Source organism: Xanthomonas codiaei, assembly GCF_002939785.1.
Classification (GTDB): domain Bacteria; phylum Pseudomonadota; class Gammaproteobacteria; order Xanthomonadales; family Xanthomonadaceae; genus Xanthomonas; species Xanthomonas codiaei.
On the sequence record NZ_MDEC01000010.1, the window covers coordinates 57,672 to 114,109 of the forward strand.

At 67.2% G+C, this 56,438-nt stretch carries 50 protein-coding genes and 2 other RNA genes (2 of these 52 cut by a window edge); 39 read left to right on the plus strand and 13 right to left on the minus strand.

Features of this window, described 5'->3' with window-relative positions; all coding sequences use genetic code 11:
- From xanC to XcodCFBP4690_RS09350, 8 genes are all read left to right on the plus strand, one after another.
- Window positions 1–92 carry the final stretch of a xanthomonadin biosynthesis acyl carrier protein XanC gene (gene xanC / locus XcodCFBP4690_RS09315; protein WP_005914783.1) on the plus strand. The gene continues 178 nt to the left of window position 1, outside the view, so 92 of the gene's 270 nt are visible here — the last part of the coding sequence; the start codon falls outside the window, past its left edge; its stop codon occupies window positions 90–92.
- Window positions 93–129: 37 nt separating this feature from the next.
- Complete coding sequence (locus XcodCFBP4690_RS09320; protein WP_167394552.1) at window positions 130–813, plus strand: COG4648 family protein; 684 nt, start codon at window positions 130–132, stop codon at window positions 811–813.
- Window positions 814–867: 54 nt separating this feature from the next.
- A complete protein-coding gene (locus tag XcodCFBP4690_RS09325) occupies window positions 868–1,617 on the plus strand; it encodes a lysophospholipid acyltransferase family protein (protein ID WP_104540682.1) in 750 nt (249 codons plus the stop codon).
- 11 nt (window positions 1,618–1,628) lie between these two features.
- A complete protein-coding gene (locus XcodCFBP4690_RS09330; protein ID WP_104540683.1) occupies window positions 1,629–1,916 on the plus strand; it encodes an ApeI family dehydratase in 288 nt (95 codons plus the stop codon).
- A complete protein-coding gene (locus XcodCFBP4690_RS09335) occupies window positions 1,913–2,887 on the plus strand; it encodes a lysophospholipid acyltransferase family protein (protein ID WP_104540684.1) in 975 nt (324 codons plus the stop codon). Before XcodCFBP4690_RS09330 ends, XcodCFBP4690_RS09335 begins: the two co-directional genes overlap by 4 nt.
- Entirely contained in the window at window positions 2,811–3,458 is a 648-nt protein-coding gene (locus XcodCFBP4690_RS09340) for a LolA-related protein (protein WP_104540743.1), read from the plus strand. The genes XcodCFBP4690_RS09335 and XcodCFBP4690_RS09340 overlap by 77 nt, the downstream gene beginning before the upstream one ends.
- A 135-nt stretch (window positions 3,459–3,593) precedes the next feature.
- A complete protein-coding gene (locus tag XcodCFBP4690_RS09345) occupies window positions 3,594–5,960 on the plus strand; it encodes an MMPL family transporter (protein ID WP_104540744.1) in 2,367 nt (788 codons plus the stop codon).
- Window positions 5,947–6,378 carry a hotdog family protein gene (locus XcodCFBP4690_RS09350; RefSeq protein ID WP_104540685.1) on the plus strand — a complete coding sequence of 144 codons (432 nt, stop codon included), beginning with the start codon at window positions 5,947–5,949 and terminating at the stop codon, window positions 6,376–6,378. Before XcodCFBP4690_RS09345 ends, XcodCFBP4690_RS09350 begins: the two co-directional genes overlap by 14 nt.
- 19 nt (window positions 6,379–6,397) lie before the next feature.
- Here XcodCFBP4690_RS09350 and XcodCFBP4690_RS09355 read toward each other — a convergent pair whose 3' ends face one another.
- Window positions 6,398–6,946, minus strand: a complete 549-nt coding sequence (locus tag XcodCFBP4690_RS09355) for a hypothetical protein (protein WP_104540686.1) — start codon at window positions 6,944–6,946, stop codon at window positions 6,398–6,400.
- 204 nt (window positions 6,947–7,150) lie between these two features.
- Between XcodCFBP4690_RS09355 and fabG the strand changes: the two genes are divergently transcribed.
- Window positions 7,151–7,882, plus strand: coding sequence for a 3-oxoacyl-ACP reductase FabG (gene fabG, locus XcodCFBP4690_RS09360; protein ID WP_104540687.1), 732 nt, complete (start codon window positions 7,151–7,153; stop codon window positions 7,880–7,882).
- 110 nt (window positions 7,883–7,992) lie between these two features.
- Here the strand turns inward: fabG and XcodCFBP4690_RS09365 are convergent, their stop codons facing one another.
- The 4 genes from XcodCFBP4690_RS09365 to XcodCFBP4690_RS09380 are packed head-to-tail and all read right to left on the minus strand — an operon-like array spanning window position 7,993 to window position 12,399.
- Window positions 7,993–9,615: an NAD(P)/FAD-dependent oxidoreductase gene (locus tag XcodCFBP4690_RS09365; RefSeq protein ID WP_104540688.1), complete on the minus strand. Its 1,623-nt coding sequence runs from the start codon at window positions 9,613–9,615 to the stop codon at window positions 7,993–7,995.
- Entirely contained in the window at window positions 9,612–10,433 is an 822-nt protein-coding gene (locus tag XcodCFBP4690_RS09370; RefSeq protein ID WP_104540689.1) for a glycosyltransferase family 2 protein, read from the minus strand. Before XcodCFBP4690_RS09370 ends, XcodCFBP4690_RS09365 begins: the two co-directional genes overlap by 4 nt.
- Entirely contained in the window at window positions 10,430–11,203 is a 774-nt protein-coding gene (locus XcodCFBP4690_RS09375) for a beta-ketoacyl synthase chain length factor (protein ID WP_104540690.1), read from the minus strand. Before XcodCFBP4690_RS09375 ends, XcodCFBP4690_RS09370 begins: the two co-directional genes overlap by 4 nt.
- The gene (locus tag XcodCFBP4690_RS09380; protein WP_104540745.1) at window positions 11,203–12,399 is read right to left on the minus strand and encodes a beta-ketoacyl-[acyl-carrier-protein] synthase family protein; all 1,197 of its coding nucleotides are present in this window, start codon (window positions 12,397–12,399) and stop codon (window positions 11,203–11,205) included. The genes XcodCFBP4690_RS09375 and XcodCFBP4690_RS09380 overlap by 1 nt, the downstream gene beginning before the upstream one ends.
- A 217-nt stretch (window positions 12,400–12,616) precedes the next feature.
- Here XcodCFBP4690_RS09380 and XcodCFBP4690_RS09385 point away from each other — a divergent pair, with 217 nt between their 5' ends.
- From XcodCFBP4690_RS09385 to zwf, 5 genes are all read left to right on the plus strand, one after another.
- Entirely contained in the window at window positions 12,617–12,877 is a 261-nt protein-coding gene (locus XcodCFBP4690_RS09385) for a YcgL domain-containing protein (RefSeq protein WP_104540691.1), read from the plus strand.
- Window positions 12,870–16,190 carry an ankyrin repeat domain-containing protein gene (locus XcodCFBP4690_RS09390; protein ID WP_104540692.1) on the plus strand — a complete coding sequence of 1,107 codons (3,321 nt, stop codon included), beginning with the start codon at window positions 12,870–12,872 and terminating at the stop codon, window positions 16,188–16,190. The genes XcodCFBP4690_RS09385 and XcodCFBP4690_RS09390 overlap by 8 nt, the downstream gene beginning before the upstream one ends.
- 26 nt (window positions 16,191–16,216) lie before the next feature.
- On the plus strand, window positions 16,217–16,546 hold the full coding sequence (locus XcodCFBP4690_RS09395; RefSeq protein ID WP_104540693.1) for a low molecular weight protein tyrosine phosphatase family protein: 330 nt from the start codon (window positions 16,217–16,219) through the stop codon (window positions 16,544–16,546).
- Window positions 16,547–16,609: 63 nt separating this feature from the next.
- The gene (locus tag XcodCFBP4690_RS09400) at window positions 16,610–18,409 is read left to right on the plus strand and encodes a glycoside hydrolase family 15 protein (RefSeq protein WP_104540694.1); all 1,800 of its coding nucleotides are present in this window, start codon (window positions 16,610–16,612) and stop codon (window positions 18,407–18,409) included.
- Window positions 18,406–20,247 (plus strand): glucose-6-phosphate dehydrogenase, encoded by a 1,842-nt coding sequence (gene zwf / locus XcodCFBP4690_RS09405; RefSeq protein WP_167394544.1) that lies wholly within the window; start codon window positions 18,406–18,408, stop codon window positions 20,245–20,247. Before XcodCFBP4690_RS09400 ends, zwf begins: the two co-directional genes overlap by 4 nt.
- Window positions 20,248–20,418: 171 nt before the next feature.
- Here zwf and XcodCFBP4690_RS09410 read toward each other — a convergent pair whose 3' ends face one another.
- Together XcodCFBP4690_RS09410 and XcodCFBP4690_RS09415 are read right to left on the minus strand one after the other, a co-directional pair.
- Window positions 20,419–22,233, minus strand: a complete 1,815-nt coding sequence (locus tag XcodCFBP4690_RS09410; RefSeq protein ID WP_104540746.1) for a monovalent cation:proton antiporter-2 (CPA2) family protein — start codon at window positions 22,231–22,233, stop codon at window positions 20,419–20,421.
- A gap of 207 nt (window positions 22,234–22,440) precedes the next feature.
- Complete coding sequence (locus tag XcodCFBP4690_RS09415; RefSeq protein ID WP_104540696.1) at window positions 22,441–23,268, minus strand: carbonic anhydrase; 828 nt, start codon at window positions 23,266–23,268, stop codon at window positions 22,441–22,443.
- A 580-nt stretch (window positions 23,269–23,848) separates the two neighbouring features.
- On the opposite strand from XcodCFBP4690_RS09415, the gene mgtE reads away from it, so the two are divergent.
- From mgtE to XcodCFBP4690_RS09475, 12 genes are all read left to right on the plus strand, one after another.
- Window positions 23,849–25,216 (plus strand): magnesium transporter, encoded by a 1,368-nt coding sequence (mgtE, locus tag XcodCFBP4690_RS09420; RefSeq protein ID WP_104540697.1) that lies wholly within the window; start codon window positions 23,849–23,851, stop codon window positions 25,214–25,216.
- 68 nt (window positions 25,217–25,284) lie between these two features.
- The gene (locus XcodCFBP4690_RS09425; RefSeq protein ID WP_244183602.1) at window positions 25,285–25,905 is read left to right on the plus strand and encodes a hypothetical protein; all 621 of its coding nucleotides are present in this window, start codon (window positions 25,285–25,287) and stop codon (window positions 25,903–25,905) included.
- Between the two features lie 244 nt (window positions 25,906–26,149).
- Window positions 26,150–28,843, plus strand: coding sequence for a bifunctional acetate--CoA ligase family protein/GNAT family N-acetyltransferase (locus XcodCFBP4690_RS09430; protein ID WP_104540698.1), 2,694 nt, complete (start codon window positions 26,150–26,152; stop codon window positions 28,841–28,843).
- Between the two features lie 88 nt (window positions 28,844–28,931).
- A complete protein-coding gene (locus XcodCFBP4690_RS09435; RefSeq protein ID WP_104540699.1) occupies window positions 28,932–29,180 on the plus strand; it encodes a hypothetical protein in 249 nt (82 codons plus the stop codon).
- A gap of 288 nt (window positions 29,181–29,468) precedes the next feature.
- Window positions 29,469–30,506, plus strand: coding sequence for a DUF475 domain-containing protein (locus XcodCFBP4690_RS09440; RefSeq protein ID WP_104540700.1), 1,038 nt, complete (start codon window positions 29,469–29,471; stop codon window positions 30,504–30,506).
- 169 nt (window positions 30,507–30,675) lie between these two features.
- Complete coding sequence (locus XcodCFBP4690_RS09445) at window positions 30,676–31,311, plus strand: vWA domain-containing protein (RefSeq protein ID WP_104540701.1); 636 nt, start codon at window positions 30,676–30,678, stop codon at window positions 31,309–31,311.
- Window positions 31,312–31,359: 48 nt separating this feature from the next.
- A complete protein-coding gene (locus tag XcodCFBP4690_RS09450; RefSeq protein ID WP_104540702.1) occupies window positions 31,360–32,415 on the plus strand; it encodes a TerY-C metal binding domain-containing protein in 1,056 nt (351 codons plus the stop codon).
- A gap of 3 nt (window positions 32,416–32,418) precedes the next feature.
- Window positions 32,419–34,200: a PP2C family serine/threonine-protein phosphatase gene (locus tag XcodCFBP4690_RS09455; RefSeq protein ID WP_146091870.1), complete on the plus strand. Its 1,782-nt coding sequence runs from the start codon at window positions 32,419–32,421 to the stop codon at window positions 34,198–34,200.
- Window positions 34,197–35,729 carry a helix-hairpin-helix domain-containing protein gene (locus XcodCFBP4690_RS09460; protein WP_104540704.1) on the plus strand — a complete coding sequence of 511 codons (1,533 nt, stop codon included), beginning with the start codon at window positions 34,197–34,199 and terminating at the stop codon, window positions 35,727–35,729. Before XcodCFBP4690_RS09455 ends, XcodCFBP4690_RS09460 begins: the two co-directional genes overlap by 4 nt.
- Before the next feature lie 97 nt (window positions 35,730–35,826).
- A complete protein-coding gene (locus XcodCFBP4690_RS09465; RefSeq protein ID WP_104540705.1) occupies window positions 35,827–37,032 on the plus strand; it encodes a TerD family protein in 1,206 nt (401 codons plus the stop codon).
- A gap of 111 nt (window positions 37,033–37,143) precedes the next feature.
- Complete coding sequence (locus XcodCFBP4690_RS09470; RefSeq protein ID WP_104540706.1) at window positions 37,144–37,722, plus strand: TerD family protein; 579 nt, start codon at window positions 37,144–37,146, stop codon at window positions 37,720–37,722.
- Between the two features lie 126 nt (window positions 37,723–37,848).
- Window positions 37,849–38,430 carry a TerD family protein gene (locus tag XcodCFBP4690_RS09475; RefSeq protein ID WP_104540707.1) on the plus strand — a complete coding sequence of 194 codons (582 nt, stop codon included), beginning with the start codon at window positions 37,849–37,851 and terminating at the stop codon, window positions 38,428–38,430.
- A gap of 46 nt (window positions 38,431–38,476) precedes the next feature.
- Here the strand turns inward: XcodCFBP4690_RS09475 and XcodCFBP4690_RS09480 are convergent.
- A non-coding RNA gene (locus XcodCFBP4690_RS09480) (sX9 sRNA) lies at window positions 38,477–38,550 on the minus strand.
- Between the two features lie 111 nt (window positions 38,551–38,661).
- Between XcodCFBP4690_RS09480 and XcodCFBP4690_RS09485 the strand changes: the two genes are divergently transcribed.
- From XcodCFBP4690_RS09485 to XcodCFBP4690_RS09545, 12 genes are all read left to right on the plus strand, one after another.
- Entirely contained in the window at window positions 38,662–39,720 is a 1,059-nt protein-coding gene (locus tag XcodCFBP4690_RS09485; RefSeq protein ID WP_167394545.1) for an ATP-grasp domain-containing protein, read from the plus strand.
- A complete protein-coding gene (locus XcodCFBP4690_RS09490; RefSeq protein WP_104540709.1) occupies window positions 39,717–40,886 on the plus strand; it encodes a phosphoribosyltransferase domain-containing protein in 1,170 nt (389 codons plus the stop codon). Before XcodCFBP4690_RS09485 ends, XcodCFBP4690_RS09490 begins: the two co-directional genes overlap by 4 nt.
- Entirely contained in the window at window positions 40,887–41,642 is a 756-nt protein-coding gene (locus XcodCFBP4690_RS09495) for an HAD family hydrolase (protein ID WP_104540710.1), read from the plus strand. It abuts the gene before it with no gap.
- Window positions 41,639–42,736, plus strand: a complete 1,098-nt coding sequence (locus XcodCFBP4690_RS09500; RefSeq protein ID WP_104540711.1) for a cysteine protease StiP domain-containing protein — start codon at window positions 41,639–41,641, stop codon at window positions 42,734–42,736. The genes XcodCFBP4690_RS09495 and XcodCFBP4690_RS09500 overlap by 4 nt, the downstream gene beginning before the upstream one ends.
- Window positions 42,729–43,604 (plus strand): HpcH/HpaI aldolase/citrate lyase family protein, encoded by an 876-nt coding sequence (locus XcodCFBP4690_RS09505; RefSeq protein WP_104540712.1) that lies wholly within the window; start codon window positions 42,729–42,731, stop codon window positions 43,602–43,604. Before XcodCFBP4690_RS09500 ends, XcodCFBP4690_RS09505 begins: the two co-directional genes overlap by 8 nt.
- 929 nt (window positions 43,605–44,533) lie before the next feature.
- Complete coding sequence (locus tag XcodCFBP4690_RS09510; protein ID WP_104540713.1) at window positions 44,534–47,044, plus strand: ribonucleoside-diphosphate reductase subunit alpha; 2,511 nt, start codon at window positions 44,534–44,536, stop codon at window positions 47,042–47,044.
- A gap of 179 nt (window positions 47,045–47,223) precedes the next feature.
- A complete protein-coding gene (locus XcodCFBP4690_RS09520) occupies window positions 47,224–48,267 on the plus strand; it encodes a ribonucleotide-diphosphate reductase subunit beta (RefSeq protein WP_104540714.1) in 1,044 nt (347 codons plus the stop codon).
- 169 nt (window positions 48,268–48,436) lie between these two features.
- Window positions 48,437–48,919 (plus strand): flavodoxin, encoded by a 483-nt coding sequence (locus XcodCFBP4690_RS09525; protein ID WP_104540715.1) that lies wholly within the window; start codon window positions 48,437–48,439, stop codon window positions 48,917–48,919.
- Window positions 48,891–49,217 (plus strand): thioredoxin family protein, encoded by a 327-nt coding sequence (locus tag XcodCFBP4690_RS09530; protein WP_104540716.1) that lies wholly within the window; start codon window positions 48,891–48,893, stop codon window positions 49,215–49,217. Before XcodCFBP4690_RS09525 ends, XcodCFBP4690_RS09530 begins: the two co-directional genes overlap by 29 nt.
- Window positions 49,218–49,254: 37 nt before the next feature.
- Window positions 49,255–49,707, plus strand: coding sequence for a hypothetical protein (locus tag XcodCFBP4690_RS09535; RefSeq protein ID WP_104540717.1), 453 nt, complete (start codon window positions 49,255–49,257; stop codon window positions 49,705–49,707).
- 37 nt (window positions 49,708–49,744) lie between these two features.
- Window positions 49,745–50,146 (plus strand): acyl-CoA thioesterase, encoded by a 402-nt coding sequence (locus tag XcodCFBP4690_RS09540; protein WP_104540718.1) that lies wholly within the window; start codon window positions 49,745–49,747, stop codon window positions 50,144–50,146.
- A gap of 62 nt (window positions 50,147–50,208) precedes the next feature.
- Window positions 50,209–50,285, plus strand: a non-coding RNA gene (locus XcodCFBP4690_RS09545) — sX9 sRNA.
- Between the two features lie 4 nt (window positions 50,286–50,289).
- Here XcodCFBP4690_RS09545 and XcodCFBP4690_RS09550 read toward each other — a convergent pair.
- The 5 genes from XcodCFBP4690_RS09550 to XcodCFBP4690_RS09570 all read right to left on the minus strand — a co-directional run bounded on the left by XcodCFBP4690_RS09550 (window position 50,290) and on the right by XcodCFBP4690_RS09570 (window position 55,702).
- Entirely contained in the window at window positions 50,290–51,300 is a 1,011-nt protein-coding gene (locus XcodCFBP4690_RS09550; RefSeq protein ID WP_167394546.1) for a pectate lyase family protein, read from the minus strand.
- Between the two features lie 535 nt (window positions 51,301–51,835).
- Window positions 51,836–52,351, minus strand: a complete 516-nt coding sequence (locus tag XcodCFBP4690_RS09555) for a hypothetical protein (protein ID WP_104540720.1) — start codon at window positions 52,349–52,351, stop codon at window positions 51,836–51,838.
- Window positions 52,352–52,953: 602 nt separating this feature from the next.
- Window positions 52,954–53,898 (minus strand): 2-dehydropantoate 2-reductase, encoded by a 945-nt coding sequence (panE, locus tag XcodCFBP4690_RS09560; protein WP_208622716.1) that lies wholly within the window; start codon window positions 53,896–53,898, stop codon window positions 52,954–52,956.
- The gene (locus XcodCFBP4690_RS09565) at window positions 53,898–54,710 is read right to left on the minus strand and encodes an ABC transporter permease (protein ID WP_208622717.1); all 813 of its coding nucleotides are present in this window, start codon (window positions 54,708–54,710) and stop codon (window positions 53,898–53,900) included. Before XcodCFBP4690_RS09565 ends, panE begins: the two co-directional genes overlap by 1 nt.
- Window positions 54,707–55,702, minus strand: coding sequence for an ABC transporter ATP-binding protein (locus XcodCFBP4690_RS09570; protein ID WP_104540722.1), 996 nt, complete (start codon window positions 55,700–55,702; stop codon window positions 54,707–54,709). Before XcodCFBP4690_RS09570 ends, XcodCFBP4690_RS09565 begins: the two co-directional genes overlap by 4 nt.
- 36 nt (window positions 55,703–55,738) lie before the next feature.
- Between XcodCFBP4690_RS09570 and XcodCFBP4690_RS09575 the strand changes: the two genes are divergently transcribed.
- Window positions 55,739–56,438: the 5' portion of a ferredoxin--NADP reductase gene (locus tag XcodCFBP4690_RS09575; protein ID WP_167394547.1), read on the plus strand. It continues 128 nt past the right edge of the window; only the first 700 of its 828 coding nucleotides appear in the window; the start codon lies at window positions 55,739–55,741; its stop codon lies beyond the right edge, outside the window.

Here is a 56,438-nt window from a genome sequence, read left to right on the forward strand (position 1 = left end):
TCCAGCTGCGCTCGGACAACGACGAGAACCGTCGCATCTTCGCGTCGCTGCGCGCACTGTCGGCGCATGTCCAAGCCAACAAGACCGTCTGAGGTTCCGGCCGCTGCGGCCAGCGAGCCGCCGCCGTGGGTGCTGGGCGTGGGCGTGCTGCTGGCGGTGGCGTACTCGCCGCTGGCGCACTGGGCCAACGCCAGCCATCGCCCCGAACTGGCCGTCATCGCCGGCGCCACGTTGGTGCTGATGGTGTTGATCGAACCGTTGGTGGCGCGGCGGCCGTGGGCCTGGGGCCTGGGCTTGCTGATCCTGGCCGGCCTGGGCGCGTTGTGGCACTCGCCGTACGCCATGCTGCTGCTGGCCGCACCGCCGGTGGTGTTCACCGGCTGGGTGGCGTGGTTTTTCGGGCGCAGCCTGCGACGCGGGCGCACGCCGCTGATCACCCGTATCGTCGAAGGCCTGTACCGGCAGGCCGGCATGCCGATCACGCCCGACCAGTACCGCTATACGCGCAGGCTCACCCTGGCCTGGGCGCTGCTGCTGTGCGGCTTGACCCTGGTCAACCTGGTGCTGGGCCTGTGCGCCGAACCCAGCGGCGTGCTGGCGCAACTGGGCCATGCCTCGCCATTGCCGATCAGCGATGCGCGCGCCTCGTTGTTCGCCAATGTGCTGGTGTACGGCGTGGTTGGCGGGTTCTTCGTGGGGGAATATCTCTTGCGCGGCCGCTGGTTTCCGCAGCGGCCCTATCGTAATCTGCCCGACTTCATGCGGCAGATGGCGCGGCTCGGGCCGGCGTTCTGGCGCGATTTGCTACGCTGAGGGCGTGGCCCAAGGGCACCGACGTACGTGCGCAGTTTCGGGGACAAGACAAAAATGCCGTTGGCAAGGATGCCGTCGCGCCTGGCGTGGGCTGTGTTCAACCTGTTGCAGTTGGCGTTCACGCTGGTGTTCACCGCCGGCGGCATCGTCTATGCGCTGGCGTTGCTGGCGCTCACCCGCGACGCCGACCGCCTGCTGCGCATGGGCGCCTGGATGTGGGCGCCGGTGCTGTTTCGCGGCGCGGGCGCCAGGGTGATCGTGGAAGGCCGCGAGCGGGTCGACTGGTCGAAGAATTACCTGTTCGTCAGCAACCACCAGTCGATCATCGACATCTGCGCGCTGTTCCATGCGTTGCCGGTGCCGCTGCGGTTCCTGCTCAAGGAAGAAATGCTCAAGGTGCCGTTCGTGAACTGGTATGCGCGCGCCACCGGCATGCTGTTCCTGGATCGCGACAGCCGCAGGGCCGGGGCGCTGGTGCGGCGGCAGGCTGCCGCGCTGCTGCGCGAGGGCAAACAGCTGTGTCTGTTTCCCGAAGGCACGCGCAGCCGCACTGGCGCATTATTGCCATTCAAGGCCGGGCTAGTGCAGGCCGCTATCGATGCTGGCGTGCAGGTGGTTCCTGTGGCGCTGGATGGCTGCGGCAAGGTGCTGCCGGTGGATGGTGTGTTCAGGGTGCGTCCCGGCATCATCCGCGTGCGCATTGGCGAGCCGATCGCGGTGACCGGGCCGGATGCGCCGGATCGCCAGCAACTGACCGAGCAGGCACACAAGGCCGTGGCTGCAATGCTTCAACCCAGGATCTGAGTTTCGCGCTTATGGATTTCGTCGTGCCGCATGATCATCCCTGCCTGCCCGGGCATTTTCCGGGTCGCCCCGTGGTGCCCGGCGTGGTCGTGCTCGACCACGTGCTGCAGGCCGTGGAAGCGCTGCATGGCCCGCGTGCGGCGGCACGGCTGCCGCAGGTAAAGTTCGTGCAGCCGTTGCTGCCGGGCCAGACCGCGTCGGTCATGCTGGAAGGCGACGGCCCGCGCTGGCGCTTTCGCGTGCAGCGTGCCGACCAGGTGCTGGTCAGTGGCGAACTGGTGGCGGAGGCGGCGGCATGAGCAACCATTGGAAACAGCGTCCCGAAGGCGGCGGGCGTTTCGCGCTGTGGTTGATCCGCGGCATCGCCCGCCACGCCGGGCGCGCGGTGGGACGTGCGCTGCTGTACCCGATCACGCTGTACTTCCTGCTGGTGCGTGCGCCCGAACGCGCCGCCTCGCGGACCTACCTGGCGCGGGTGCTGGGCCGGGAGGCGACGCTGCGCGACGTGGCCCGGCACATCCACACCTTCGCCTCCACCATCCTGGACCGGGTGTACATGCTGTGCGGGCAGATGCAGCGCTTCCGCGTGGACATCACCGGCCTGGAGCAGCTGCACACGCAAATGGATCGCGGCCGCGGCGTGCTGATCTTCGGTTCGCACCTGGGCAGTTTCGACGCGCTGCGCGTGCTGGCCACCGAGCGCCCGGACGTGCAGGTCAAGGTGGTGCTGGACAAGGCGCACAACCGCGCCATGACCGACCTGCTGGGCGCGCTCAATCCGCAGCTGGCCGCCAACATCATCGATGCCGGGATGGACGCGACCTCGATCGTCATGGCGATCAAGGAGGCCACCGACGCCGGTGCGCTGGTGGCGCTGTTGATCGATCGCCCGCGCGAAGGCGACCCGGCGCTGCCGGCGATGTTCCTCGGCCGCAACGCGATGTTCCCGACCTCGCCGTGGCTGATCGCCGCCGCGCTCAAGGTGCCGGTGGTGCTGGCGTTCGGCCTGTATCGCGGTGGCAACCATTACGAGCTGGCCTTCGAGACCTTCAGCGAAGGCCTGGATCTGCCGCGCCGCCAGCGCGCCCCGGTGCTGGCGGTACTCATGCGCGATTACGCTGCCAGGCTGGAACATTACACGCGCTACGCGCCGTACAACTGGTTCAACTTCTACGATTTCTGGAACACCCACCATGCCGATGCGCCGCACCCTGCCGTGGATGCTGATACTGCTGTTCAGCGCCGCACCGCTATGCGCCGCACCGCCTGAGACGCTGGATGTCGGCCAGGTGCTGCAGCGCCTGGCGCGCCCGGCCCCGGTCAGCACCGAGTTCGTCGAACTGCGCGGCTCGGCGCTGCTGAAGACGCCGCTGCGCGTGCAGGGCCATTACCGCCGCCCGGATGCGCAGACCTTGGTGCGCGAGGTCAGCGCGCCGTATCACGAGACCACCACCTTGCAGGGCGCCGAAGGCGTGCTGGAACGCGAGGGCAAGCCGCCGCGACGCTTCTCGTTGAGCCGCGTGCCCGAGCTGGCCGGGCTGAAATCCGGCTTCGGCGCGTTGCTGGCCGGCGACCGCGCGCTGCTGGAACAGCAGTATCGCGTCAGTGGGCAGGGCCAGCCGCAGGCGTGGCAGCTGACGCTGCAGCCCAAGGACGCCGCCGTCGCCAAGCAGGTGCGAGAGTTGCGTCTGTACGGACGCAATGATGAGTTGCGCTGTATCGAAAGCGTCCCCGCCAAGGGCGACGTGCAGCGCACGCTGCTGGCCGGTGCGGCCCGCGCGGCGGCCAGCGTGACCGATGCCGCGGCGCTGACCACCCTCTGCCACGGTCCGGGCGCGTGACCGCGCGCGCGATGCTTGCATTGGTCGGCCCCAGAACCATCTCGACAATCGCCACCGGAGAGCGCACGTTGCCGACGACGCCCGTTGCCGCGTGCGCGGCCGGTGCACGTCCTGCTGGACCGGCGAGGCCTGCCCATGGCCTTTGAGCTAACCACAAACCGACGCATCGGCCTGGCATTGCTGTGGCTGGCCTTGCTGGCGGCCGCTGGATTCTGGTTGAGCGAAACGCTCAAGGTGTCCGGCGATCTGCGCAAATTCATGCCCGCCCCGCGCACGCCGGCACAGAAACTCTTGATCGAGGAACTGGGCGAAGGCCCGGGTTCGCGGCTGCTGTTGATCGCGCTGTCCAACAGCGACCCGGTCACCTTGGACGAGCAGTCGCAGCAACTGCACAAAGCGCTGTCCGCACAACCGGACCTGTTCGAACTGGTCGGCAATGGCGGCAACGCAGGGCTGGAGGCGATCCCGGAACGCTTGCTGCCCTACCGCTACCTGCTCAGCGACAGCTTCGACACGACGCGGCTGGACGCATCGACGCTGGAAGCGGCACTACAGGCGCGCGTGCAGGACCTGGGCTCGCCGGCGGCAGCGCTGGTGGAGCCGCTGCTGCCACGCGACCCCACGCTGGAAGTGCTGCACCTGGCCGAGACCCTGCAGCCGGCGGCCGCACCGCAGCTGCGCCACGAGGTGTGGTTCGATCGTGCCGGCAGCTCGGCCCTGCTGGTGGCGCAGACGCGTGCGGCCGGTTTCGATCCCACCGGGCAGCAGCTGGCCTACGACGCGGTGCAGGCGGCGTTCGCCAAGGCTGCGCAAGGCAGCACCACGCGGATGACGCTCACCGGCCCGGGGGCGTTTGCGGTGGAAATCACCGCACGCACGCAGGGCGAATCGCAGTGGATCGGCACGCTCGATACGGTGGGCCTGGTGCTGCTGCTGCTGGTCGCCTACCGCAGCTGGAAGATCCCGGTACTGGGCGTGTTGCCGCTGGCGAGCGCGGGCCTGGCCGGGCTGGCTGCGGTCGCCCTGCTGTTCGACGGCGTACATGGCATCACCATCGCCTTTGGCTTCACCTTGATCGGGGTGGTGCAGGATTACCCGATCCACCTGTTCAGCCATCAACGCCCCGGGTTGGACCCACGCGACAACGCACGGCATCTATGGCCGACGCTGGCCACCGGCGTGGTGTCCACCTGCATCGCGTATGTGACCTTCCTGTTCTCCGGGGTGGACGGCCTGCGCCAGCTGGCGGTGTTCACCATCGCCGGCCTGGCCACCGCTGCCGTCAGTACGCGCTGGCTGCTGCCGGCGTTGATCGACCCGGCCGCGCGCGACTACGCCGATTCGCGGCTGCTGGCCACGCTGTGGCGCGGCATCGCGCGGCTGCCACGGCCACGCATCAGCCTAGCGGTGATGGCGGTGATCGGCATCGCGGTGATTGCGTTGGCGCCCGGCCAGTTCTGGCAGAACGATCTCTCCAAGCTCACCCCGGTGCCGCCCAAGGCACTGGCCCAGGACACCCATCTGCGCCAGGAACTGGGTGCGCCGGACGTGCGCTACGTGCTCGCCCTGCCTGCGGCCAGCGACGAAGCCGCGCTGCAGGCCAGCGAGCAGTTGCGGCCGCGCCTGGATGCACTGGTGCGCGATGGCGCGCTGACCGGCTACGACATGGCCGCGCGTTACCTGCCCAGTGCCGCGACCCAAAGGGCACGCCAGGCGGCGTTGCCCGATGCCGCGCAGGCGCGCGCCATGGTCGAGCAGGCGGTCGCGACCACGCCATTGCGCAGCGATGCGTTTGCGCCCTTCCTGCAGGATCTGGACACGGCCAAGCATGCCGCGCCGCTGCTGCCCAGGGATCTGGCCGGCTCGCCGCTGGCCACCTCGGTCGGCGGGCTCCTGCTGGGCCGCGGCGATCGCAGCACCGCGCTGGTGTCGTTGACCGGCCTGCGCGACCCGGCCGTGCTGGCGGCGGCGGTGCAGGGCAGTGGTGCACAGCTGCTGGACCTCAAGGACGCCTCCGAATCGCTGGTGGCGGCCTACCGTACGCGTGTGCTCGGCGCGCTGGTGCTGGCGGCGTTGTTGCTGGCGGTGACGGTGGCGATCGCGCTGCGCAGCCCGCGCCGCATCGTGCGCGTGCTGCTGCCGATGGCGCTGACCACTGTGCTGATCCTGGCCATCCTGCGCGGCACCGGTGTGGAGCTCAATCTGTTCCACCTGATCGCGCTGATCCTGGCTGCCGGTCTTGGTCTGGACTACGCGCTGTTCTTCGATCATGCCGGCGACGATCATGCCGACCAGCTGCGCACCCTGCATGCCCTGATCGTGTGCAGCCTGATGACGCTGCTGGTGTTCGCGTTGCTGGCCGCCTCCAGCATTCCGGTCTTGCGCGCGATCGGCAGCACGGTGGCGCTGGGGGTGTTGTTCAATTTCATTCTGGCCTTGCTGGTATCGCGCCAGCCGGCGCTGGAACGCATGGCCAACGGAGAGCCGCATGCAGGGACGTGACGCGATTGCCGCCTTGATTCCGCACCAGGGCGCGATGTGCCTGTGGGAAGAGGTGGTGGAGTGGGATGCGCAGCGCATCGTGCTGCGCAGCCACGCGCACCGCGACCAGACCCATCCGTTGCGCGCCGCCGGACGCCTGCGCGCGCTGCATCTGTGCGAATACGGGGCGCAGGCGATGGCCGTGCATGGCGGCTTGCTGGGCCGCGCCTCGGGCAAGCCGGTGCGCCCGGGCATGCTGGTGGCCCTGCGGGGCGTGGAGCTGCACGTGGCCTATCTGGAGCAGCTGCCCGAGGCGATCACCTGCCAGGCCCAAGTGCTGATGCAGGGCGAGGACAGCCAGCAATACAGTTTCCGCCTAAGCCACGGCGAGCAACTGCTGGCCGAAGGCCGCGCCACGGTGATGCTGGGCGCGGCCTGAGCCCGGCGCTTGCCGCGTTTCACGCGCCGGCCGCTGTCCTGGGCACCATCAACGCGCTCAGGTTGCTCACGCTGGGCAGGCGGTGCGTATACAGGCGCGCGATATCGGCGCCATTGTGGAGATGCTCGCAATCCTCCAGGCCGATCGAGAGAAACGCGGGGCCGTCATCGCGTGCAGGCTTGATTTCGCCGACTTCCAGCGCCTTCAATGCGCTGATCCAATAGAATGACTGGCCAGCGTCTTCGCGATTGAAATAGGCGTACCAGACCGGGATGCGGAACAACCGCTCGAACGCCACCGCGCGTTTGAGCTCGTTTTCGTAGGGAAGGCTGTAGTAACACTGGTTGGCATGCTTGAACTGGACGTAGTTCTTGACGTCGATGGCGATCAGGCCGATCGACTCCAACAGCAGCAGGAAATCCGGTCGTTTGACCGCGTTGCCGAACAACGGCGCAAAGGTGTCCAGTGCCTGGCAGATGGCCACATAGCTGAAGCCATGCAATTTCAGCCACGCGTTCATCGCATCTTCGCCTTGCTTGCCCAGTTCGGTCAGGGTCGCCGCGCTCATTCCGGTCGCTCATGTCATCGCGCACAGGCGCGCACGCCAAAACGCTAGCAGCCCGGCACGATGGCACTCAAGGTATGGCCATCCGATGTGTGGCCTGGTCGAGCAAATGCGGTTCTGCTGCGCGCTGCGTTGCAGGCGCCTGCCTGCGGGCAGGAGGCTTGGTCTACGATAACGCTCCTTCCCTGGTCCTACGGTGCGTTGCTTATGAACCCAGTTGCACGACGCGCCCTCGTCACCGGCGGCAGCGGCGATCTTGGCGGTGCCATCTGCCGTCAGCTGGCGGCGCAGGGGCGGCACGTGATCGTGCATGCCAACCGCAACCTGGCGCGGGCCGAAGAGGTGGTGGCCGCGATCGTCGCCGACGGTGGCAGCGCAGAAGCGGTGGCCTTCGACGTGGCCGACGCGCAGGCCGCGGCGGCCGCGCTGGAGACCCTGCTGGACGGCGGCCCGATCCAGATCGTGGTCAACAACGCCGGCATCCACGACGACGCGCCGATGGCGGGCATGAACGCTACGCAGTGGCACCGGGTCATCGATGTGTCGCTGCATGGCTTCTTCAACGTCACCCAGCCCTTGCTGCTGCCGATGGCACGCACGCGTTGGGGCCGCATCGTCAGCGTGTCGTCGGTGGCGGCGGTGCTGGGCAACCGCGGGCAGACCAACTACGCCGCGGCCAAGGCAGCGTTGCACGGCGCAAGCAAGTCGCTGTCGCGCGAGATGGCCAGCCGCGGCATCGCCGTCAACGTGGTGGCGCCGGGCGTGATCGAAGGCGAGATGGTCGGCGAGAGCTTCGCCCCGGACGTCATCAAGCAACTGGTGCCGGCCGGACGCGTGGGCAAGCCCGAGGAAGTGGCCGCGCTGGTGGCGTTTCTGTGCTCGGAGTCGGCCGGTTACATCAATGGCCAGGTCATCGGCATCAATGGCGGGATGGGCTGAAAGCGGCGAACAGAACGACTATGCCCGCCGCCAATGGGCGCAGGTGGCCGTGTGGTTCCTGAAGGCCTGGACCAGGCAAAACGCGCCGTTGTCGGCGCGTTCGATCGACCCTACGCCGCGTCGGCGTACCACGTGGCGGTCAGGATCGCCTCGCCATTGGCATCGGCCGTCAGCGCGTCCAGGCCGTGGTCGGGCAGGTCGGGGTGGCGCTGGCGGGCCTGCTGCAGGATCTCGCGCGCCAGCACCGCCATCTGCGCCACGTTGCCGTGGATGCGTGCGGCGAAGGCGTCATCGTCGAGGGTGTCGTTCAAGGCGCCATTGAGTTGGTTGAACCAGCCGATCAAATACTGGTCCAGCAGGCGTCCATCGCCGCCGACGATGCCCTGTTCGGTGTTGCGCACGCCCCAGTCGTGCAACACGCGTTGCATGGCCAGGTTCATGTCGCGCGCATGGAAAAAATCCGCCTTCATGCGCGCCAGCAGGCTCAGGTCGGCGATGCGCCCTGAGCAGAACAGCGGCGCCAGCAGCGACCAGTAATAGGTGTAATCCCAGATCACCTTGACCGGCATGACCTGCTCGTCGCCGAACAAGGCGTATTGATCCTGGTACAGCGTCAGGGTGTTTTCGTAGAACGAGAAATACAGCTGCTGGTACAGCTCCGCATACGGGCTGAGCGACTTGCCGGCGCGGTCGCGGCCGATCAGCTCGCAGATGTAGGTGTTGGAGATGCCGATGAAGTCGCTGCCCGGCGAGTAGAACGGGTCCAGGAACAGGCCTGCCTCGCCGGTGAGCGCCCAGCGCTGCGCGGAGAACACCTGCTTGCAGCCATAGGAGAACTTGCGCAGGAACAGGAAGTCCTGCAGCCGGTAGTGCGCGCTGTCGAGCGTGGCGGCCACCTGCGGTTGATGCAGGCGCAGCCAGTCCATGGCTTTTTCGTGGGTGTTCATCGTCTCCAGCGGATGCATCGCGGCATCGCAGACGATACCCAGCGAATGCGCGCCAGAGGACAGCGGGATCAGCCAGAACCAGTAGCCCGGCCCGCACATGTGGTTGGTCGAGCGCCAGCGGTCCGGCGGGGTGCAGCGCTGCAGCCAGTTGCTGTCCTGCGACCAGCCGTTGGGGTCGATCAGGCCTTCCACGCGCCACCACACCGCGTTGGCGTTGTGCGCGTTGTCCTGCGCCAGGCCGAGCTTGCGCTTGAGCAGGCCGGCGCGGCCGCTGGCGTCCACCACCCAGCGCGCCTGCAGCGTGCCCGCAGTGCCGGCGCACTCGTAGCGCACCGCGTGGTCGGTGTCGTCTTCGGCCAGGTCCACGCCCTTGACGGTGCAGCCATCGATGAAGGCGATGCCCTGCGCGCGGGCGCGTTCGCCAAGGAAGTTTTCGAAGCGGCCGCGGTCGATCTGCCACGACGGTGTCGGCAGGATCTGGCTGACGCCCAGTTCCGTGCAGCGGTCGATGTCGGCGCGCTTGTCGGAGAAGAAGAAACGGAACCCGAACTTGCGGATCTGTTCGGTCTCCAGATGCTCGCGCAGGCCCAGCACCTGGGCGAAATAGTGCGCGCCGATTTCCACCGTGGATTCGCCGACCTTGAAGGCGGCCTCGCGCACCGGATGGGCGCGCCGTTCCAGCACGGTGATGGCCAGCTCAGGATCGCGCTGCTTCAGTTGCAGGGCCAGGCTCAGGCCGGCCAGGCCACCACCGGTAATGACGACATCGGCACGCGCTGCATTCATGGGGAAGGGTTGCTCTTGGTGACCGCGGGCACAGTAGCAAATTCGCCATCGACATCGTCAACGATCACCGGGTTGGCGCGCACCCGGCGATATTCGCGCCAGACATGGCCATACGCCCAGACCTGCGCGACCACGTGCGAGGTGATGTTCCACAGGTCGCGCACCAGGCGGAAATGGCTCTTGCGGAAGGTGCCATGCGCACCGCCGGCATAGCGGGTCTCGATCGGCACCGCCACCACCCGCGCGCCGGCCTGGCGCGCGGCCGAGATCAGCAGCTGCGCTTCGAACACGAAGCCTTCGCCGGGCACGTTCGGCAGGGTGAACACCGCCGCCGGATACAGCCGTTGGCCGCTCTGGCTGTCCACCAGCTGGAAACCGCAGCCCCAGGCAATGCCCCAGTCGCCGAAATCGTTGCCGATGCGGCGGATGGTGGGCTGGGTGGCGCGCTTGCGCATGCGCGCGCCGATGATCACGCTGCCGGGATGGCGGTTGGCTGCGGCCAGCAGGCGTGGGAAATCGGCGGCCTTGTGCTGGCCATCGCCGTCCATGGTCATCACCGCGCGCATGCCCAGCTGCTGGGCCTTGGCGAAGCCGCTGCGCAGGGCGGCGCCCTTGCCCATGCGTTGCCGGTGGCGGATCACCGTCACCGGCAGGTCGGCGATGCAATCGGCGGTGCCATCGTCGGAGCCGTCGTCGATCACGATCACCTGCGGGCAGTACTGCAGTGCATCGGTCACCACTTCGCGGATACGCAGCGATTCGTTCAAGGCCGGCACCAGGATCGCGGTGTCCTGCGGCGTCAGCGGCATGCGGCTCACGGCAGGATCTCCACGCGCAGGACGCGGCCGGGGCCGGCCTGCAAGGCCACGCTGTCGCCGCGGCCGGCCAGCAGTTCGAACAACGGCAGCATCGGCGCCATCGCATTGCCGGACACCTGCTGCGCCAGCGGGCCATCGCCCGGCGACGGGCTGCCATCGTCCAGCCGCGCGCGCAGCTGCCGCCTGCCTGCCTGGCCGGCGCTGCCGAGCACCAGCGCGCCACCGAGCAGGCCCTGGCTGGGTGAGAGCCGGCCCAGCGGCCCGACCGAGCGCGCATCGTAGCCGGCCAGCAGCACTGTCTCCACGCCGGCGGTGAGCTGCACCAAGGCCTCCAGCAGCCCCTGCGCGAAGCTGGCATCGGAGGCGCTGATGGCCGTGGCCGGCGTCATCGCACCGGCGCCAATGGTCCAGTACCCGGCCGCGGCGTTGTGCACCGAGTTGTGGAACTTGGTCGGCGAGATCGCCAGCGGGTCGCTGGCCAGGGTGGTGCACATGTAGTCGGTGATGGCCAGGTCGCCGTGGGTAGAGGTGAACACCGACGGCAGGCTGGCCGGGTCGCGGCCGGCGGCGGTGCAGGCGGCCAGCGCCGCTTCCAGCGACACCGCCACCGTATCCGGCGCGCGGCGGCGCTCGTTGGCGGCCAGCAGCTGCGGCGCCGGGCGTGCCGGGGTCTCCTGCAACGCTGCACCGTGCACGAAGTCGCGTGCGGCTTCCCAGCTAGGCAGGCCCTGGGTCCAGAAGCCGATCCCTTCGATACTGGCAGCGAGCATCAGCGGGCCCGCCCGAACAGCAGCGAGCAGTTGTTGCCGCCAAAGCCGAAGGAATTATTCATGGCGTAGTCGATCCGGGTATGGGCGTTGTCGAAGCGGATCTGCGGGCCGCAGGCGGGGTCGGGCACTTCGCTGTTGAGCGTGCCCGGCAACAGGCCGTCGCGCAGCGCCAGCAGCGCGATCACCGATTCCACGATGCCGGCCGCGCCCAGGGTGTGGCCGGTCCAGGCCTTGGTCGAGCTGGCGTGCAGGGTGTCGGGGAAGATCGCCGCCACCGCGGCCGCTTCCACGCTGTCGTTGGCCGGGGTGGCGGTGCCGTGCAGGTTCAGATAGCCCACCGCGGCCGGCGCCACGCCGGCGCGTTGCAAAGCGCCGCGCATCGCCAGCTGCGCGCCCAGGCCCTGCGGGTGCGGGGCCGACATATGGTGGGCATCGCTGGATTCGCCATAGCCATACAGCCACAGCGCCGCGTCCGGTGCGGCGGCGGTGCGTTCGACCAGCGCAAAGCCGCCGGCCTCGCCCAGGCTCAGGCCCACGCGGCGCGCATCGAATGGCTGGCACGGCTCGGGCGCCACCACCTGCAGCGAGTTGAAGCCGAACAGCACGCTGCCGCACAAGGTGTCCACGCCGCCGACCAGGGCCGCATCGATCACCCCGGCCTCGATCAGCCGCGCCGCCTGCGCGAACACCTTGGCGCTGGACGAGCAGGCGGTGGCCACGGTCACGCTGGGGCCGCGCAGGCCGGTGGCGTGCTGCACGAAGTCGCCCAGCGAATGCGGAGTGTGCACGATCGGGCGTTCCAGATCCGGCGGGAAGCGCGCGCCGTCGGCGTCTTCGACCAGCCGCGTGTATGCCTCTTCGCTGGCACCGATGCTGGAGGTGGAGGTGCCGATGATCACTGCCACGCGCTTGGCGCCGTAGCGTTGCGCGGCCGCCTGCGCCGCGTCCAGCAGGCCGTCCTGCTGCAGCGCCAGCCAGGCCAGGCGGTTGTTGCGGCAGTCCCAGCCCTGCAACGCGGCGGGCAGGACCACCTCTTCCACGCCGTCGACGCGGCCGATCCAGCACGGCAGCGGTTGTGGCCCGAAATCGTTGCGGCGCAGGCCGCTGCGGCGCGCCTGCAATGCGGCGGCCTGGGCGGCGAGCCCGGCGCCGAGCGCGGTGGTGGAGGTGTAGGCGGTGACGGCGACCGGGGCCATCGGGGACGGATGCTGCGCTTGGCTCACGGTGATCTGGCTGGCAAGAAGTGCTTGCAGTATATCGGTGGCGTGCGCCCGTCCCATCGATGGCGCAACTGAACGTGGCGGTCATGTCGCTGACGCGGCTGGGATTTTTCGCACCCGCCGCGCTTTCGCCATGGCCGCAATTGGGACACAATCCTGCGACCCACCGCTCTTCGAGCGCGATCACGCGCGCATGCACGCCTACGTCTATAAAAGCCAACGCAAGCAGGACACCTTCGTCTATCTCGCCACGCGTGACGACTTCGCCGGTCTTCCTGCTGCCGTGCACGCGCAGTTGGCGCCGTTCGCCTTCGTGCTGGAGGTGGCACTGACGCCGGAGCGCCGGCTCGCGCAGGCCGACGCGGCCACGGTGCGCGAGGCGCTGGGCAAGCACGGTTTCTACCTGCAATTGCCCAAGACCGTGGTGCTGGCGGGCGAGTGCGACCATGACTGATCCGCAGCGTGCTGCACGCCTGCGCGCCGCCGCGCTGGCGGCGGTGGCCGGCGTGGTGTTGTCCCTGCTCGGCGGCCTGGGCGGCGCCGTTGCCGCGCTGGGCCTGTGGCTGGCCCAGCCTGCCTTTGCGCTGGCGGTGTCGTGGGCGCGCGGCACGCGTACTCTGCCGTCGCAGCCGCGCGCCATCGCGCAGGCCTTGCCGCCGTTGCTGGCGATCTGGGGCGTGGGGCTGCTGGCCCTGGCTGCCCTGATCAGCTGGCCGCTGACTGCGCTGCGCGACAGCGGCAGTCTGGCCGCCGCGCTGGCGCTGAGCGTGGCGATCAGCGCCGCCTTGCTGGGCCTGTGGCGGACCTGGCCGCTGTGGGGCGAAGTGGAACGTGACGGCGGCGCGCTGGCGCCACGCTGGCACGCGCTGGCCACGCAGGAACTGCATGCCTGGCGCGGGTTGCTGGCGGCTGCACTGGTGCTGGCGATGTGCACGCTGTGCGTGACCCTGGCTTGGCCGGGCGGCGTGTCCGGCGGGTTGCGCTGGGGTCTGGCGATCGCCGCCTGCGTGGCCTTGCCGGCCGCCCACCTGCTGTTGCAGCGCACCGCCGCGCCAGCGCGCAGCGCGGCACCGGCCGCCCCGCAGGCAGCCGACTTCTTCAATGAGGCGGCCGCGGCGCCGCGCCCGCTGGAGCCGGTGGCGCAGCATCAGTTGGTACCCGAATTGTTCGAGGCGGCACGCAGCGGGCGGGTGGATCGCGCGCTGCAGTTGCTCGAGGCCGGTGCCGACCCGCAGGCGCTGCCGCTGCCGGAATGGCGCGACCAGCGTAGCCTGCCGGCACTGGCGGCGGTGCTGCCGGACCTGCGTCTGTTGCGCGAATTGATCGTGCGCCGTGTCGACGTCAACCAGCCGCACCGCGGCATGACCCCGTTGCTGGCCGCCACCCGCGACAGCTGGCATGGCCGCCCGGATGCGGTGATGACCCTGCTGGCCAACGGCGCCGATCCGCGCGCCAGCGACAACGACGGCAACACCCCGCTGCATCACGCCGTGCGCAGCTCCGATCCCGGCGTGGCCGCGCTGCTGCGCGATGCTGCCGCAGAACTCGATGCGCTCAACAACGACGGTCATTCGCCGCTGGCGATGGCCTGCCAGGTCGGCAACTGGCGGTTGGCGAAGTTCCTGCTGGAGCGCGGCGCGCAGTCCGAACCGGATGGCGGCGCGCCGGTCTTGCTGGCCGCCGCCGGCACCGAAGAAGACGACCCGGCCGGCGTGCAGCTGCTGCTCAAGCACAAGGCGCGCGTGGATGCGCGCGACCGCCAGCGCCGCAGCGCCCTGCACGAAGCCGCACTGGCCGGTCACGGCGACATCGTCGAAGCGCTGCTGTCGGCCGGCGCCAACCTGGAGGCGCGCGATCTGCTTGGGCGCACCCCGTGGCTGGATGCCGCCCGCCAGGCGCGCAGTGCGGTGCTCGAACGCCTGCTCGCACGCAAGGCCGACGTGCTGGCCATCGATGGCGAAGGACGCAATGCGGTGATGCTGGCCTGTGCGGCCGATAGCGTCTCGCCCGCACTCATTCGCCGCCTGCTCGAATTGCAGGTGCCGGCCGATGCGGCCGACGTGCACGGCCGCCGCGCGGTGGATGTGGCCGCCGAAGCCGGGCGCTGGGCCATCGTGCAATTGCTCGACCCCGCCTACCCGTTGCCGGCCGCGGTCAGCGATGCTCCGGGCGATACCCCCGGCGTTGCCGCCTTGCCCGATCGCCCGCCGCTGGTGCTGCTGCGCGAGGGCCTGCAGCTCGGCCAGCGCGACAGCCTGGGTGCGCTGGCCAGGCTGTGCGGGCCGGAAGAACTGGGCGGCCTGCTGCACGATGCGCATGTGGCCCTGAATGCCGAGGCAGTGGACTGGCTGCTGCGCCATGGCGCCGATGCCGAGGTGCGCGACGCCTGCGGCGACGTGCCGATGTTCGCGTTGCTCTCGCGCGGCCTGGAGGCGGTGCCGGCCCTGCAGGTGCTGCTGCGCCATGGCGTCTCGCCGGCCGGTGCCGGCGGCCTGACCCGGTTGCTCAGCGCCTGCGTGCAGCACGATGCCGCCTCGCGCGGGCTGGAACAGTTCGCGCTGGAGCTGCTCGAGCGCGGCGCCGACCCGTTCGCGCCCTCGGCCGCGGGCGACCCGCCGTTGTCGCTGGCGGTGCGGCTGGGCTGGTTGCGCCTGCAGCAGTGGTTGCTGGAACACGGCGTGGACCGCGAGGCCCGCGACAGCCACGGCATGACCGCACTGCATCTGGCCACTGCGCTGGGCCGCGAGGCGGCGCTGAAATTGCTGGTCAAGCAGGGCGCCTCGCCGGATGCGCGGGCCGCCGACGGGCAGACGCCGCTGGGCGTGGCGCTGTCGATCGGGCGTCGCGACCTGGCCGACTGGTTGGACTGGCGGATCTGGCCGCTGCCGCGCCGCGCGCTGCGCGAGGCGGACGTACCGGCGGCTGCGATGACCGGCGACACCGACGCGGTGCGCCGCCTGATCGCGCTCGGCCTCGCCGTCGATGCGGTCGATGCGCAGGGCTGCACCGCGCTGCTGCGTGCGGCCGGCGGCGGCCATCTGGGCGTGGTGGCGCACCTGCTGAGCCGTGGCGCCGATCTGCAGCGCGCTGCCAACAGCGGCGCGACGCCGTTGTCGGCGGCGGTGAGCATGCGCCAGACCGAGATCGTGGCCGCCCTGCTGCAGGCCGGCGCGCAGATCGAGCACCGCCTGCCGGGCGGGGTCACCGTGCTGATGCTGGCGTGCGCGCTGGGCCTGCCGGACATCGTGGCGCGCCTGCTCACCGCCGCCGCCGACGTGCATGCCACCGACAACCAGGGACTGGCGCCATTGCACTGCGCCGCCCTGTACGGCTTCACCGCGCGCGATACCACCCGCCTGCTGGCCTTGCTGGACACGCTGCTGCTGGCCGGCGCCGATCCCGAGCATCTGGCCGGCGGCCGGGTCAGCCCGCTGCTGTTGCTGCTGGGCGCGCGTGCCGAACCGGGCACCGCCTGCGACGAGAAGGTAGTGCTGGCCGGGGTCGAGCGCCTGCTCGACGAAGACGTCTCGCTGGAGGTTGCCGATCAACGCGGCTTCGGGCCGCTGCACCTGGCCGCCCTGCATGGCCTGCCGCTGCTGGTGCAGCGCCTGCTGCGCGCCGGCGCCGATGCCGAGCGCCGCGATGCGCTCAACCGCACCCCGCGCGAGATCGCCATCATGCGCGGCTTCATCGATGTGGCCGGCCAGTTCGAACCGGCGCTGCCGGGCGTCTCGTCGATGGCGCGCTTCCTGCGCGAGGGCCGCTGAGCCTGCGCGGCGGCCAACCGCTGCGGGTGCTGTTCGTGTGCAGCCGTAACCGCCTGCGCAGCCCCACCGCCGAACGCGTGTTCGCCGACTGGCCCGGCGTGCAGGCGCAGTCGGCCGGGCTGGCCGCCGATGCGCAAGTGCAGGTCACCCCGGAGCTGTTGCAGGAGGCAGAGGTGGTGCTGGTCATGGAACGGCGCCATCTGCAGCTGCTGCGCAAGCGCTTCGCCGCGCATTTGCGCCACTGCCGGGTGGTCTGCCTGCAGATCCCCGACGACTTTGCCTACATGGACCCGGCACTGGTTCGCCGTCTGGAACACACGGTGCCACCGCTGCTGCGTTTGCCGGCGCAGTCGTAACCTGATCCCGACACCGCGCGTGCAAGACTGCCGGTTCTTTCGCAGGAAGGAAGCGCCCGCACGATGAGCGTTCGTATCGAAGACCACGCCATGCTGGGCAACTGCCACAGCGCGGCCCTGGTCGACCACCGTGGCACCATCGACTGGCTATGTCTGCCACGCTTCGATTCCGATGCGGTCTTCGCTGCATTGCTGGGCGACGAGCAGCACGGGCAGTGGGCACTGGCGCCCGCAGCCGATTTCCGCAGCGAGCGCGCCTATGAAGACGACAGCCTGGTGCTGTGCACGCGGTTGATCACTGACACCGGTACGGTGGAACTGGTTGACTTCATGGCCGCCACCGAAAATGGCGAGCTGCACCAACACCTGGTGCGCATCGTGCGCTGCGTGCAGGGCGAAGTGCCCATGCACATGCGGCTGACCTTCCGTTTCAATTACGGCCGCACCGTGCCGTGGGTGACCCGTATCGATGGCGGCATCCGCGCCACCGCCGGGCCCGATCAGCTTGCGCTGCGTTCGCCACAGGAGCTGCATGGTCAGGACCTGGGCACAGAAGCCGACTTCACCCTGCGCGATGGCGAGAGCACCTGGTTCGTGCTCAGCCATGGCGCCTCGCATCTGCCCACGCCGCCGCCGATCGACCCGGAACAGGCGCGGCAACGCACCACCGCGTTCTGGCACGGCTGGGCGCGCCGCTGCACCGACGTGGGGCCGTGGACCCAGCAGGTACGCCGCTCGCTGGTGGTGCTCAAGGGCCTGAGCTATCTGCCCACTGGCGGCATTGTCGCCGCGCCCACTGCCTCGCTGCCCGAGCACCTGGGCGGTACCCGCAACTGGGATTACCGCTATTGCTGGCTGCGCGATTCGGTGTTCACGCTGATCGCCCTGTTGCAGGCCGGCTATCGCGACGAGGCCGCCTCGTTCCGCGACTGGGTGCAACGCACCATCGCCGGCTCGCCGGACCAGTTGCAGGCGCTGTACGGCATCGGCGGCGAGCGCCGGCTGCAGGAGTGGGAGGCGCACTGGCTACCGGGCTATGAAAATTCCGGCCCGGTGCGCATCGGCAATGGTGCAGTGGATCAGTTCCAGCTCGACGTTTATGGCGAGCTGATCGGCGCATTCCATTACGCCCGCGAAAAAGGCGTGGCGCTGCCGTCGGACGACGATGGCTCGTCGGCGGCATTGCTGGAAAACATCCTCGACACACTCGAAGAACTGTGGCGTCAGCCGGACGAAGGCATCTGGGAGATCCGCGACGAGCGCCGTCACTTCGTGCATTCCAAGGTGATGGCGTGGCTGGCGTTCGATTGCGGCACGCGCGACGGCATCACCAACGCCGATGCCGCCAAGCGCGCGCGCTGGGGCGCAATCGCCGAGGAAATCCGCGCCGAAGTGCTGCAAAAAGGCGTGCATCCGGATGGTCACTTCGTGCAGAGCTATGGGTCTGATCGGCTGGATGCGTCGCTGCTGTTGATTCCCATCGTCGGCTTCCTGCCGCCGGAGGATCCGCGCATTGCCGCCACCGCCGACGCGATCGCACGCGAGCTGACCATCGATGGGCTGGTGGAACGCTATCGCGCCGACGACAGTGCCGACGGTCTGCCGGCCGGCGAGGGCACCTTTCTGGCCTGCAGTTTCTGGCTGGTGGAAAACTATGCCCTGATCGGTCGCACCGATGAAGCGCGCGCGCTGCTCGAACGATTGCTGGGGCTCTGCAACGACGTGGGCCTGCTCGCAGAAGAGTACGACCCACGCGCAAAACGCATGCTTGGCAACTTCCCCCAAGGGTATTCCCACGTGGCCCTGGTCAATGCGGCATTGCGCCTGCATGGACGCATGGGCGAAAAGGAAACGCATCCATGAATGAGCAACAGACCACGCCGCCCTGCATCATCGTGGTGTTCGGCGCCCGCGGTGACCTGACCCGGCGGCTGGTGATGCCGGCGCTGTACAACCTGCGCCGCTCGGGCGCGCTGGGCGATGACTTCGCCATCGTCGGCATGGACCATGGCGACATCAGCGAGCGCGCCTGGCGCACCAACATGGGCAAGGCGATGACGCAGCTGCTGAGCAGCCGCGATGCCGAATTCCAGACCGATGCCTTCGACACCGCCACCTGGGAGTGGTTGCGCGAACGCATGCATTACCTGCGCGGCGACTTCACCGACCTGGGCGCCTACCAGGCGCTGGGCGGTGTGCTGGACAAGCTGCACAAGCGCTACGGCACACAGGGCAATGTGCTGTTCTACCTGGCCACCGCTGCGCGCTTCTTCGAACCGGTCCTGCTCAACCTGGGCGAGGCCGGTCTGGTCAAGCAGCGCGAAGGCGAGGGCTGGCGCCGCGTCATCGTGGAAAAACCCTTCGGCCACGACCTGCCCAGCGCCATCGCGCTCAACGCCACCGTGGCCAAGGTGCTGCACGAGGACCAGGTGTTCCGCATCGACCATTTCCTGGGCAAGGAAACCGTGCAGAACATCCTGGCATTCCGCTTCGCCAATGGCCTGTTCGAGCCGGTGTGGAACCGCGACCGCATCGACCACGTGCAGATCACCGCCGCCGAGACCATCGGCGTGGAAGGGCGTGGACGTTTTTACGATCCCACCGGTTGTCTGCGCGACATGGTGCCCAATCACCTGTTCCAGCTGCTGGCGATGATCGCGATGGAACCGCCGGCCGCATTCACCACCGAGGCGATGCACCGCCGCCGCGCCGAGGTGATCGAAGCGGTGCGCCCGATCAAGCCGGAAGATGTCGTGCGTGGCCAGTACGCCTCCGGCGCGGTCAATCGCACCGCAGTGCCCGGCTATCGCGAAGAGGACACCGTGCCGGAGGACTCGGACACCGAAACCTATGTGGCGATGAAACTGCAGGTCGACACCTGGCGCTGGGCCGGCGTGCCGTTCTACCTGCGCACCGGCAAGCGCCTGCGCGAACGCACTACCGAGATCGCCATCCGCTTCAAGCCGGCACCGCTGGCCCCCTTCCGCAGCACCGAAGTGGGCGGTTACGGCCCGGACTGGCTGGTGCTGCACATCCAGCCCGATGAAGGCATCTCGCTGCAGTTCGACGTCAAGCGCCCCGGCGCACAGGTGGCATTGGCGCCGGTCCGCATGGACTTCCGCTACCGCGATTGGTTCCCCAAGGAATACACCGTGGGCTACGAGCGCCTGCTGCAGGACTGCATGAACGGCGAAGCGGGCCTGTTCCAGGACGCGGCAATGGTCGAAGGCGCCTGGCGCATCGTGCAGCCGATCCTGGACGCCTGGAAGCAACCGGCCAGCGACTTCCCCAACTACGCCGCCGGCAGCGCCGGCCCCTCGGCCGCCGATGCGCTGCTGGCCATGAATGGCGGACACGCCTGGCGCGCGCTCACCCCAGGCCGCAGGCCGCCACCGCGCCGGGCGCCGGAGGTGCGTGTGGGTGCTGCAGCGCCGGTGAAGAAGGCCACCAAGAAGGCAGCCAAGAAAGCGACCAGGACGGGTAGCGCGTCCAAGGCAACCAACGCGTCAACCAAGCGAGCGTCGGCGGCTGCTAGTACGCCTGCGCAAGCGGCAGCCTCGAGCACGTCGGCAAAGAAGACCGCGACCAAGCGTGCAAGCAAGCGCGTGGCAAAAGCACCAAGGACCACCAGCAACGCAGCAGGTAGCAAGGCCGCAGCGACGAAGTCGCCGGCCCGCACCACACGCAAGCCACGCAGCTGAGCGACAGAAACGCCGCCGCCGCCGGGCGGCGGCTGTGCACGCAGACAGCGTGCAATGAATTGCAGTCATGCAATACAAGCGCCCTCGTAGGAGCGCGCCCGAGCGCGACGGGCATTACTGGTAAAGCCTCATCGCGCTCAGGCGCGCTCCTACGTCATGCGATGTGCCGGCTCAACGCTCGTGCGTGGTGGTGGGTGCCGGCTCGGCATCCACGTCGGCCTTGACGTCGGCTTCGAACAGGTTCATCAGGTCGGCGCGGGCGTCGCGCGAGGTCTGGATCACCTTGGCCTCGTCGTCGTAGACCAGGTGCTGGCGGCGCAGCAGGTCTTCGTCGTGCTGGCGGAAGCGTTTGACGTGTTCGCGCGCGTCGGCCTCGCCGAGTCCCAGCGAGGTCAATACCCGCCCGCTCAGTTCCAGGCTGGAGGCAAAGACCTCGCGGAATGGTTCTGCACCCAGGTCCATCAGTTTCCAGGCGTGCTGGCGGTTGCGCGCGCGCGCCAGCACGGTGGCCTGCGGGTACAGGCGGCGGATCAGCCGCACGGTCTTGATGTTGGTATCCGGGTCGTCCACCGCGATCACGAACACCTTGATGCGGTCGGCGCCGGCGGCGCGCAGCAGCTCGGGGCGGGTGGGGTCGCCGTAATACAGCTGGCTGCCGAAGCGACGCAGGTCTTCCACGGTATCGGGGTTGTGTTCCAGCGCCACGAACGGCACGTGCCGCGCGGTGAGCAGGCGCGCGACCACCTGGCCGAAACGGCCCATGCCGGCCACCAGCACCTTGGGCGTCTGCGTGTCGATGGTGTCGAACGGGCGTTCGGGCTTGGGTTCGCGCAAGCGCAGTGGTCCATTGAGGATGCGTTGCATACCGAGCAGCAGCAGCGGCGTCAGCGCCATCGACACGCCGACGATGGCCACCAGGCGGTCGTGATTGGCGGCCTCCAGCAGGCCGACGCGGTCGGCCTCGTTGAACACCACGAACGCGAACTCGCCGCCCAGCCACAGTACGCTGCCCAGCATCAGGCTGCTGCGCAGCGGCAGCTTGGCCACGCTGCCGATGCCGACCAGCAGCGAGAACTTCACCACCAGCAGGATCGCTACGCCAGCGGCAATCACTCCCGGCTCGGCGGCCACGCGATTGAGGTCGATGCCCATGCCTACCGAGATGAAGAACAGGCCCAGCAGCAGGCCTTCGAACGGCTCGATCTGCGATTCCAGTTCGTGGCGGAATTCCGAATCGGCCAGCAGCACGCCCGCGATGAAGGCACCCAGGCTGGCGCTCAGACCGGCTTCCTGCATGATCCACGCAGTGCCCAGCACCACCAGCAGCGCGCTGGCTGTGAACACTTCGGGCATGCGCGTACGCGCCACCACGTTGAACAGATGGCGCAGCACCAAGCGCCCGCACACGATCACCAATGCCAGCGCCGCCATCGCCCTGGCCACGTCCTGCCATTCCAGGGTGGCGTTCTTGCTGCCGCCCAGCAGCGGAATGGCCGCCAGCAGGGGGATGGCGATCAGGTCCTGGAACAGCAGGATGGCGAAGGCCAGCCGGCCATAGTCGCTGTTCAGCGCCTTGCGTTCGGCCAGCAACTGCAGGCCCACCGCGGTGGACGACAACGCCAGTGCCACGCCGACGATCAGCGCGCTCTTCCAGCCCAGTTGGCCCAGCATCAACAAGCCGCCCAGGATCACCGCGGTCACCAGTACCTGGCTGGCACCGGCACCGAATACCGAATGCCGCATCACCTTCAGCCGGGCTGGCGAGAGTTCCAGGCCAATCACGAACAACAGCATCACCACACCGATCTCGGCCGCGCCGCTGATGCGTTCGGCATCCTGCACCACGCCCACGCCGTCGGGTCCAAGCACCACGCCGGCGACCAGGTAGGCCAGCACCGCGCCCAGGCCGAAGCGCTTGAACACCGGCACCGCCACGATCGCCGCCAGCATCAGGACCAAGGCCAGTTCGAGGCCGCCGCTATGCATGTCGCACTCTCCGTTGAGGTGCGTATTATGCCGCGCAGGGCGGCCGGCCGGCTTGCACGCCTGTGCCGCCGGCGCGCGGCGGCAGGCATGCAACGCGCCTGGTGTGCGAGGTCGATGCGTGGCGGTGGCAGGGCCGGCCAGCACACGCCAGCGGCAACCGGAAGGGTCTGCCAGCGTCGCGATAAACGCGACGCGCCCGGGCCGGGCTTAGCGGCTCTTGAGCAGGAAGCGACGGTCCAGTCGCTGCAGCGGACGCGCGTTGAACGGATACACCCGCTCGAATGCGTCGATCTGTTCCCTGGACACCTGCACCGGTTGACTCAGTACCACCCAGTCCACCGTTTCGCTGCAGGGCGGGGTGGTCAGCGAGCCCTCGTAGCGATAGAAGCTGCGTGGAGTGCCGGGCGGTAGAAAATCGCTGGCACGCACGGAAGCGTCGGCCACCTTCCTGGTCTGATCGGTGCCGGCCGGCATCGCATCGAGCACGCGCTGGAAGGCCGGATTGGCGGTGCCGGTCTCGAAGAAGATCGCCAGCACGCCGAGCGTTCCATCCGGGCCCTGGTGCACGATATGCGCCTCCATCGGAAAACGCCGGCCGTTCAACAGGTGTTCGCTCGGATGATGGAAGTGCAGCTGCAACGCGTCGTACTGCTTGCCGCCGACCAGCATCTTGCCGCCGTCGTGCAGGTCCAGCTGGATGGAGTGACCGGTATTGCGCACCACCAGCGGCACTGCGGTGTAGTCCAGGCGCAGGCTGCCCAGGGAGGCGTCGATCGCGTCCTTCAGATCGATGGGGCTGTTCTGCTGCCCATTGCCGCACAACGCGTTTTCCTTAGCCAGTTCTGCCCAGTGCTCGGCACCTCCCGGCCCGGTATAGCCCCATTCGTGGCCCTGGTGCGGAGCGGTTTCGTGCGCATGCACCGGCGTGGCATCCGGCAGTGCGGTCTGCGCCATCCCCAGCGTGCCCCAGCCAGCGGCCAGGCACAGGCACAGCGGGCTGACGCGGTGTAACAACACGGACTTGAAAGAGGGCATGGCGGGTTCCTGGCAAGCGAAGCAGCGGCGGGGACGGATGGCCGATGTCGTCCCGCAACGCTGCGCGAGATCGACCCTGCCGGGAAGCGAACTGTACCGCCTGTGCGGCGGCAAGGTGGCGGTTTGCGACAGCCGGTTGGCTGCATCCGATCAGCGCGCGCGTCTGCATGCCCGGGGCAGCGGCGGCCGATGGCAAGGCGGCTGCACTCCGCGCGCTGCATGCGCTGGACCGGTCGCTCGCCGCACCGCCGCGACGCTTGTGCGTGGGGCAAGGTGGGTCCAGGCCAAACGCCGCCGACCGATCGACATGCGTGTGGCGATGCCTGCCGCACGTTGCCGAGGTCGGCTGCCATACGCTCACTGAAGCCAGCCGCACGCGAGGCATTGACCAAGCCAGCGCAGGCGCGCAGACTGCGCCGCGCTCCCGCCCGGATCACCGGTCGGTGCGCACCTTTTGGAGCCCATACCCATGTCCAGCGACAGTCACCCTAGATCCGAGTCGATGACCTGGTTGGCGCGCGCCTGAGGCTTTGAGGTTCGCCGACCGTCATCGACGACGGTCGTCACCAGGCGAACCACCATGTACGAGCAAACCCTGCGCCTTGCCCAAGGCGTCGATGCACTGACCGCACCCCTGGCCGAGCTCAACACGGCCGATGCGGTGGAATATCTCAACACCCTCGACCGCGAAGACGCCGCGCAGGTAATGGCCGCGTTGCCGCCGCCGCGTGCGGTGAAGTTGCTCGAACAACCCGAGCTGCGCGATGCCAGCGCGCTGGTGGCGCTGCTGCCGGCCGAACAGGCCGCCTCGCTGCTCGGGCAGATGGCCGACGACCGCGCCACCGACATCTTCCACGGCCTGGATGCCGATCAGCGCCAGCCGCTGCTGTGGCTGCTCAGCGCCGAGGCGCGGCTGTCGATCCAGGCGCTGATGCGCTACCCGCCCAATACCGCCGGCGCGCTGATGACCACCGAGTTCGTGGCGGTGCCGGCCGACTGGACGGTGGGGCGCACCCTGCAGCACATCCGCGACGTGGAGCGCAGCCGCGAGACCGTCTACGCGATCTATCTGCTCGACCCGCAGACCCGCGTGCTGCAGCAGGTGGTGACCATGCGCCGGCTCATCACCGGCGCTGCGGATGCGCCGATCCTGGAGGTGGCGCAGGTCAATCCGCCGATCACCGTGGACCCGGCGCTGGACCAGGAAGAAGTGGCGCGGCTGATCCGCCGCCACGACCTGCTGGCGATCCCGGTGGTGGATCGGCACGGCCATGTGCTGGGCATCGTCACCGTGGACGATGTGCTGGATGCGTTGATCGCCGAATCCACCGAAGACGTGCACAAGTTCGGCGGCATGGAAGCGCTGGACAAGCCCTACATGCACATCGGCTTCGGCCAGATGATCAAGAAGCGTGCGGGCTGGTTGAGCGTGCTGTTCCTGGGCGAAATGCTCACCGCCAGCGCCATGCAGCACTTCGAGGACGAGCTGTCCAGGGCGGTGGTGCTGACCTTGTTCATTCCGTTGATCATGAGCTCCGGCGGCAACTCCGGTTCGCAGGCCACTTCCTTGCTGATCCGCTCGCTGGCGTTGCGCGAGCTGCGCCTGCGCGACTGGTGGAAGGTGGCGCTGCGCGAGCTGCCCACCGGCATCACCCTGGGCGCGATCCTGGGCGTGCTGGCGATCGTACGCATCGCGATCTGGCAGAACGCCGGGCTGTACGACTACGGTCCGCACTGGCAGATGGTGGCGCTGACCATCGGTGCGGCCCTGATCGGCATCGTCACCTTCGGCTCGCTATCCGGCTCGATGCTGCCGTTCGTGCTGCAACGCCTGGGCTTCGACCCGGCCAGCGCCTCGGCGCCGTTCGTGGCCACCCTGGTGGACGTCACCGGGCTGGTGATCTACTTCAGCATCGCCGCGCTGATCTTGAGCGGCACGCTGTTGTAGAGTCCGCCTGCCGGACGGACGAGGAGCGGGCGATGGGCCGCAGCCCACTGTGTCGGATGGCATGGATCGTGTGGTGGGTCATCGCAGTGCAGCAGATCGGCTCGGCCGAACCGGCGCAGACGGCGGACTGCAGTTACCATGCCTTGCACCTGATTGCAGTAGCCAGTCATAGGGGGGGCAAAATGAGTAACAAACTTAAGGAAGAAAAGATGACCACCAACGCCCCGATTCTGACGAGACTGGCCATATGGGTGGTCCCGCTCTTCAGCACCACTCTGGCTGCGCCCCTAAGCGCGCAGAATCCCATTGGAATCGAGCTGATGAACGATTTGGCCTGGCATGGCGTGTCCGATCGGATCCAAATCAATCAGCCATCTGTGCAAGGAAAGCCGCCCCATATCGACGTTTGGGAACGAATTGCCATAGGCAACACATACGGCAACTGGGCTTACGTGAAGAACCTGATCGATTGCGAGCAGTGGACTCAAATTCCGTTCTCGACAATTGACCGGAATGGCTACTTCGTCTACTGGTCAGATGCCCCTAGTTCCGTAAAGGCCGCCTGGGAAGCACATGGCCAAGGCAATGAGAGGGTTATTACGGGGGTGTGTGGCCTGTACGGCATCCCGAAGCAGCGTCGAGAGACGCCTGACACTGACAAAAGCGGCAACTACGTAGAGCGCTATTAACCATGGGGGGCGGTGGTGCCTTCGCTGGCAACGGAGTCGCGTCAGCGGCCCGCTCTGGCCCTATCCCGTAGCCCAGGACACCGTGGCTGCGGCAATGGCGGGGAGATCAGGGCCGGCAGGCGGCGATTCGATTGCGTGACACGGTGCAGCGGGACGCGCTTGCTTGGCCATAGCGGATGCTTGTACGCACCTTCGCACACCAGTACGTGTACCGTAGTGCGATGGCATTCGCGTCCCCCGCCCGATGAGTACGTACCACCTGCAACAGGTCTTTCGCCCCACTACCGTCGCGGTGGTGGGCGGCAGCCCGCGCGAGCGCTCGGCCGGGCGGGCGGTGGTGCGCAATCTGCGCGCGGCCGGCTTTCCCGGGCAGATCGGCTGGGTGAGCCCGCGCTACAGCGAGATCGATGGCGTGCGCACGGTGGCGCGGCTGACCGATCTGCCCTGGGTGCCCGACCTGGTGGTGATCACCGCACCGGCGCGCATCGTGCCGCGCATCGTCTCCATCGCCGCGCGGCGTGGGGTGGCGGCGGCAATCATCCTCACCGCGGGCCTGGGGCACGGCCCGGGTTCGCCGGCCGCGCGCATGGAGGCGGCTGCCCGCGCAAAAGGCCTGCGCATCCTCGGGCCGCACTGCCTGGGCGTGATCGCTCCGCATGCGCGGCTCAACGCCAGCATCGCCGCGCATTGCCCGCAGGCCGGCGATCTGGCGCTGATCTCCGAATCCAGCGCGATTGCTGCGGCGCTGGTGGAGTGGGGCGTGGCGCGTTCGGTGGGGTTTTCGGCAGTGGTGTCGCTGGGCGACACGCTGGATGTGGATTTCGGCGACCTGCTGGATTACTTCGCCACCGACTACCGCACCCGCGCGATCCTGCTGTATGTCGAACGCATCGGCGATGCGCGCAAGTTCATGTCGGCTGCGCGTGCGGCCGCACGCGCCAAGCCGGTGGTGGTGGTCAAATCGGGGCGCCAGTTCCGCATCGATCCCAATGCCGACACCCATGCCCAAGCGCTGGCCGGCTCGGATGCGGTGTACGGCGCCGCGTTCGCGCGTGCCGGCCTGTTGCGGGTAGGTGCGTTGGACGAATTGTTTGCCGCCGCCGAAACGCTGGGCCGGCTGGGCAGTTTCCCGGGCCGGCGGCTGGCCATCCTGAGCAACGGCGGCGGCGTGGGGCAGCTGGCGGTGGACCAGCTGGTGCTGCGCGGCGGCACCCTGGCCGAGCTGTCGCCCAAGACGCTGGAGCGGCTGGATCAATCGCTTCCCGAAGGCTGGTCGCGCAGCAATCCGGTGGACATCATCGTCGATGCCGATGGCGCGCGCTACGCCGCGGCGATCGAAGCCCTGCTGGACGATCCGGAGAACGATGCGTTGCTGGTGGTCAACGTGCCCACCGCGTTCACCTCTTCGGCCGATGCGGCCAAGGCCTTGACCCGCGCGCTGGAGCAGCGCAACCGCTACCAGCGCGACAAGCCTGTGTTTGCGGTGTGGCTGGGCCAGGACGATGCGGCCATTGCCGCGCTCAATGCCGCGCGCGTGCCCACCTATGCCACCGAATCGGACGCGGTGCGCGGCTTCACCCACCTGGTGCGCTACCGCGAGGCGCAGGCGGCGTTGATGGAAACCCCTCCCAGCCTGCCGGAAGACTTCGTGGTGGATGCTGGCGTGGCGCGCACGCTGGTCGAAGAGGCGCTGGCCGCCGGCCGGCGCTGGCTGGACCCGGTGGCCACCAACCGGTTGCTGAGCGCCTACGGCATCCCGGTGGTGCCGCTGCAGGTGGCGGCCACCGCCAACGAGGCCGCGTTGCTGGCCGACCCATTATTGGCCGTCGGCCGCACGGTCACCTTGAAGGTGTTGTCCAGCGAGATCGCGCACAAGTCCGATGTGGACGGCGTGCGCCTGAACCTGTCCAGCGTGGCGGCGGTGCGCGAAGCGGCCACCGGCATCCTGGCGCGTGCACGTGCCGCGCATCCTGCAGCGGCCATCGATGGGATCATCGTGCAGCCCACCGTGCTGCGACCCAAGGCGCGCGAACTGATCGCCGGTATCGCCGACGATCCGGTGTTCGGCCCGGCCATCGTGTTCGGGCGTGGCGGTACTGCGGTGGAAGTCATCAACGACCGCGAACTCGCACTGCCGCCGCTGGATCTGCGCCTGGCCCACGAGCTGATCGGCCGCACCCGCGTCTCGCGCATCCTCAAGGCCTACCGCGACGTGCCGGCCGCCGACGAGCGCGCGGTGGCGCTGGTGCTGGTCAAGCTGGCGCAGCTGGCCGCCGACATCCCGGAAATCACCGAGCTGGACATCAATCCGCTGCTGGCCGACCGCGACGGCGTGATTGCGCTGGACGCGCGCGTGGCGGTGGCGCCGGCGCGCAAGCTGCACAAGGGCCGTGGCCATCCGCGTTTTGCGATCTTTCCCTACCCGAAGGAATGGGAGCGCCAGATCGGCCTGGGCGATGGCACCCACGCACTGGTGCGCCCGGTGCGACCGGAAGACGACGCGCTGTTCCGCGCCTTCTTCGCCCGCGTCACCGACGAGGACCTGCGGCTGCGCTTCTTCCAGTCGGTCAAGCATTTCAGCCACGAATTCATCGCCCGCCTGACCCAGCTCGACTACGCCCGCTCGATCGCGCTGGTGGCCATCGACCCCAGGACCGGCGACATGCTCGGCGCGGTACGCCTGCACGCCGATGCCGACTACGAACGCGGCGAGTACGGCATCCTGATCCGTTCGGACCTCAAGGGTCACGGCATCGGCTGGCAGCTGATGCGCATCATGATCGAGTACGCCCGCTGGCTGGGCCTGAAAGTAATCGAAGGCCAGGTGCTGCGCGAGAACCGCACCATGCTGGCCATGTGCCAGAGCCTGGGTTTCGGGGTGCGCCCGGATCCGGAGGATGCGAGCCTGATGGCGGTGACGCTGCCGGTGGACGGTTAGCGCGGCGGCACCGCTGCTGCACCACTGCTGCACCGCTGCCTGGCGAGGGTGGCCCCAGGTTAGGTGGGGCGGCGGCCGGCGGCTGCGGATGCGCACCATCGACGGTTCGCACGGCCTGCCTGCGCCACGGCGCCTGCTCACCGTCCGCGACCTGCCCCGATCCGCTACCACGGCATGGGACGTGGCCGGTGCCGAATCGGCAGGCAGCCCGCAGACCCAGCGCTCGCGCCCCATCATGCATCGCTGCCCGACCGGTGCCTGCCACGGCCCGGCAGCCCGCCACAACCGGCGCAAGCGCCCCGGGCCTTTGCTGGTGCTGGGCTGGGATTGGCCGTAGACTCTCGGCACAAGGAGCCTGCCTGCATCGGGTTCCGACTTCACGGATGATGTCATGTCGATGGCGATGACCGATCGGTGCCTTGCACCCTTGCAGTTGTGCGACGCCCCTGCGGGCGCGAGGTCATCCAATGGTGTATCGCTGCGCCAGATCCGGCCGCTCCACCATGGCCCACGATGACATGGGGACTCCTTGCTCTCTTTACTGGTCTGGTTCCAGCGCGCGCGTGTTGCCTGCGCCGCAGGAACGTGACTGTCGGTTTTCGTCTCAGCACTGTCGGGAGTTTCAATGTTTCGTGATTTCAGAATGTCGTTCGTCGTCACCGCGCTCTGTCTGGGTGTGGCGGCGTGGTGGGGGCACAATTCGAGCATGGGGATCTGGCAGGCCTTGTGGCTGTGCGCGGTGCTGAGCGTGCTCGAGGTCTCGCTGTCCTTCGACAATGCGGTGGTCAACGCCGGCGTGCTCAAGCACATGAGCGAATTCTGGCGGAAGCTGTTCCTGACCGTCGGTATCCTGATCGCGGTGTTCGGCATGCGCCTGGTGTTCCCGATCGTGATCGTGTCGGTGGCCACCGGCATGGGCCTGATGCCGGTGATCGACATGGCGCTGAACGAGCCGGACAAGTACAGCCAGGTGCTGACCGACCATTACCCCTCGATCGCGGCCTTCGGCGGCATGTTCCTGCTGCTGGTGTTCCTCAACTTCCTGTTCGATCGCGAGCGCGAGCTGCATTGGCTGGGCCCGGTGGAGCGCCTGGTCGGCAAGCTGGGCAAGGCCGATGCGATGTCGGTCATCGTCGCGGTGGCGGTGCTGCTGGGCACCAAGCTGTTCCTGCCGCAGGAGATCTTCCAGAGCGTGCTGTTCGCGGGCATGGGCGGCATCCTGCTGTACCTGCTGGTCGACAGCGTGGATGCGCTGTTCGAGTCCGAAGAGGACGAAGGTGGGGTCAATGTCGCCAAGCGCTCGGGCGTGGCCGCGTTCCTGTACCTGGAAGTGCTGGATGCCTCCTTCTCGTTCGACGGCGTGATCGGCGCGTTCGCCATCACCCGCGACGTGGTGATCATCATGCTGGGCCTGGCGATCGGCGCGATGTTTGTGCGCTCGATGACGGTTTACCTGGTGCACAAGGGCACGCTGGACGAATTCGTGTTCCTGGAGCACGGCGCGCATTACGCCATCGGCGTGCTGGCGATCATCATGCTCATCGGCACCGTGCACCACGTGCCGGAAGTGTTGACCGGCCTGATCGGCGTGGCCTTCATCGTGGCATCGGTGTGGTCCTCGATTCGCTACCGCAAGCAGCACCCGGCCGGCGAAAGCGCCTGAGCCGGCCGCCGTTGCCTGCGTCCGGCAGGCAGCGGCGTTGCTGCGTCCGGGTGGCGGCTGCCCTACGGCATCGCTCGCGTGCGATGGCCATGCCAGTCGCCGCCTGGCGTGGCCGCTGGCGCGCCGATCCGGTTCCTTCTTCCGCAGTTTCCCTCGACCAGGTGAGCTCATGCGTCGTTTGCCCGTCTATCTGCTTCTCGATACCTCCGGTTCCATGCGCGGCGAGCCGATCGCGGCGGTCAACGTGGGCCTGCGCGCCCTGGTGACCTCGTTGCGGCAGGATCCGTCGGCGTTGGAGAGCGTGCATATCTGTCTGATGACCTTCGATGCGGACGTGAAGACGATCCTGCCGCTGACCCCGTTGGACCAGCTGCAATTGCCCGAGATCACCACGCCGGAGTCCGGTCCAACCATGCTCGGAAAGGCCTTGCAGCACGTCTGCGAACGGGTGGACCTGGAAGTGCGTCGTTCCAGCGAAGACGCCAAGGGCGACTGGGCGCCGCTGCTGTTCGTGATGACCGATGGCAGCCCTACCGATCTGCAGGTGTTCGAGGAGCAGATCCCCGAGCTGCGCAAGCGCAACTTCGCCAACATCATCGCCTGCGCGGCCGGCCCCAAGGCCAAGTCGACCTATCTGTCGATGTTCACCGCCAACGTGTTCGCGCTGGATACGCTGGACAGCGCCTCGTTCACCAGTTTCTTCAAGTGGGTGTCGGCGGCCGTCAGCGGCGGCAGCCGCAGCCAGGGCACGCCGGAAGGCACGGCGCTGCCGCCGCCGCCGAGCGAAATCCAGCTGGTGCTGTAACCCATCGCCACCACCGAGTGAGCCGCTGTCTTCGTCCAGGAGTCTGAGATGCGTCGCCTTCCGATCTATTTCCTGCTCGATGTCTCCGAGTCGATGATCGGGGAAAACCTCTATCGGCTGGAAGAAGGGCTGGCCCATATCGTGGCGACGCTGCGCACCGATCCGCACGCGCTGGAAACGGCCTGGATTTCCATCATTGCCTTTGCCGGGCAGGTGCGGCGGCTGTTGCCGCTGACCGAACTGACCAGCGTGGTGGTGCCCAGCCTGCCGGCGGGCGGCGGCACCTCGCTGGGCCGGGCGATGAACTACCTGATGGACGAGGTGGATGCCTCGGTGCACCGCAATAGCGCCGAGCGCAAGGGCGACTGGAAGCCGATCGCGTTCCTGATCACCGATGGCAAGCCCACCGACGATATCGCCCCGGCGCTGTCGCGCTGGCAGCAGCAGTATGCAAGGCGCGTGTCGCTGGTGGCGGTGTCGATCGGGCGCAATGCCGACCTGGGCGTGCTCAACCAGTTCACCGATGCCGACAAGGTGCTGACCCTGGATGACAGCAGCGACGGCGCGTTCCAGCGCTTCATCGCCTGGGTCACGCAGTCGGTGCAGGCGCGCAGCCGCAGCGTGGGCGATGTGTCCAAGGAAGAGCAGCTGCCGGACGCGGATGTGTCGATCCTGAAAAAGCTCAACCTGGATAAGCCGCTCGAGCGCGTAGACGAGTCCAACGCGTATTTCGTCTCCAAGTGCCAGCGCAGCGAGTTGCCATATATCTCGCGCTACGAGCCGATGCACCAATCCTTCGATGTCGGCAGCGCGCAGCTCAGTGCAACGACCTATCGGCTGGTGGGGTGCTATCCGGTCAGGAACGATTATTTCGAGATGTCCTCGGAAGCGCCGAACTTCGCCACGGTGGAGTCGGACCAGATCTTCGGCACGCCCAGTTGCCCGCACTGCGGCAACCGGATCGGATTTGCGATGTGTTCCTGCGGCAACACCTTCTGCGTTCCCGGCGAAGGCGAGCAGACCTGCCCGTGGTGCAAGCAGCGCGCCTACTTCGGCTGTTTTGCCGATGGAGAATCGGTGGAGATTTCGCGTGCGCGGGGCTGAGTGATGCCGCCACTGCCCCCACCGGCGCCGCCTGCGCAGGCGCAGGCCCACGCCGCCCTGGCCGAGTTGCTGGGCAGCTATCTGCGCCAGCACGGCGTTGTACCGGAGCCGGCCCGGCTCCGGCACCTGCTTCAGGAAGCGCCGGTGCTGGAATTGCTGCATTGGCTCGATGCCACCGCATCGCGCCTGGCGTCGCCGCTCGGCGAGGCATCGGCCTCCTCGCCGGAGCCGGGCGCTATGCCAGCCGCGACGGCGGCATCCATTGCACGCGACGCGCCAGCAATGGCGCCAACCGCATCCCGACCAGGCGATGTAGTTCCGGTGGAGTCATCAGCATCCAGTGCAGGCGACGTGGTACAGGTGGAGCCTGCGACATCCAGTCCAGGCGACGCGGCGCAGGCGGAGCCAGCGGCATCCGGCCCAGCCGATACGGTGCCGGTCTCTCCGTCAGCATCGGGCAGCGCGGTCGAACATGCAGCGAGCACGGCGTCCTCCGTTGCGACCGACGCGGCGCTGTTTGTAGCGCCTGCCTCGAGTGCGCCCGCAACGGCGCTGCGCTGGCGTTTTGCCAATGCCACCGCAGGGAGCGCGTATGTCGGGCAGACCGCGCCTGTCAGCGATCCGCAGCGTCCGGCGCAGTTGTACCGCCTGATCGCCGTGGAAGGGCTGCAGGGAAGCGGCCTGCGGTTCGATGCGGCCAGCGGCGTGCTTTCCGGCGTGCCCAGCGCAGCCACCGCGACCGGCGAAGAGATGCATTTTGCCGCAGGCTTCCTGCCGCTCGATGCGGCGGCCGGCGCCCCGTTGCAGGCCGGCGTGGCCAGCCTGCTGGTCAATCCGGATCCGCGCGCGCTGTGGAAGCAACGCGAGCCAGATGCCGCCCTGGGCCTGCGCAAACCGCATACCGCAACGGCGCATGCGCGGATCGACGGTGCCTACGCGATCGCTGCCAGCGTGCGCGGGCGCTCGCATGCCAATGCCGGCAGCTTCCGCGAAGACGACCTCGCCATTGCCACCGATCGCGACGCCCGCTGGCTGGTCTGCGCGGTGGCCGATGGCGCCGGATCGGCACCGCTGTCGCGACGCGGCTCGGAGTTGCTGACCCGGCACGTCGTCGCCACGCTGGCGGCGCATCTGGAGGGCGTCGAATTCTGGGCGCGCCAGCAGGGGCTGCAGTGGCAGCACCACGCCGACCTGCTGCCGCGGCTGCAACCGCGCTTGCTGGACGCGATGCAGGCCAGCCTGGCATCGGCCAGCCAGGCATTGCTGGGCCACGCCAGCCTGCTTGGCGTCGACGAAGGCGCGCTGGCCTCGACCCTGATGCTGACGGCGGTGCGTCCCTGCGGCGCGCAGTCGCTGGTGCTGAGTTACTGGATCGGCGATGGCGCGGCGGCCACCTACGATGTCGACTCCGGCGCCCTGCAATTGCTGGGGCAGGCCGACGCCGGCGAGTACTCCGGGCAGACCCGGTTCTTTCTTTCCGATGCATTGGCCGGCAATACGCCGGCGGCCGTGCAGGCGCGCATGCGCTGCGTGTGGCTGCCTGCCGGTGCCAGGGTGATCCTGATGAGCGATGGCGTGTCCGATCCCAAGTTCGGTACCGAGCGCGCCTTGCAGGATCCGGCGCACTGGCAGCGGTGGTGGCAGGCCGATCTCGCGCCGCCGCTATCGGCCGTGCAGGACCTCGCGGCCCTGCCGCAGGCGTTGGTGGAGTATCTGGGCTTCTGGTACCCGGGCGAACACGACGATCGCACCTTGCTGATACTCCAGACCGAGCGCGCACCATGACCGCTGCCATCGTCCGCACCACGGCCCACGATGGCAGCACGGTCGAGTTCTACGATCAGCTGCGTGGCAGCGGCGGGTTGAAGGACTGCTATTTCAGCGTGGATGGCCGCTATGTGGTGCTGTTCTTTCGCCAGCCCCCCGATGCCAATGTGCGTGAGCGCATCGCCAATATCGTTGGGCGCTTTCGCGACGGCATCTTCAACCAGGTGGGCGGCGAGTACTGGAGCGGCATGTTCTGCTGGCCGCAACGCACGCTGGAATGGAACGGCCGCTTCGGCCTGGTCGCGCCGATGTATGCGCGGCACTTCTTCTTCGAGCACGGCTCGCGCAACGGCGATGCGCTGCAGATCGCCGGGCGCGAGAAGGAAGGCAAATGGTTCGCCTCGGCCAATAATCGCAGCAAGTACCTGGATCCGCGCGAGCTGGGCAACTGGGCCAGCCATCTGCGTATCTGCCTGTTGATCGCGCGCGCGGTGCGCCGCCTGCACATGGCCGGCCTGGCGCATTCGGATCTGTCTTACAAGAACGTGCTGGTCGACCCGGTCGGCGGCAACGCCTGCATCATCGATATCGATGGACTGGTGGTGCCAGGAAAATATCCGCCGGATGTGGTGGGCACGCCGGACTTCATCGCGCCGGAGGTCGTAGCCACCGCCAGCCTGCCCAAGCACGATCCGCAGCGGCGCCTGCCGTCGATCCAGACCGATCTGCATGCGCTGGCCACGCTGATCTACATGTATCTGCTCTACCGCCATCCGCTGCGCGGCGGGAAGGTGCACGACGCCGATGCCACGCGCGATGAAGAACTGGCAATGGGCGAGCGCGCGCTGTTCGTGGAAGATCCGCACGATGCCTCCAACCGGGTGCGGCTGAGCGATGTGCGCAGCAGCGAGCTGCCCTGGGCCGATGCCGCCACGCGCCCGTACACCCTGACCGGCCCCTACCTGGCACCGCTGTTCCTGCGCGCATTCACCACCGGCCTGCGCGATCCGCAGCAACGCCCGCAGGCCTCGGAATGGGAAGACGCGCTGGTACGCACCGTCGATCTGCTGCAGCCCTGCAGCAATGCCCGCTGCGAGCAGGGCTGGTACGTGTTCGACAATACCTCGCGGCCGCGTTGCCCGTTCTGCGCAACGCCGTATCCCAATGCGCTGCCGGTGCTGGACCTGTATTTCTCCACGCACACGCCGGGCCAGTTTCGCCCGGAAAACCACCGCCTGGTGGTCTACACCGGGCAGTCGTTGTTTCCCTGGCACGTCAATCGCCATGTAGCACCCAACGAGAAGCTGGCCGTCGAGCAGCGGCGACGGGTGGGCTACTTCGTGTTGCACGAGGGCCATTGGTATCTGGTCAACGAGGCGATGCCCGAGCTCTACGACGCCACCGCTGGCGCCCTGGTGCCGATCGGTGAAAAAGTGGAGCTCAGCCAGGGACGGCAACTGCTGCTGTCGCGTGCGGAGGGCGGGCGTCTGGTCCATGTGCAACTGGTGCTGCCCGATGCCGGCAGCGGCGCCGTTGCGGTTGACTAGACCTGCAGGGCAGGTCACTCTTTCGACCTGCTGATCGCAGGCCGGTTGCGCCAATGCCGCCGTGCAGCGCAGATGGGCCAGGCCAGGGACAGGGGCAGTGACGACTCTACAGATCGGACAAAACATAGCCCTGGAGGGCGACCGCCTCGACGCACAGATCACGCTGACGGGTGTGCCTTCCGGCATGGAGTTGGATGTCAGTGCCTTCGTGCTGGGCGCCCAGGGCCAGGTCCTGGATGACGGCGCATTCGTGTTCTATGGGCAGCCCAGCTTTCAGGCCGGCGCGGTCACCGTCGATGCCAGGGCGCGGCGGGTCGGCATGCAGCTGTCGGCGTTGCCGGCGCAGGCCGAGCGGGTGGCTGTGGCGATCACCATCGATCAGGGCATGCGCCGGGCGCAGCGCTTCGGGCAGCTGCAGCAGCTGACGTTGGCCGTGACCGCCGGCAGCCAGAGCTGCAGCTTCGCCCCACCGCTGGTAGGCATGGCAGAAACCGCGTTGATCCTTGCCGAGGTCTACCGGCGCAACGGGCAGTGGAAGCTGCGCGCGGTGGGGCAGGGATTTACCGGCGGGCTCGGCCCGCTGGCCAGGCATTTTGGCGTGGAGGTGGATGACGATCCGGACGCGGCCACGGCCGCGCCGCCGCCGCCCACGCCTGCCGTCCCGCCGCCGGTTCCTGCAACGCCGCCGCCACCGCCTGCTGCTCCGCCACCGGCGCCGTCGGTCAACCTGTCCAAGATCGTGTTGGAAAAGTCCAAGCCGGTCGCGCTGGAGAAGGCCTCCGGCAAGTTTGGCGAGATCGTGGTCAACCTGCGCTGGAGTCGCGGTGGCGGGATGTTCTCGCGCGCCATCGATCTGGACCTGGGCGCCATGGTGGAACTGCAGGACGGCAACAAGACCGTCGTCCAGGCGCTCGGTGGGAATTTCGGCAGCCTGGTGCAGATGCCGTACGTCAAGCTGATGGGCGACGATCGCAGCGGCAGCTCCGGCCAGGGCGAGTTCCTGCACCTCAATGGCGACGAATGGGCGCGCATCAAGCGCGTGCTGATCTTCGCCTTCATCTACGAGGGCGTTCCCAACTGGTCCAATGCCAATGGCGTGGTGACCATCCGCACGCCGGGCCAGCCCGAGCTGGAGGCGCGCCTGGACAGCCCCAACAATCGCGACGGTATGTGCGCCATCGCCATGCTGGAAAACAGCAACGGCACCATTCGTGCAACCAAACAGGTGGACTATTTCACCGGGCACGACACCATGGACATGCGGTTCGGCTTTGGGTTCGAGTGGAGAGCCGCTCGCAAATAGCCTGCGTGCCGTGTCTGGCGGGCGCTGCCATCGGCCTGCACACGATCAATCGCGTTTCCCGGGAACCGCAAGGTTCCGATTCTTACCCCGCAACAATCTAAGGAGTGCAGTATGGGCGTCAGTCTTTCCAAGGGCGGTAATGTCAATCTCAGCAAGGAAGCACCTGGCCTGAGCGAGGTCGTCGTGGGTCTGGGTTGGGATCCGCGTGCCACCGACGGCAGCGAATTCGACCTGGATGCCAGCGCGTTCCTGCTCAAGCCGGACGGCAAGGTGCCGGACGACAGCAGCTTCATCTTCTACAACAACAAGACCTCCGCCGATGGCTCGGTCGTGCACCAGGGCGACAACCGGTCCGGCGCGGGCGACGGCGACGACGAGCAGATCGCGGTCTCGCTCAACGGCGTGCCGGCGGCGGTGGACAAGATCTCCTTCGCGGTGACCATCCACGAGGCCGAAGGCCGTCGCCAGTCGTTCGGCATGGTGGGCAACGCGTACATCCGCGTCGTCAACAAGGCCGACAACAAGGAACTGGCGCGCTACGACCTGACCGAAGACGGCTCCACCGAGACGGCGATGATTTTCGGCGAGCTGTACCGCAACGGTGCCGACTGGAAGTTCCGCGCCGTCGGCCAGGGCTTCAAGGGTGGCCTGGGCCCGCTGGCCGCCAACTACGGCGTCAACATCGGCTGATGCCGGCACGGCCGTTGCCTGTGCGCAGCGGCCATCGAGCGTGATCAACAGTGGCCGCCCGGATGCCCATTCGCGCGGCCACCTTCACACCGGGCCTGGCCCGGTGACGACTCAAGGAGAGTGTGGATGAGCGTTAGTTTGAGCAAGGGACAGCGGATCTCGCTGAGCAAGGAAGCCGGCACACAGTTGACCAAGGTGGTCATGGGGCTGGGGTGGGATGCCAAGAAGACCAAGGGCTTCTTCGGATTCGGCCAGCGCGACCAATCGATCGACCTGGACGCCTCGTGCCTGATGTTCAACGATGCCAATCAGCTGGTGGACCAGATCTGGTTCCAGCAATTGAATTCGCGCGACGGCAGCGTCCGGCACACCGGCGACAACCGGACCGGCGACGGCGATGGCGATGACGAGCAGATCGTCGTGCAGCTGGACAAGATTCCCACCGGCGTCAAGAGCCTGGTCTTCATCGTCAACAGCTTCACTGGCCAGAGTTTTGCGGAAATCGAAAACGCGTTCTGCCGGCTGGTCGATGCCAATGGCAACAAGGAAGTCGCACGCTACAACCTGTCGTGCCAGGGCAACCACACCGCCCAGCTGATGGCCAAGCTGTATCGCCACGAAAACGACTGGAAGTTGCACGCCATCGGCGAATCCTGCTCCGGCCGCACGTTCCACGACATGCTGCCGGTCATCAACGGCCAGCTGTAATCCTCCAGGACGGTGGCCGCGCGCGAGGCGCCGTCCTTCTTGGAGCGGCGAACAATGCGTCGCGAGCGGTCGTGTGGGTGCGGATGGCGCACTCGGAACCGGCGTGTATGCGTGGTCCATGCCGATTCCAAGTACCGACCGCGCCCGCCCTGGTGGTGAGCGCAGTCGTGTTGTCAGCTGTTCTTCGTCGGCGCCATGCGCGGGGCCGTAGTCCATCTTTCGAGTATCCGTATGTCACTTCCCCACGCGCGCGTCTGGTTCAACCGGCACTACGCGACCATTGCCCGCATCATCGATCATCTACGCGGCGAAGCCGAGCCGTTGCCGATCTGGACCTGCGTGTCGCATCGCCAGGAAAACTTCCGCGGTTTTGCCCGTGCCGACCATGCCTTGCTCGAACCGGCGGGCCTGAGCCCGGAGGCGTACCTGCAGTGGTGCTATCAGGTGGTGCAACAGCTGCAGATCACCCACCTGGTACCCGGCTACGAGCAGAGCCTGCTGACCAGCCACCGCGCCGAGTTCGCGGCGCTGGGCTGCCAGATCGTGCACGCCGCGCCTGCGGATATCCTGCCCAACCTGCATCACAAGCAATGGGTGTACGCGGCGGTCGCCGGACTGGTGCCGCTGCCGGACTATCGTTACGTCACCACGCTGCAACAGGCGGTGGAGGCGATCGCGCAGCTGGGCGTCGATGGCGCGGTCTGCGTCAAGCCCACCGTGTCGGTGTACGGCAAGGGGTTCTATCGGCTGGTGGAGGGGATCGAGCCGAGTACCTATGCCTGCAGCACGCAGGAATGGATCGGCCGGATGGAACGCCTGCCCGAGTTCGAACCGCATCTGGTCATGCTCTATCTGCCCGGCGTGGAGTACAGCGTGGACATCGCTGCGCGCGATGGCGACGTGCTGGCCTGCGTGGTGCGCCAGAAGGATCCCAACAGCAAGGTGCAGCAGCTGTCCATGCGCGCGGACCTGGTCGGCTATGCCACGGCGATGGTGAAGCGCTTCGGCGCCAACGGGCTGATCAACGTGCAGTTCAAGGACGACATCGATGGCGCGCCGATGTTGCTGGAGATCAATCCGCGTGCGGCCGGCGGGATCGGCATGAGCTGCATGTCCGGGATCAATCTTCCGCATGTAGCGTATCGCGCCTGCATCTTTCCCGAGTTGCCGGTACAGATTCCGACACCGCGGCTGGGCATTCGCGTCACCGAGATCTCGCTGGCGGTTGAGTTGCCGGACGCGCAGCCCTTGCCTGGCACGGTGATGCCGCAGGTTGCGGTCGACGCATGAGCACGCTGCAAGTGAGCTTGCCCACCGGCACCTTGTACTGTGCCGGGCAACCGGGCAATACGCGTGCACTGACCGATCTTTGCGGCTTCGGCGCGCGGCGCAATCCCAAGCGCGGCTTCGTGTTCGTCTCCAAGGTGCTGGGCAAGCACTGGCCCGCTTCCCCGGCGACGATGGCGCAGCTGCAGGCGGAGCTGGCGGCGCAGATTCCGCTGCCGGCCGGTGAGATGGTCCTGTTCGTGGCGATGGCCGAAACCGCCACCGGCCTGGGCCACGGCGTGTTCGAAGCGTTCCTGCAACGCGACGGCAGCCAGGCGCTGTTGCTGCAGACCACGCGCTATCCGCTCGACGGCGCGCAGGTGCTGCGCTTCGAGGAAGAACACAGCCATGCCACCCAGCAGTTTCTCTACCTGCCCGAAGCGCCCGCGCTGCGCGCAGCGCTGGAGCGGGTGAGCACGGTGGTGATGGTGGATGACGAGGCGACCTCGGGCCGGACCTTCTTGAACCTGGCGATCGCCCTGCGCAGCGTCTGCCCGCGCCTGCGAGCGCTGTACCCGGTGGTGCTGACCGATTTCTCCGAAGGCCGGGTACAGGCGCTGCTGTCGGCGCTGCCGGGCATCGACGAGGTGGCGCCGCTGTCGCTGTGGTCGGGCACGCACCGGTTCGAGCGTGACCCTGCTGCGGCGCTGGTGCCTGCCCCGGTGGCCTACGCCCCGGTGGCCTGTCGCCGCCAGCATGTGTCCGCCTTTACCGCACGGCTGGGGCTTGCCGCTGCCATCGCGCTACCCGATGCGCTGGTGCAGGCCTGCCACGCGGCGCTGGATGGCCGGCCGGTGCTGGTGATCGGCACCGGCGAATGCATGTATCCGGCACAACGGCTGGCGCAGGCGCTGGAAGCGCTGGGTCATGCGGTGGCGGTGCAATCGACCACACGTTCGCCGCTGATGCAGGCCGGTGCCATCGAAGACATCGCCCTGGTGGAAGACGTCTATGGCGAGGGAATTCCCAATTACCTGTACAACCTGACGCGCTCGGCCGGTGCGGTGCGGGTGGTGGTGCACGAAAGTCGCGAGCGCGCCTGCGTGGAGCGGTTGCTGCAGCAGCTGCAGGCGATCGAAGTGGATCTTGCCCAGCAGCGCGTCAGCACGCCCATGCAGGCGGTGGCCTAGATGTATCAGGTGGCCCTGGTCGATCTGGACGACACCTTGTTCTCGTCGCTGCGCAAGCAAAAAGACGCGCAGGCGCTGCAGCCGGCAGCGTTGTCGGTCGATGGTGGCGTGGTGAGCTATACCTCGCCGCGTCAGCGCGCGTTCGCGCAGTGGTTGCAGCGCGCCGACCTGGTGGTCCCGGTCACCGCGCGCACGCTCGACACCTTCGCGCGCGTGCTGCTGCCATTCGACGGACCGGCGATCGTGGCCCACGGTGCCACCATCGTCGATGCGCAGCGGCAGGTCGATCCGGTGTGGGCGGCCACGGTGCACGCCCGCATGCAGACCGAGTTGCCGGCGTTACAGCAGCTGCAGCAGGCCTTGTCGGCGCAGTTCGGCGCCGCGCTGGAGGTCAGCATCGCCGGCGCACCGCAACAGCCGGCCTATCTGGTGGCGCGCGAGCCATCGCGCGACGAACAGGTGGTGCGAAGGATTTCCGATGAGGTCATCGCGCCATGGGTGGCGCAGCATCCCGGCTATACCCATCACGTCAACGGCCGCAATCTGGCGGTGCTGCCGCCGTGCGTGGACAAGCGGCTGGCGGTGGCCTACCTGCTGGAATCGCTGCGGCGCCAGCATGGCGAGCTGTTCGTGGTCGGTGCCGGCGACAGCATCACCGACCTGCCGTTCCTGTCGCTGTGCGATGTGGCGATCCTGCCCACCGGCTCGCAGGCCTGGGCACAGCTGCGCACGCACGCGCACGAGCCCTGCGCATGACCTTGGCCGGATTCTCGGGCAGTTATGCGCCCGGCGATGTGACCTTTCTGCTGACGCAGATCCAGGTCGCGCCGATGCAGGATCTGCAGGAAAAAGAGCGCCTGATCCAGGCCGGCCACGCGCATTACTCGGAAATGCTGACGCCGGAGCAGGCGCCCGCCCCGGAGTACCTGGCCTTGTTCCGCAGCGCGGTGGCACGCCACATGCCCACGATGGCGCGCGATCTGCTGCAGTTGGCAGGCGTGCTGCGGCAGCGGCATGCGCGGCCGGTGCTGGTGTCGCTGGCACGTGCCGGCACCCCGGTCGGGGTGGCCTTGCGGCAGGTATTGGCCAGCCGCTGGGGCATGGACGTGCCGCATTATTCGATCTCGATCCTGCGTGGTCGCGGCATCGACACCGTGGCGCTGGCGCACCTGTGCGCGCAGTACGATCCGGCATCGCTGGTGTTCGTCGATGGCTGGACCGGCAAGGGCGCGATCACCGCCGAGCTGTGCGCCTCGGTTGCCGCGTTCAACGATGCGCAGGGCACCCAGGTCTCGCCGGATCTGTTCGTGCTGGTGGATCTGGCCGGCTGCAGCGCCGGGCATGGCTCAGTGGAGGACTACCTGATTCCGTCGGCCATCCTCAATGCGACCGTCTCGGGTCTGGTCAGCCGCACCGTGCTCAATGCCAGCATCGCCTCCGACCAGTTCCACGGCTGTGTGTTCTACCAGGACCTGCGTACGGCCGACATGTCGCAATGGTTCGTGGCGCAATTGCGGCAGGCGGCCGCAGCGCTGCCCGCGCCCACGCATGCCGACCCGCACGCCCAGCGCAGCCAGCGTGCCGCCGCCGCGCAGCGGTGCAGCGACAGCCTGCAGCAGTTGTGCGACGCATTCGCGGTGCGCGATACCCATTGCCTGAAAGTGGGCATCGGCGAGACCACCCGGGCGATGCTGCGCCGCGCGCCGCGTGCGCTGTGCCTGCAGCGGCCCGACGATGCCGATACCGCTCATCTGCGGTGGCTGGCGCAGACCCGCGGTATTGACGTACACATTCTCTCCAGCCTGCCATTGAAGGCAGCTGCGGTCATCAAGGATCTACGCCATGTCTGACGCCTATCGGTTGGGTGCCTCGCTGTATGTGCCCGCGACCAACGACAATCTTTCCGAGGTCCTTTCCGGGCGCCAGTTCCCGCAGGCGCGCTCGCTGATCGCCTGCACCGAGGACGCGGTGTCTTCCACCGACCTGCCGCATGCGATGAGCCACATCCGGCGCACCCTGCCGACCCTGCCGCCGCGATCGCACGGCCCGCTGCGCTTCATCCGCCCGCGCAATGCCGAGGTGCTGGGGCAGCTGCTGGCCATGCACGACATCGACCGCGTGCACGGCTTCGTGCTGCCCAAGATCGATACCGACACGCTGGCCGCCTACGAGCGGCAGCTGGCCGACCACGACTTCTGCATCATGCCCACCCTGGAAACGCCGCAGGCGCTGGACCCGCTGGGCCAGCGCGAGATCCGCGCCTGCCTGCAGGGCAGCCCGCTGAGCTCGCGGGTGCTGGCGGTGCGTATCGGCGGCAACGACCTGCTGAGCATGCTGGCGATGAAGCGGGTGCGCGGCACCACGATCTACGACACCCCGGTGGGCCTGGTCATCCAGCAACTGGTGCTGGCGTTCCGCCCGTACGGGTTCCAGCTCACCGCGCCGGTCTACGACTTCTTCGACGACCCGCAGACCCTGCGGCGCGAGCTGGCCATCGACACCGCGATGGGGCTGGTGGGCAAGACCGCCATCCATCCGATGCAGATCCCGGTGATCGAAGAGGGGCTGCGGGTCAGCGACGAAGACCTGCGTGCCGCGCGCGAAGTGCTCGGCGCCACCACGGCGGTATTCAAGTCCAATGGCGGCATGGTCGAGAAGGCCGTCCACACGCGCTGGGCGCAGGCCATCATCGCCCGGCAGGCGATCGTGGCGCTCTGAGGGCAGCCGCTGGCTGAAGAGTCGCCGCTGGCGTTCTGGCCGGCGGTGGGATGGCCATGGCCGCGCGTCGGGGCGACAGGTGCCCGATCCTGGTCACGATTGCCGCTCGTGGGTGGCGCAAGGCGATCAGATCCACCTCATGGGTCGCCTGCCGCGTGGGCACGACGATGCGCCCCGCCTGACGGCGTGCCGCCGGCCCTGCCATGCGGGGATCTTTCCGGGCGTGTCGCCGGCTGGCACACACCTGGGAGCACTGCTGGCCGGCTGGCGCTCCGCCTCTCCGCCTCGCGGCGCCGCATTGCGGAGCGCGCGTGCCGTAGAGACGCCGCAAGTGCGCCGCCTGGCGAGCGGATGCCGAAAAGCAGGTGCGTGCCCAGCAGCAAAAAGCGTGATCGATACCACTGTTGCCGTGGACGCGAGGTGAGCGCGTCATCGGGTTGGGGAGCCTCCCGACTTGACCTGCGCAGTCGGATTCGTCCCGCGACCGGCGCGTACGACCGCTCGTCCGAGCAGCCCTTTGTGGCGCAAGGCCTGCAGCCGTTCTGGCACATTTGGTGTTGACCCCCCGGTGACACCCCACTATCTTGGGGTTCGGTGGTGACCGCCCCCAAGCGGCACACAACGGACGTGGGGAAATGCGCAAACCCTTGCCTTGCCCACGGCATCGTCTCTTCAGGACCTGAACGCGCAGCGGCATGCCGCGAGCGTGGCCAGGCGGACGATGGCAGCGTGTCCCCACCGACCACCGCGCGACAGCACACCGCGTGGTGGCGGCCGTGGTGTTTTCCGAAAAGATCGGTAGGTGATGTCGATGCCGCCGCAGGCCATGGCCTGCGTGTCTGGCGTCCTGTCCCACCAGCCTTGTCGGCAGGCGCTCACGGCCGAAACCCGTCCCCGAGCGGGTTCGTGTGCCTACGCATGGAGGACGCATGACCACCAACGACACCCTTTCCGCGATCGCCGCAGGTACCGCAACACCGACCAGCGTTCCGAGCAGCGCTCCCGCCAGTGTGGTTGCGCCCGCCTGCGGTGCGCCGGAAATGACCGACCCGTCGGATATCGTGCCGCCTCCCCGCCAAGCCATTGCAATGCACGCACAGACCATCGAAGAACAAAACGTCTCCACCTGGATCACCAAGGAAGCGGGCAACCGCAGGATTCCGTTCGAGCCGCAGCGCCTGGAGCGCGCCATCGACCAGATCCATGCCGAATTCCCGCAGCTGGACGTGGCCGACTACAAGCGCTCGGTGTTCGGGTTCGTCGAGCGCAAGGACAGCGTCAACGCCGACGACCTGGTCGACCACCTGATCCGCGAGGCCGAGGCCCGCGTCGATCTGACCACCCCGGAGTGGGAGCGCTTCGCTGCGCGCCTGTACCTGCGCCGCCTGTACAAGCGTGCCAGCCGCAACCGCTTCTACGACGCCAGCCAGAAGTACGGCTCGTTCGTGGGCCTGCAGGAGAGCCTGGCCGACCGCAATGTCTATTCCAACGACATCCTGCGCCGATATTCCAAGGACGAACTGATCGAAGCCGGCCAGATGATCGAGCCCGAGCGCGACAAGCTGTTCGCCTATAACGGCCTGTACCTGCTGGCCACCCGCTACCTGGCCACCGACAGCTCGCGCGGCGTGTTCGAACTGCCGCAGGAGCGCTGGCTGACGATTGCGCTGTACCTGATGCAGGACGAGATCGGCACCGGCAAGGGCAGCCGCGAGCGCCGCATGCAGCTGGTGGGCGAGGCCTACTGGGCGCTGTCCAACCTGTACATGACCGTGGCCACCCCGACCCTGGCCAATGCCGGCAAGGTCGGCGGGCAGCTGTCGAGTTGCTTCATCGACACCGTCGACGACAGCCTGCAGGGCATCTACGACTCCAACACCGACGTGGCGCGCGTGTCCAAGCACGGCGGCGGCGTGGGCGCGTACCTGGGCTATGTGCGTTCGTCGGGCTCGGCGATCCGCGGCGTGTCCAATTCCTCCGGCGGCGTGGTGCCGTGGATCAAGCAGCTCAACAACACCGCCGTGTCGGTGGACCAGCTGGGCCAGCGCAAGGGCGCCATCGCCGTCTATCTGGACATCTTCCACCGCGACATCGAAGCGTTCCTTGATCTGCGCCTGAACAACGGCGACCAGCGCCTGCGCGCGCACGACGTGTTCACCTCGGTGTGCATCCCGGACCTGTTCATGGAAGCGGTCGAGCGTCGCGGCGACTGGTACCTGTTCGATCCGCACGAGGTGAAGCGGATCAAGGGCTGGTACCTGCAGGACTTCTTTGATGAGAAGAAGGGCGACGCCAACGGCAGCTTCCGTCGCAAGTACGAGGAAGTCGTCGCCGACGAGCGCATCACGCGCAAGACCGTCAAGGCGATCGAGATCTTCAAGCGCATCATGGTCAGCCAGCTGGAGACCGGCAATCCGTTCATGTTCTATCGCGATGAGGTCAATCGCAAGAACCCGAACAAGCACGAGGGCATGGTCTATTCGTCCAACCTGTGCACCGAGATCCTGCAGAACATGAGCCCCACGCGGATGATGCAGGAGATCATCAGCGGCAATCAGATCGTCACTACCAAGAAGGCCGGCGATTTCGTGGTGTGCAATCTGTCCTCGATCAACCTGGGTCGTGCGATCACCGTGCAGGCCGACCAGGCCGATCTGCTGGGCGCCGACGTGCTGGAGCGCTTGATCCCGATCCAGGTGCGCATGCTCGACAACGTGATCGATCTGAACCAGCTTCCCGTGCCGCAGGCCACCATCACCAACCAGAAGTACCGCGCGATTGGTCTTGGCACCTTCGGTTGGCATCACCTGCTGGCGCAGAAGAGCATCCACTGGAATGCCAAGGAAGCGGAGGACTACAGCGACGAGCTGTACGAGCGCATCAACTACCTGACCATCCAGGCGAGCATGGAGCTGGCCAAGGAAAAGGGCACCTACAGCGTGTTCCGCGGCAGCGACTGGCACAACGGCGAGTACTTCCGTGCGCGCGACTACAACAGCCCGCAGTGGCTGGAGCTGTCGGCGCAGGTGGCGGTCAACGGCGTGCGCAATGCCTGGATGCTGGCGGTGGCGCCGAACATGAGTACCGCGCAAATCGCCGGGTCCACCGCCTCGATCGACCCGATCTACAGCGCGTTCTACTACGAAGAGAAGAAGGACTTCCGTCGCCCGGTCGCCGCGCCCGGTCTGTCGCTGGAGACCTGGCCGTACTACGAAAAGGGCGCCTACAAGGTCGACCAGTTCGCCAGCGTGCGCCAGAACGCGCGTCGCCAGCGTCACGTGGACCAGTCGATCAGCTTCAACTTCTACGTGCCCAGCACCATCCGTGCGAGCACGTTGCTGGACCTGCACATGACCGCCTGGCGCGAAGGTTTGAAGACCACGTATTACGTGCGTTCCAACGATATCGATATCAGTGAGTGCGAGTGGTGTTCGAGCTAAAGCGCATTCGCGCTTTCGCTCCCCACGGTTCGCGTTGCGAACCGTGGGCCCCGGCTCATTAGCATCCACACCCCGCGCCTTCGGCGCGCCCCCTGACTCAGGGGGCTTTCCTCCAGAATGATTGCTGCCGTCGTCCCCGCTGTAAGCGCGCGCGACGCCTGAAATACGAGTAGAAACCCATGTCCGCAACACCGCTCGACCGCATCAAGATCCTTGAGCCGCGCAACCCGAACCGTTCGACCGGCATCATCAACGGTCAGACCTCCGGCATCCTCAACTGGAACGATATCCCGTACCCGTCGTTCTACCGGGCCTACAAGGAGCTGTCGACCAACTTCTGGATCCCCGACGAGGTGGACATGAAGGGCGACGCGCGCCAGTACCACGAGCTGTCGGCGCGCGAGAAGAACGCCTACGATTCGATCATCGGTTTGCTGGCCACGCTGGACTCGCCGCAGACACGTTTCATCTACAACGTGGCCGAATACATCACCGACCCGGCCGCGCATGCCAATGCCGCCATCATCGGCCAGCAGGAAGTGATCCATAACGAGAGCTACAGCTACGTGCTGGCCTCGATCACCGGCCTGGCCGACCAGAACCGCGTGTTCGAGATCGCGCGCACCCACCCGACCATCATCAAGCGCAACGCGCCGATCATGGGCGCCTACGAAGACTTCATGCGCGAGAAGACGGCCGAAACGCTGATCCGCTCGCTGATCCAGTCCTCGATCCTGGAGGGCATCAACTTCTATTCCGGTTTTGCGTATTTCTACAATCTGGTGCGCCAGAACCGCATGACCGGTACCGGCAAGATCATCAGCTTCATCAACCGCGACGAGCTGGCGCACTCCAAGTTCATCAGCGAGCTGATTCGCGCCATCATCGGCGAGAACCAAGCGCTGCAGGGCGACGAGCTCACCGACTACGTGCACAAGGCCTTCGAACACGCGATCGACCTGGAAACCCAGTGGACCGCCGAAGTGCTGGACGGCATCGACGGCATCGACGTGGACGAGATGATCCGCTACGTGAAGTACCGCGCCAACAAGATGGCCGGCATGCTCGGCATCGAGAAGCTGTACGAAGGCGCCAACGACAACGTGATGCCGTGGATCAAGGCCTACGCCGACAACTTCACCGAGACCAAGACCGATTTCTTCGAGATGCGCAATGCCTCGTACAAGAAGACCAATTCGGATAATGGCTTCGACGATCTGTGAGTAGCCGGGAGTCGGGAGTCGGGATTCGTTGAAGCGCCGGGATTAGGCATTCGAGATTTGGGATTTGTCACAGCAGCACTGCGCTAAGACAACTCGATTAACGACTTTCAATGACGTACCAGTTGCCGCTTTCGCGTATCCCTAATCCCGACTCCCCAATCTCCGCCACATGAACATCCTGCTCGCCCTGGCATCGTTGAGCGGCAACACGCGTGATGTGGCGCGCAGTGTCGCGCGCCAGTGCGAAGCGGCCGGGCATGTGGTGACCTGGGTGGAAACCGACATGCAGCGGTTGGAACAGGTACCGCATGCGCCGGGGCAGTACCAGCTGGTGCTGCTCGGCAGCTGGACCGACAACGGCGGGCGTACGCCGGCAGAGATGAAGCGTTTCATCGTCGAATTGGTCGACACGCTGGGCAAGCCGCCGCGCGTTGCCGTGTTCGGCACCGGGGAAACCCAGTGGGGCGAAGAGTATTTCTGCGGTGCGGTGCATCGTATGGCGCGCTTCTTCGACAGCCCGTTTCCCCGTTTGACCATCGAACAGATGCCCCACGGCCAGCGCGATGCGCAGGCCATCGCCGCCTGGATCGACACGGTCCTGGCCCAATGCAAGAACGATCCCAATGCAGACCATTACCGTCACGTCGCCTGAGCACTACACCCAGACCCTGGCTGCGCATCCGCGCGCGCTGGTGGACTTCTACAAGGACAACTGCCCAGGCTGCCGCATGCTCGACATGTCGCTGGACAAGTTCGCCAACAGCGAAGCTGCCAACGGCGTGGCCTTGTTGAAGGTCAAGCTGGAAGTTGTGGGCGAAGAGTTTTTCCGTGCGCTGGGCCTGCGGCAGACGCCGACCCTGGCGTTGTTCAAGGACGGCGCCGAAGTGACGCGTCTGCCGGGCTTCCAGTCGCCGGCGCAGGTCGAAGCGGCGGTCCGCAGCGGGCTGTGATGGACTCGGCCGCCGGCTCGACAGGCAACGGCCAGCGATGAACCCGGTCGTCTCGGTGGTGGCCTGGAGCTTCCTGATCGCCGGGCTGGGCATGCTAGGCGGTGCGGCACTGTTGCCGGATCAGGCGCGCTGGATCCTGTTGTTGCTGGGGGTGGTGTTTGGTGGCGTGGGAGGCGGCATCCTCGGCTATCGCGTATGGCATGCGCGCCGCGCCGCCTGGTTGCGCCAGCATGGCACGGTGCTGGAGGCGACCTTCGTGTGCGTGGAACGCAATGCGTCCCTGCAGGTCAACGGCATGCACCCGTTCCGTATCCTTGCCCATCGTCACGACCGCACGCACAACAGCTTGGCCGAGTATCGCAGCGACAATCTGTGGGCGGACCCGCAGCCGTTTCTGGCCGATGGGCAGCCACTGCGCGTGTTCGTCGATCCGCAGCGACCGGCGCGTTATCACATGGACCTGAGTTTCCTGCCGACGCTGCGCAACTGATCGATTGGCTTTCCCTCCTTCTTCCGGTGCCGCCCTGATGACCAACTCCACCCCCGTCGCACCGACCGAAGCCCGCATGGCCGAGATCGTGTTTCCCAACCACACCAATCACCTGGGCACCCTGTTCGGCGGACAGGCGCTGGCGTGGATGGACAAGGCCGCGTTCCTGGCCGCCTCGCGCTATGCGCGCCGCACCGTGGTGACGGCGCGTTCGGACCAGGTGGATTTCAAGTTGCCGATCCGCCAGGGCCAGATGGTGGAAACCATCGCGCGCGTGGTATCGGTGGGGCGCAGCTCGATCAAGGTGGAAGTGGAGCTGATCGCCGAAGACCTGCTCAGTGGCGCACGCGAGCTGTGCACGCGCGGCCAGTTCGTGATGATCGCGCTCGATGCCGATGGCAAGCCGACCGCAGTGCCGCCGTTACCGGCAGCCTTCTAGGAGCAGCCAGCAAACCGACTGCGCTCATCGCCAGGTGGGCGCGGTCGGTGCCCGGAATCCACATGTACCGCTCATACACTGCGGTTCCGAGCGCGCCGTCCACGCCCGCCTGACGACTGCTCGCTATGGTCTGTCAGCCGCGCTTAGTTGATTTTGCCCACTCCGGCATTCGCGCGTACGGTGCTCGCGGTGCTGGACGCCGAAGCAGGTATCACCAGCGACGCGCTGACCGCGCCGAACGCTGCTAGGGCTTGTTCGTCCAGCGGCCGACTCTTGCTGCCACTGGCGATCTGGTCGTTGGCCACGCATTCCCGACCGAGGTATTGCACGCAGAGGTCGTTACGCGGATCGCTCATGCCGGCGAAGGGTGCAAACGTGTAACCGGGGCCTGGACTGTGCGGATAGTTATAGACCGGCAGGCTCACCTTGCTGAAGTAATTGCCTTCCAGCAGCAGTAACGCGGTCGAGGTCAACGGCATCGCGGCGCCCTCCCTGGAGAGGTCTTCGAAATAATTGTTCACCATCTGCGCCAGCACCGATGCGTTGTTCAGGCCGCCGGCGTGCGGCCCACGACCGGAGGTGTGATGCACATAATTGCGTGCGACGGTGATGGTGTCGTGCGCGCCCAGGAACAACCACAGCCAGTAATGCCGATTGTCGCAAGTGGAGGAGGTGGCGGTGCGTCCATCGAATTCGTTGTTGGACAGGGTCACGTGCGAGGCGCTGCCGTAGCCGGTCACCACCATTTGTCGGCCGATGCGCGCAAAGCGGTTGTGGTCCACCCAGACCCCGTCCGCATCGTCGATTGCGAGCGCATCGCCGCCCCAGACCACGCCTGGATTGATGTCGGAAATGGTGATGTTCTGGATGATGACGTTGCTGTTGCCGCCGCCCACGCGTAACCCGCGTCCCATGATGGCGCCATCGCTGCCCAGACCGATCAGGGTCTTGTTGGAGCCGATCTGCAGGGGCGTGCGTCCGGCGGTATCGAAACTGACCTGCGCCGCGGTGCGGCCCGCGCAATAGTTGGCGACGTTCAGGCCTAGCTGGCTGGTGCCGGTGCTGCAGGTGGTGGCCACGCACCCGGTCGTGGTCGTGGTGGGAGACCCGTTGTTGATCTGCGAGCCGGTGAAGTCGAAGGTTCTGTCCAGCACGATCACCCGCGGGGTGGTGTCAGTGCACTGGTTTGCTTCGAAGCTGCTGCAAAGCGCTTGCTGCAGTTCCAGCAGAGAGCCGGGTCTGACAGCGGGGGCATCACCGCCACCTGTGACACCGGCGGCGAAACCATCTGGGGTACCGACTGCTTGAGCGCAGGCCTGGTTGGCGAACATAGCTGCCGCCAACGCCAGTGCCGATAGAGCACAACGGAAGGAATGAGAGAGCATGGAGGGCTTCAATGAGAATCCTGCGCCGGAGATGTCCGGGCGAGGATCGATAAGTGGAAGAGGTGTTATGTTCTAGTGATGACCACAGGAACAAGCGGACTCTAGCATCAAAGTGTGATTTGTTTTGCAGTGCGCAGGCTGCTGCAAGCACTGCAAATCGTCTGAATTAATTTGATGTGCGGGACGCTTCGCTTCACGGGACAGAAGTGCGTAATCGCGCACATCCCTTGACCGCGGTGCAGGCCTTGGTCGAGGGTCCTGCATCATGTACGCGACCGCCGCCTGCGCAGGTAAGGTCTGCGTCCTACTCCTGCACCTCGCGGTCTTCGCGCTTGGTTTCTTCCATCGACTCGGGTTCGAGTTCTTCGGCGCTGCGATTGAGTTTGACGAACACGCCCCAGGCGATCAGCAGCAGCGCTGCGCACGAGCCCACCGCGGCCGCATAGGGCAGTTTGGCCGGGTCGGCGTGCATCAGCTCGAAGATCGACACCAGCGTCTCGATCGCCAGCGCAATCACGATCACCACGAAGAAGCGCGATAGGTAACGACGTACGCGGGTAGGACCGCTGACCTTGACGTCGCGCAGGATCTCTTCTTCGAAGATGGTCTGGCCCAGCTCCAGCGTCACCAGCGCCACCGTCAGCAGTCCGACCGCTTCCAGCACCACGTTGAAGCGGTCGCGTACCACCATGTCGCCGCCTGGCGTGAAGCCATGCCACAGCTCCAACCCGGCCATCGTGACCAAGCCCGCCGCGCACAGCACGAAGAAGGCCAGGATCACGAAGTGACCGGCACGGAACAGGTGGCTGAGCAGCTTCATGGCAGGCGCGAGGTGTAAGGGATGCAGAGCATCGTGTGCGTTGCGTCGTGGCGGCGCGAAGGCTGCGCTAGGCAGAGGCGCCCTCATCCGGCGCTTTGCGCCACCTTCTCCCGCGCGCGGGAGAAGGGATCTGCGGGGAGCACGTGGCGGAGTGGCAAGAAGGTCGCTGTGGCGGCGCGAAGGCCGCGCGGCGCAAAGGCGCCCTCATCCGGTGCTTCGCACCACCTTCTCCCGCGCGCGGGAGAAGGGATCTGCTGCTTCTTCCCCCGCCTGAGGGAGAAGGGATCTGCTGCTTCCTTCCCCCGCCTGCGGGGGAAGGTGCCCGAAGGGCGGATGGGGGCGACGCATGTGCCCGGTCGCCCCTCTACCCATCGGCGATACCGTAGCACCTGATTCGCCTGCAGATGCACATTGGCGGTCATCAGCAGACGCGCCCTCATCCGGCGCTTTGCGCCACCTTCTCCCGCACGCGGGAGAAGGGATCTGCTGCTTCTTCCCCCGTCTAAGGGAGAAGGAATCGGCCGCGTCCTTCCCCCGCCTGCGGGGGAAGGTGCCCGAAGGGCGGATGGGGGCAGTGCATGCGCATGGCCGCCCACAACCCATCAGCTATGCCGCAGCACCTGGTACGCCTGCAGATGCACATTGGCGGCCATCAGCAGCGGTGCATTGCGTCCGGTCTCGCGCACGCGCGCCAGCATGTCGCCGACGATCTGCGCCGCTTCCACGTCCTGGCCGGCTTCCAGGTCACGCAGCATCGAAGCCTTGAGCGGCGAATCCACCTGCAGCAGCGTCTGCAGCGCCTTCGCACGCGCGGTCTCCGCGATCGGTTGGCCGGCCGCATCGGCGGCCCACAGGCATTCGTTGTACAGGCCGTTGATCAGGGCGCGGCCATCATCGGTGGCCACGATCGCCCCGACCGGCGCGCGCATCAGACAGGTGGCCGCAGCCAGCGCGGTGAGGAAGCTGTACTTGTTCCATTGCTCCTGCGCGATCTGTGCGCTGGCCACGTGGTCGATCCCGGCCTGCGTGCAGGCCGCGGCGAAGGCCTGCACCCGCGCAGACTCCGCACTGCCATCGCGCTCGCCGAAGGTGATCGCCGCCGGCTTGCCCAGGTGCACGATCTCGCCGTGCTCGCCCTTGGTCGCGCTGATGAAGCACAGCCCGCCCAGCACACGCGCCGCGCCGAAGCGCGCATCCAGGGCCGCGTAGTGGCGCAGGCCGTTGAGGATGGGCAGCACCGTGGTGTGCTCGCCCACCGCCGGCGCGATCGCCTCGATCGCGCTGTCCAGGTCGTAGGCCTTGCAACTGAGGATCACCAGGTCGAAGGGCTGCCTCTCCACCAGCGCCGGCAGGCCTTGCGCAGTGACGTGTGCGACCGGCACGTCCGCATCGCCCAGCGGGCTGCGGATGCGCAGGCCATCGGCCTGCAACTGCACCGCACGCGCATCGCGTACCAGGAAGGTGACGTCCACGCCGGCCTGCACCAGGCGGCCGCCGAAATAACCGCCGGTTCCGCCGGCGCCTAGGATCAACATGCGCATGGCCATCAGCTCCGCAAGCCCACACCACGCCGCAGCAGCCACAGCGCCAGCGCGCTGAGCACCGCGACAAAGCCCAGCATCAGTGCGTAGGCCACCCAGATCGGCACGTCCGAGCTGCCGAGCAGGCCGTAGCGGAACGCGTTGACCATGTAGAAGATCGGGTTGGCATGGGTGGCCGCTTCGGCCCAGCCGGGCAGCAATTTGACCGAATAGAACACGCCGCCCAGGTAGGTCAGCGGAGTCAGGATGAAGGTGGGCACGATCGCCACGTCGTCGAACTTCTTGGCGTAGACCGCGTTGACGAAGCCGGCCAGCGAAAAGATGGTCGCGCCCAGCAGCACCGTGGTCAGCGTGACCAGCGGTTGCGGGATGCGCACCGGGGTGAAGAACATCGCGATGATCAGCACGATGGCCCCGACCATCACCCCGCGCAGCACCGCGCCGGCGACATAGCCCCACAGGATCACCCAGTTGGGCATCGGGCTGACCAGCAGTTCTTCCACGTGGCGGCCGAACTTGGCGCCGAAGAAGCTCGAGGAGATGTTGCCGTAGCTGTTCTGGATCACGCTCATCATCACCAGGCCCGGCACGATGAACTGCATGTAGCTGTAGCCGCCCATCTCGCCCACACGCGAGCCGATCAGCCCGCCGAAGATCAAAAAGTACAGCGTCATGGTGATGGCCGGTGGCACCAGGGTCTGGCCCCAGATGCGCAGGATGCGCTGCACTTCGCGGCGCACGATGGTGCCCAGCGCGATCCAGTTGCGCTGGCGGGGTGTTGCGGGCGTGGCGGACATCGACGGCTCCGAGGGGCTCATGGGTGACCTGCCGGGCGCGCGGGCGCCGCTGCGGCAGGGGCCGGGGCGGCGAGACTCTCGCCGGGCCCGGTCAGGCGAACGAACAATTCTTCCAGCCGGTTGCTCTTGGTGCGCATCGAGCGCACCCGGATGCCGGCATCGCCCAGCGCGGCGAACACGCGGTTGAGGTCCATCGCGCGGGGCATGTCCAGGTCCAGCGTGTGGCCGTCGATGGCGGTGAGCGTGGTGCCTTCGATCGCCGGCAGCCGGGCGGGCAGCTCACCGTCGATATCGAACAAGAAACCTTCCACGTCGAGCTTGGCCAGCAGCTCGCGCATCGGCCCCTGGGTGACGATCTGGCCGTGGTTGATGATGGCCAGATTGCGGCACAGGTGCTCGGCTTCTTCCAGGTAATGGGTGGTCAGGATGATGGTGGTGCCGGCGGCGTTGATGTCCTTGAGCACGCGCCACATGTCGCGGCGGATCTCGATGTCCACGCCGGCGGTGGGTTCGTCCAGGATCAGCAGGCGCGGCTGGGTCATCATGGCGCGGGCGATCATCAGCCGCCGCTTCATGCCGCCGGACAGCGTGCGGCTCATCACCTGGGCCTTTTCCCACAGATGTGCGCGGCGCAGTTCCGCTTCGGCCAGCGCCTCGGCCTCGCTGCGCGGCATGCCGTAGAAACCGGCGTAGTTGACCAGGATGTCGAAGGGTTTTTCGAACAGGTTGAAGTTGATTTCCTGCGGCACCAGGCCGATCAGCCGCATCGCCTCGCTGCGATGGGCGACCAGGTCGGTGCCGAACACGTGCACCTGCCCACCGGACAGGTTCACCAGCGAGCTGATGATGCCGATCAGGGTCGATTTGCCGGCGCCGTTGGGGCCGAGCAGGGCGAAGAAATCGCCCGGGGCCACGTCCAGCGACACGCCCTTGAGCGCCTGGGTGCCGTTGTCGTAGGTCTTGCGCAGGTCGCACACGCGCAGGGCGGGCGTGCCGGGAGATGGGGACTTCAAGCAGGATCCTTCGCGCCAGGGTCACGGCGCAGCGAGTTGCAGCCCGTTATTATAGAAGCCCGTGGGGGCTTGCCCCGATCACAGACTGTCCCAAATACGTTCGTGCCCGTTCAATTCCCCCTCAAGCTTGTCGACCGGCGCATGCTTGCGCCCACCGTGGCCCACTGCCAGTTCGTGCGTGATGACGGACAGCCGCTGGATTTCCAGCCCGGGCAGTTCATCCAGATCCATTTCGCCGCTGCCGATGGCACGCCAACCAGGCGCAGCTATTCGCTGGCGACCATCCACAACCATGCGCTGGGACCGGGCGAGGCGGTGGACATCGCGGTGAGCTTCGTGCCCGGAGGCTCGGCCACGGCGCTGTTCGAAGGCCTGGAGATCGGCGACCAGCTGCAGGCCAGCGGGCCGTATGGCCGCTTCTGCCTGCAGGCCGGCGACCACAACCGGCGCTATCTGTTGATCGCCACCGGTACCGGCGTCACCCCGTACCGCTCGATGCTGCCGCTGCTGGCCGAGGCAATCGCCAGCCGCGGCGTGCAGGTGGTGTTGCTGCAGGGCGTGCGCACCCCGGCCGAGCTGCTGTACGGCGAGGATTTCCGTGCGTTTGCCGACGCACACCCGCAGTTCCGCTATGTGCCGTGCTTCTCGCGCCAGTTGCCTGCCCAGCCGCATGCCGATGTGCGCCACGGCTATGTGCAGCAGCAGTTGGCCGAGTTCGCGCCGGCGGCCGATGGCG

Coding starts and splice junctions, on each gene's coding strand:
- XcodCFBP4690_RS09325 (WP_104540682.1), top strand. CDS start 868: ATGCCGTTGGCAAGGATGCCGTCGCGCCTGGCGTGGGCTGTGTTCAAC.
- XcodCFBP4690_RS09330 (WP_104540683.1), top strand. CDS start 1,629: ATGGATTTCGTCGTGCCGCATGATCATCCCTGCCTGCCCGGGCATTTT.
- XcodCFBP4690_RS09335 (WP_104540684.1), top strand. CDS start 1,913: ATGAGCAACCATTGGAAACAGCGTCCCGAAGGCGGCGGGCGTTTCGCG.
- XcodCFBP4690_RS09340 (WP_104540743.1), top strand. CDS start 2,811: ATGCCGATGCGCCGCACCCTGCCGTGGATGCTGATACTGCTGTTCAGC.
- XcodCFBP4690_RS09345 (WP_104540744.1), top strand. CDS start 3,594: ATGGCCTTTGAGCTAACCACAAACCGACGCATCGGCCTGGCATTGCTG.
- XcodCFBP4690_RS09350 (WP_104540685.1), top strand. CDS start 5,947: ATGCAGGGACGTGACGCGATTGCCGCCTTGATTCCGCACCAGGGCGCG.
- XcodCFBP4690_RS09355 (WP_104540686.1), bottom strand. CDS start 6,946: ATGAGCGCGGCGACCCTGACCGAACTGGGCAAGCAAGGCGAAGATGCG.
- fabG (WP_104540687.1), top strand. CDS start 7,151: ATGAACCCAGTTGCACGACGCGCCCTCGTCACCGGCGGCAGCGGCGAT.
- XcodCFBP4690_RS09365 (WP_104540688.1), bottom strand. CDS start 9,615: ATGAATGCAGCGCGTGCCGATGTCGTCATTACCGGTGGTGGCCTGGCC.
- XcodCFBP4690_RS09375 (WP_104540690.1), bottom strand. CDS start 11,203: ATGCTCGCTGCCAGTATCGAAGGGATCGGCTTCTGGACCCAGGGCCTG.
- XcodCFBP4690_RS09380 (WP_104540745.1), bottom strand. CDS start 12,399: ATGGCCCCGGTCGCCGTCACCGCCTACACCTCCACCACCGCGCTCGGC.
- XcodCFBP4690_RS09385 (WP_104540691.1), top strand. CDS start 12,617: ATGCACGCCTACGTCTATAAAAGCCAACGCAAGCAGGACACCTTCGTC.
- XcodCFBP4690_RS09390 (WP_104540692.1), top strand. CDS start 12,870: ATGACTGATCCGCAGCGTGCTGCACGCCTGCGCGCCGCCGCGCTGGCG.
- XcodCFBP4690_RS09400 (WP_104540694.1), top strand. CDS start 16,610: ATGAGCGTTCGTATCGAAGACCACGCCATGCTGGGCAACTGCCACAGC.
- zwf (WP_167394544.1), top strand. CDS start 18,406: ATGAATGAGCAACAGACCACGCCGCCCTGCATCATCGTGGTGTTCGGC.
- XcodCFBP4690_RS09410 (WP_104540746.1), bottom strand. CDS start 22,233: ATGCATAGCGGCGGCCTCGAACTGGCCTTGGTCCTGATGCTGGCGGCG.
- XcodCFBP4690_RS09415 (WP_104540696.1), bottom strand. CDS start 23,268: ATGCCCTCTTTCAAGTCCGTGTTGTTACACCGCGTCAGCCCGCTGTGC.
- mgtE (WP_104540697.1), top strand. CDS start 23,849: ATGTACGAGCAAACCCTGCGCCTTGCCCAAGGCGTCGATGCACTGACC.
- XcodCFBP4690_RS09430 (WP_104540698.1), top strand. CDS start 26,150: ATGAGTACGTACCACCTGCAACAGGTCTTTCGCCCCACTACCGTCGCG.
- XcodCFBP4690_RS09435 (WP_104540699.1), top strand. CDS start 28,932: ATGCGCACCATCGACGGTTCGCACGGCCTGCCTGCGCCACGGCGCCTG.
- XcodCFBP4690_RS09440 (WP_104540700.1), top strand. CDS start 29,469: ATGTTTCGTGATTTCAGAATGTCGTTCGTCGTCACCGCGCTCTGTCTG.
- XcodCFBP4690_RS09445 (WP_104540701.1), top strand. CDS start 30,676: ATGCGTCGTTTGCCCGTCTATCTGCTTCTCGATACCTCCGGTTCCATG.
- XcodCFBP4690_RS09450 (WP_104540702.1), top strand. CDS start 31,360: ATGCGTCGCCTTCCGATCTATTTCCTGCTCGATGTCTCCGAGTCGATG.
- XcodCFBP4690_RS09455 (WP_146091870.1), top strand. CDS start 32,419: ATGCCGCCACTGCCCCCACCGGCGCCGCCTGCGCAGGCGCAGGCCCAC.
- XcodCFBP4690_RS09460 (WP_104540704.1), top strand. CDS start 34,197: ATGACCGCTGCCATCGTCCGCACCACGGCCCACGATGGCAGCACGGTC.
- XcodCFBP4690_RS09470 (WP_104540706.1), top strand. CDS start 37,144: ATGGGCGTCAGTCTTTCCAAGGGCGGTAATGTCAATCTCAGCAAGGAA.
- XcodCFBP4690_RS09475 (WP_104540707.1), top strand. CDS start 37,849: ATGAGCGTTAGTTTGAGCAAGGGACAGCGGATCTCGCTGAGCAAGGAA.
- XcodCFBP4690_RS09485 (WP_167394545.1), top strand. CDS start 38,662: ATGTCACTTCCCCACGCGCGCGTCTGGTTCAACCGGCACTACGCGACC.
- XcodCFBP4690_RS09490 (WP_104540709.1), top strand. CDS start 39,717: ATGAGCACGCTGCAAGTGAGCTTGCCCACCGGCACCTTGTACTGTGCC.
- XcodCFBP4690_RS09495 (WP_104540710.1), top strand. CDS start 40,887: ATGTATCAGGTGGCCCTGGTCGATCTGGACGACACCTTGTTCTCGTCG.
- XcodCFBP4690_RS09500 (WP_104540711.1), top strand. CDS start 41,639: ATGACCTTGGCCGGATTCTCGGGCAGTTATGCGCCCGGCGATGTGACC.
- XcodCFBP4690_RS09505 (WP_104540712.1), top strand. CDS start 42,729: ATGTCTGACGCCTATCGGTTGGGTGCCTCGCTGTATGTGCCCGCGACC.
- XcodCFBP4690_RS09510 (WP_104540713.1), top strand. CDS start 44,534: ATGACCACCAACGACACCCTTTCCGCGATCGCCGCAGGTACCGCAACA.
- XcodCFBP4690_RS09520 (WP_104540714.1), top strand. CDS start 47,224: ATGTCCGCAACACCGCTCGACCGCATCAAGATCCTTGAGCCGCGCAAC.
- XcodCFBP4690_RS09525 (WP_104540715.1), top strand. CDS start 48,437: ATGAACATCCTGCTCGCCCTGGCATCGTTGAGCGGCAACACGCGTGAT.
- XcodCFBP4690_RS09530 (WP_104540716.1), top strand. CDS start 48,891: ATGCAGACCATTACCGTCACGTCGCCTGAGCACTACACCCAGACCCTG.
- XcodCFBP4690_RS09535 (WP_104540717.1), top strand. CDS start 49,255: ATGAACCCGGTCGTCTCGGTGGTGGCCTGGAGCTTCCTGATCGCCGGG.
- XcodCFBP4690_RS09540 (WP_104540718.1), top strand. CDS start 49,745: ATGACCAACTCCACCCCCGTCGCACCGACCGAAGCCCGCATGGCCGAG.
- XcodCFBP4690_RS09555 (WP_104540720.1), bottom strand. CDS start 52,351: ATGAAGCTGCTCAGCCACCTGTTCCGTGCCGGTCACTTCGTGATCCTG.
- panE (WP_208622716.1), bottom strand. CDS start 53,898: ATGGCCATGCGCATGTTGATCCTAGGCGCCGGCGGAACCGGCGGTTAT.
- XcodCFBP4690_RS09565 (WP_208622717.1), bottom strand. CDS start 54,710: ATGAGCCCCTCGGAGCCGTCGATGTCCGCCACGCCCGCAACACCCCGC.